The sequence below is a fragment of the Streptomyces sp. NPDC093018 genome, assembly GCF_040684035.1.
GTDB lineage: Bacteria > Actinomycetota > Actinomycetes > Streptomycetales > Streptomycetaceae > Streptomyces > Streptomyces murinus.
Genome location: NZ_JBFBFF010000025.1, coordinates 1 through 56,198 on the forward strand (window position 1 = coordinate 1; position 56,198 = coordinate 56,198).

At 71.7% G+C, this 56,198-nt stretch carries 48 protein-coding genes and 2 pseudogenes (1 of these 50 running past the window's edge); 27 read left to right on the forward strand and 23 right to left on the reverse strand.

Going from position 1 to position 56,198, the window contains the following annotated elements:
* Positions 1-247: 247 nt before the first annotated feature.
* Positions 248-670 carry a RidA family protein gene (locus AB0N90_RS35030; RefSeq protein WP_365203264.1) on the reverse strand — a complete coding sequence of 141 codons (423 nt, stop codon included), beginning with the start codon at positions 668-670 and terminating at the stop codon, positions 248-250.
* Positions 671-739: 69 nt separating this feature from the next.
* Positions 740-1,414 (reverse strand): HD domain-containing protein, encoded by a 675-nt coding sequence (locus AB0N90_RS35035; RefSeq protein WP_365203266.1) that lies wholly within the window; start codon positions 1,412-1,414, stop codon positions 740-742.
* 71 nt (positions 1,415-1,485) lie between these two features.
* On the opposite strand from AB0N90_RS35035, the gene AB0N90_RS35040 reads away from it, so the two are divergent.
* Both AB0N90_RS35040 and AB0N90_RS35045 read left to right on the forward strand, forming a co-directional pair.
* A complete protein-coding gene (locus AB0N90_RS35040) occupies positions 1,486-2,496 on the forward strand; it encodes a helix-turn-helix domain-containing protein (RefSeq protein ID WP_365203268.1) in 1,011 nt (336 codons plus the stop codon).
* 105 nt (positions 2,497-2,601) lie between these two features.
* Complete coding sequence (locus AB0N90_RS35045; RefSeq protein ID WP_361680548.1) at positions 2,602-3,108, forward strand: SRPBCC family protein; 507 nt, start codon at positions 2,602-2,604, stop codon at positions 3,106-3,108.
* An 81-nt stretch (positions 3,109-3,189) separates the two neighbouring features.
* Here the strand turns inward: AB0N90_RS35045 and AB0N90_RS35050 are convergent, their stop codons facing one another.
* The gene (locus tag AB0N90_RS35050; RefSeq protein WP_365203270.1) at positions 3,190-4,629 is read right to left on the reverse strand and encodes a CoA transferase; all 1,440 of its coding nucleotides are present in this window, start codon (positions 4,627-4,629) and stop codon (positions 3,190-3,192) included.
* 236 nt (positions 4,630-4,865) lie between these two features.
* On the opposite strand from AB0N90_RS35050, the gene AB0N90_RS35055 reads away from it, so the two are divergent.
* The 4 genes from AB0N90_RS35055 to AB0N90_RS35070 all read left to right on the forward strand — a co-directional run bounded on the left by AB0N90_RS35055 (position 4,866) and on the right by AB0N90_RS35070 (position 9,021).
* Complete coding sequence (locus AB0N90_RS35055; RefSeq protein ID WP_365203271.1) at positions 4,866-6,014, forward strand: CoA transferase; 1,149 nt, start codon at positions 4,866-4,868, stop codon at positions 6,012-6,014.
* A gap of 4 nt (positions 6,015-6,018) precedes the next feature.
* A complete protein-coding gene (locus AB0N90_RS35060; protein WP_365203273.1) occupies positions 6,019-7,152 on the forward strand; it encodes an acyl-CoA dehydrogenase family protein in 1,134 nt (377 codons plus the stop codon).
* The gene (locus AB0N90_RS35065; protein WP_365203275.1) at positions 7,149-8,036 is read left to right on the forward strand and encodes an acyl-CoA dehydrogenase family protein; all 888 of its coding nucleotides are present in this window, start codon (positions 7,149-7,151) and stop codon (positions 8,034-8,036) included. Before AB0N90_RS35060 ends, AB0N90_RS35065 begins: the two co-directional genes overlap by 4 nt.
* Before the next feature lie 88 nt (positions 8,037-8,124).
* Positions 8,125-9,021, forward strand: coding sequence for a LysR substrate-binding domain-containing protein (locus tag AB0N90_RS35070; RefSeq protein WP_365203276.1), 897 nt, complete (start codon positions 8,125-8,127; stop codon positions 9,019-9,021).
* A 19-nt stretch (positions 9,022-9,040) separates the two neighbouring features.
* Here AB0N90_RS35070 and AB0N90_RS35075 read toward each other — a convergent pair whose 3' ends face one another.
* A complete protein-coding gene (locus AB0N90_RS35075; RefSeq protein ID WP_365203277.1) occupies positions 9,041-10,285 on the reverse strand; it encodes a ThuA domain-containing protein in 1,245 nt (414 codons plus the stop codon).
* A gap of 57 nt (positions 10,286-10,342) precedes the next feature.
* Positions 10,343-11,731 (reverse strand): ricin-type beta-trefoil lectin domain protein, encoded by a 1,389-nt coding sequence (locus AB0N90_RS35080; protein ID WP_365203279.1) that lies wholly within the window; start codon positions 11,729-11,731, stop codon positions 10,343-10,345.
* Between the two features lie 688 nt (positions 11,732-12,419).
* On the opposite strand from AB0N90_RS35080, the gene AB0N90_RS35085 reads away from it, so the two are divergent.
* Entirely contained in the window at positions 12,420-14,081 is a 1,662-nt protein-coding gene (locus AB0N90_RS35085; RefSeq protein ID WP_365203280.1) for a ricin-type beta-trefoil lectin domain protein, read from the forward strand.
* 126 nt (positions 14,082-14,207) lie between these two features.
* On the opposite strand, the gene AB0N90_RS35090 is transcribed toward AB0N90_RS35085, so the two are convergent.
* Both AB0N90_RS35090 and AB0N90_RS35095 read right to left on the reverse strand, forming a co-directional pair.
* Positions 14,208-15,581: an RICIN domain-containing protein gene (locus AB0N90_RS35090; protein ID WP_365203282.1), complete on the reverse strand. Its 1,374-nt coding sequence runs from the start codon at positions 15,579-15,581 to the stop codon at positions 14,208-14,210.
* 75 nt (positions 15,582-15,656) lie between these two features.
* Positions 15,657-16,586 (reverse strand): spherulation-specific family 4 protein, encoded by a 930-nt coding sequence (locus AB0N90_RS35095; protein ID WP_365203284.1) that lies wholly within the window; start codon positions 16,584-16,586, stop codon positions 15,657-15,659.
* A 553-nt stretch (positions 16,587-17,139) separates the two neighbouring features.
* Here AB0N90_RS35095 and AB0N90_RS35100 point away from each other — a divergent pair.
* Positions 17,140-20,025: an AAA family ATPase gene (locus AB0N90_RS35100; protein WP_365203285.1), complete on the forward strand. Its 2,886-nt coding sequence runs from the start codon at positions 17,140-17,142 to the stop codon at positions 20,023-20,025.
* Between the two features lie 40 nt (positions 20,026-20,065).
* On the opposite strand, the gene AB0N90_RS35105 is transcribed toward AB0N90_RS35100, so the two are convergent.
* On the reverse strand, positions 20,066-20,878 hold the full coding sequence (locus AB0N90_RS35105; RefSeq protein ID WP_365203287.1) for a DeoR/GlpR family DNA-binding transcription regulator: 813 nt from the start codon (positions 20,876-20,878) through the stop codon (positions 20,066-20,068).
* 367 nt (positions 20,879-21,245) lie between these two features.
* On the opposite strand from AB0N90_RS35105, the gene AB0N90_RS35110 reads away from it, so the two are divergent.
* Positions 21,246-23,453 (forward strand): hypothetical protein, encoded by a 2,208-nt coding sequence (locus tag AB0N90_RS35110; protein WP_365203289.1) that lies wholly within the window; start codon positions 21,246-21,248, stop codon positions 23,451-23,453.
* Positions 23,454-23,572: 119 nt separating this feature from the next.
* On the opposite strand, the gene AB0N90_RS35115 is transcribed toward AB0N90_RS35110, so the two are convergent.
* The 4 genes and pseudogenes from AB0N90_RS35115 to AB0N90_RS35130 all read right to left on the reverse strand — a co-directional run bounded on the left by AB0N90_RS35115 (position 23,573) and on the right by AB0N90_RS35130 (position 25,872).
* The gene (locus tag AB0N90_RS35115) at positions 23,573-24,136 is read right to left on the reverse strand and encodes a TetR/AcrR family transcriptional regulator (protein WP_365203290.1); all 564 of its coding nucleotides are present in this window, start codon (positions 24,134-24,136) and stop codon (positions 23,573-23,575) included.
* Positions 24,136-24,318 (reverse strand): annotated as a pseudogene (locus AB0N90_RS35120) (nuclear transport factor 2 family protein); the annotation flags it as partial. The gene AB0N90_RS35115 and the pseudogene AB0N90_RS35120, both read right to left, overlap by 1 nt.
* Before the next feature lie 46 nt (positions 24,319-24,364).
* Positions 24,365-25,126 (reverse strand): methyltransferase domain-containing protein, encoded by a 762-nt coding sequence (locus AB0N90_RS35125; protein WP_365203291.1) that lies wholly within the window; start codon positions 25,124-25,126, stop codon positions 24,365-24,367.
* A 95-nt stretch (positions 25,127-25,221) separates the two neighbouring features.
* Positions 25,222-25,872 carry a TetR family transcriptional regulator gene (locus AB0N90_RS35130; protein WP_365203293.1) on the reverse strand — a complete coding sequence of 217 codons (651 nt, stop codon included), beginning with the start codon at positions 25,870-25,872 and terminating at the stop codon, positions 25,222-25,224.
* A gap of 160 nt (positions 25,873-26,032) precedes the next feature.
* Between AB0N90_RS35130 and AB0N90_RS35135 the strand changes: the two genes are divergently transcribed.
* The 3 genes from AB0N90_RS35135 (at position 26,033) to AB0N90_RS35145 (ending at position 28,474) form a co-directional block, all read left to right on the forward strand.
* Positions 26,033-26,818: an SDR family NAD(P)-dependent oxidoreductase gene (locus AB0N90_RS35135; RefSeq protein WP_365203294.1), complete on the forward strand. Its 786-nt coding sequence runs from the start codon at positions 26,033-26,035 to the stop codon at positions 26,816-26,818.
* 217 nt (positions 26,819-27,035) lie between these two features.
* On the forward strand, positions 27,036-27,785 hold the full coding sequence (locus tag AB0N90_RS35140) for a hypothetical protein (RefSeq protein WP_365203296.1): 750 nt from the start codon (positions 27,036-27,038) through the stop codon (positions 27,783-27,785).
* A complete protein-coding gene (locus tag AB0N90_RS35145) occupies positions 27,785-28,474 on the forward strand; it encodes a DUF4166 domain-containing protein (protein ID WP_365203297.1) in 690 nt (229 codons plus the stop codon). The genes AB0N90_RS35140 and AB0N90_RS35145 overlap by 1 nt, the downstream gene beginning before the upstream one ends.
* A 125-nt stretch (positions 28,475-28,599) precedes the next feature.
* Here AB0N90_RS35145 and AB0N90_RS35150 read toward each other — a convergent pair whose 3' ends face one another.
* Entirely contained in the window at positions 28,600-29,958 is a 1,359-nt protein-coding gene (locus AB0N90_RS35150) for a carbohydrate-binding protein (RefSeq protein ID WP_365203298.1), read from the reverse strand.
* Between the two features lie 70 nt (positions 29,959-30,028).
* Positions 30,029-31,075, reverse strand: coding sequence for a LysR family transcriptional regulator (locus AB0N90_RS35155; protein WP_365203300.1), 1,047 nt, complete (start codon positions 31,073-31,075; stop codon positions 30,029-30,031).
* 176 nt (positions 31,076-31,251) lie between these two features.
* Between AB0N90_RS35155 and AB0N90_RS35160 the strand changes: the two genes are divergently transcribed.
* Positions 31,252-31,764 (forward strand): hypothetical protein, encoded by a 513-nt coding sequence (locus AB0N90_RS35160; protein ID WP_365203302.1) that lies wholly within the window; start codon positions 31,252-31,254, stop codon positions 31,762-31,764.
* Positions 31,765-31,867: 103 nt separating this feature from the next.
* Here AB0N90_RS35160 and AB0N90_RS35165 read toward each other — a convergent pair whose 3' ends face one another.
* Both AB0N90_RS35165 and AB0N90_RS35170 read right to left on the reverse strand, forming a co-directional pair.
* Positions 31,868-32,575 carry a maleylpyruvate isomerase family mycothiol-dependent enzyme gene (locus tag AB0N90_RS35165; RefSeq protein ID WP_365203303.1) on the reverse strand — a complete coding sequence of 236 codons (708 nt, stop codon included), beginning with the start codon at positions 32,573-32,575 and terminating at the stop codon, positions 31,868-31,870.
* A gap of 127 nt (positions 32,576-32,702) precedes the next feature.
* Positions 32,703-33,431, reverse strand: coding sequence for a GNAT family protein (locus AB0N90_RS35170; protein WP_365203304.1), 729 nt, complete (start codon positions 33,429-33,431; stop codon positions 32,703-32,705).
* Between the two features lie 287 nt (positions 33,432-33,718).
* Here AB0N90_RS35170 and AB0N90_RS35175 point away from each other — a divergent pair, with 287 nt between their 5' ends.
* Together AB0N90_RS35175 and AB0N90_RS35180 are read left to right on the forward strand one after the other, a co-directional pair.
* Positions 33,719-34,303 (forward strand): sigma-70 family RNA polymerase sigma factor, encoded by a 585-nt coding sequence (locus AB0N90_RS35175; protein WP_365203306.1) that lies wholly within the window; start codon positions 33,719-33,721, stop codon positions 34,301-34,303.
* Entirely contained in the window at positions 34,300-35,049 is a 750-nt protein-coding gene (locus AB0N90_RS35180; protein WP_365203308.1) for an anti-sigma factor, read from the forward strand. The genes AB0N90_RS35175 and AB0N90_RS35180 overlap by 4 nt, the downstream gene beginning before the upstream one ends.
* 337 nt (positions 35,050-35,386) lie before the next feature.
* Here the strand turns inward: AB0N90_RS35180 and AB0N90_RS35185 are convergent, their stop codons facing one another.
* Together AB0N90_RS35185 and AB0N90_RS35190 are read right to left on the reverse strand one after the other, a co-directional pair.
* Positions 35,387-36,025 carry a fasciclin domain-containing protein gene (locus AB0N90_RS35185; protein WP_365203310.1) on the reverse strand — a complete coding sequence of 213 codons (639 nt, stop codon included), beginning with the start codon at positions 36,023-36,025 and terminating at the stop codon, positions 35,387-35,389.
* A gap of 100 nt (positions 36,026-36,125) precedes the next feature.
* Positions 36,126-37,757, reverse strand: a complete 1,632-nt coding sequence (locus AB0N90_RS35190) for a molybdopterin-dependent oxidoreductase (RefSeq protein WP_365203311.1) — start codon at positions 37,755-37,757, stop codon at positions 36,126-36,128.
* A 156-nt stretch (positions 37,758-37,913) separates the two neighbouring features.
* Here AB0N90_RS35190 and AB0N90_RS35195 point away from each other — a divergent pair, with 156 nt between their 5' ends.
* Together AB0N90_RS35195 and AB0N90_RS35200 are read left to right on the forward strand one after the other, a co-directional pair.
* The gene (locus tag AB0N90_RS35195) at positions 37,914-38,675 is read left to right on the forward strand and encodes an alpha/beta fold hydrolase (protein WP_365203312.1); all 762 of its coding nucleotides are present in this window, start codon (positions 37,914-37,916) and stop codon (positions 38,673-38,675) included.
* Between the two features lie 23 nt (positions 38,676-38,698).
* The gene (locus AB0N90_RS35200; RefSeq protein ID WP_365203313.1) at positions 38,699-42,193 is read left to right on the forward strand and encodes a hypothetical protein; all 3,495 of its coding nucleotides are present in this window, start codon (positions 38,699-38,701) and stop codon (positions 42,191-42,193) included.
* A gap of 189 nt (positions 42,194-42,382) precedes the next feature.
* On the opposite strand, the gene AB0N90_RS35205 is transcribed toward AB0N90_RS35200, so the two are convergent.
* Positions 42,383-42,628 (reverse strand): hypothetical protein, encoded by a 246-nt coding sequence (locus AB0N90_RS35205; protein WP_365203314.1) that lies wholly within the window; start codon positions 42,626-42,628, stop codon positions 42,383-42,385.
* Between AB0N90_RS35205 and AB0N90_RS35210 the strand changes: the two genes are divergently transcribed.
* Positions 42,627-43,541 carry a CapA family protein gene (locus AB0N90_RS35210; RefSeq protein ID WP_365203316.1) on the forward strand — a complete coding sequence of 305 codons (915 nt, stop codon included), beginning with the start codon at positions 42,627-42,629 and terminating at the stop codon, positions 43,539-43,541. The two genes, AB0N90_RS35205 and AB0N90_RS35210, sit on opposite strands and share 2 nt — an antisense overlap.
* Positions 43,542-43,677: 136 nt before the next feature.
* Positions 43,678-43,797 (forward strand): annotated as a pseudogene (locus AB0N90_RS35215) (hemerythrin domain-containing protein); the annotation flags it as partial.
* Between the two features lie 92 nt (positions 43,798-43,889).
* On the opposite strand, the gene AB0N90_RS35220 reads toward AB0N90_RS35215, so the two are convergent.
* Positions 43,890-44,984: a YihY/virulence factor BrkB family protein gene (locus AB0N90_RS35220; protein ID WP_365203318.1), complete on the reverse strand. Its 1,095-nt coding sequence runs from the start codon at positions 44,982-44,984 to the stop codon at positions 43,890-43,892.
* Between the two features lie 197 nt (positions 44,985-45,181).
* Here AB0N90_RS35220 and AB0N90_RS35225 point away from each other — a divergent pair, with 197 nt between their 5' ends.
* The gene (locus AB0N90_RS35225; protein ID WP_037658963.1) at positions 45,182-45,445 is read left to right on the forward strand and encodes a GlsB/YeaQ/YmgE family stress response membrane protein; all 264 of its coding nucleotides are present in this window, start codon (positions 45,182-45,184) and stop codon (positions 45,443-45,445) included.
* 288 nt (positions 45,446-45,733) lie between these two features.
* On the forward strand, positions 45,734-46,159 hold the full coding sequence (locus AB0N90_RS35230) for a DUF6003 family protein (RefSeq protein WP_361680440.1): 426 nt from the start codon (positions 45,734-45,736) through the stop codon (positions 46,157-46,159).
* Between the two features lie 49 nt (positions 46,160-46,208).
* Here AB0N90_RS35230 and AB0N90_RS35235 read toward each other — a convergent pair whose 3' ends face one another.
* From AB0N90_RS35235 to AB0N90_RS35245, 3 genes are all read right to left on the reverse strand, one after another.
* Positions 46,209-46,601, reverse strand: a complete 393-nt coding sequence (locus AB0N90_RS35235; RefSeq protein ID WP_361680437.1) for a DUF2267 domain-containing protein — start codon at positions 46,599-46,601, stop codon at positions 46,209-46,211.
* A gap of 69 nt (positions 46,602-46,670) precedes the next feature.
* Positions 46,671-46,856, reverse strand: coding sequence for a hypothetical protein (locus AB0N90_RS35240; RefSeq protein WP_365203319.1), 186 nt, complete (start codon positions 46,854-46,856; stop codon positions 46,671-46,673).
* A 227-nt stretch (positions 46,857-47,083) separates the two neighbouring features.
* Positions 47,084-48,130, reverse strand: a complete 1,047-nt coding sequence (locus AB0N90_RS35245; protein ID WP_365203321.1) for a LacI family DNA-binding transcriptional regulator — start codon at positions 48,128-48,130, stop codon at positions 47,084-47,086.
* 218 nt (positions 48,131-48,348) lie between these two features.
* Here AB0N90_RS35245 and AB0N90_RS35250 point away from each other — a divergent pair, with 218 nt between their 5' ends.
* The 6 genes from AB0N90_RS35250 to AB0N90_RS35275 all read left to right on the forward strand — a co-directional run.
* Positions 48,349-49,638: a sugar ABC transporter substrate-binding protein gene (locus AB0N90_RS35250; RefSeq protein ID WP_361680428.1), complete on the forward strand. Its 1,290-nt coding sequence runs from the start codon at positions 48,349-48,351 to the stop codon at positions 49,636-49,638.
* A 6-nt stretch (positions 49,639-49,644) separates the two neighbouring features.
* On the forward strand, positions 49,645-50,589 hold the full coding sequence (locus tag AB0N90_RS35255; RefSeq protein ID WP_365203323.1) for a sugar ABC transporter permease: 945 nt from the start codon (positions 49,645-49,647) through the stop codon (positions 50,587-50,589).
* Entirely contained in the window at positions 50,586-51,494 is a 909-nt protein-coding gene (locus AB0N90_RS35260; protein ID WP_365203324.1) for a carbohydrate ABC transporter permease, read from the forward strand. The genes AB0N90_RS35255 and AB0N90_RS35260 overlap by 4 nt, the downstream gene beginning before the upstream one ends.
* 74 nt (positions 51,495-51,568) lie before the next feature.
* Positions 51,569-52,825, forward strand: coding sequence for a glycosyl hydrolase (locus AB0N90_RS35265; RefSeq protein WP_365203326.1), 1,257 nt, complete (start codon positions 51,569-51,571; stop codon positions 52,823-52,825).
* Positions 52,822-54,849: an endo-beta-N-acetylglucosaminidase gene (locus AB0N90_RS35270; RefSeq protein WP_365203328.1), complete on the forward strand. Its 2,028-nt coding sequence runs from the start codon at positions 52,822-52,824 to the stop codon at positions 54,847-54,849. Before AB0N90_RS35265 ends, AB0N90_RS35270 begins: the two co-directional genes overlap by 4 nt.
* Before the next feature lie 54 nt (positions 54,850-54,903).
* Positions 54,904-56,198, forward strand: the 5' end (the start) of a protein-coding gene (locus AB0N90_RS35275; protein ID WP_365203330.1) for a glycoside hydrolase family 38 C-terminal domain-containing protein. Its footprint extends 1,741 nt past the window's final position; the window shows 1,295 of its 3,036 coding nt (coding positions 1-1,295); it begins with the start codon at positions 54,904-54,906; its stop codon lies beyond the right edge, outside the window.

Genomic DNA, 56,198 nt, shown 5'->3' on the forward strand with positions numbered 1-56,198 from the left:
GACTTCCCACGGCTTCGGCCGAGCCACCCCACACCCCCAGATCACCAGTCCCGCAGTGATCCAACCACCCCGAAGATCATTTCGTTAGGAGTTCTAAGAAGCACCCCGAGGTACCGGCCCTCGGACGCGCTCCAGACGCCCTCCGGCCGGGACCGGTCGTCGGCCCGGCCGGAGGCCTTCTCGGAAGTCGGCCCGCCTATGGGCCTGCCGGGCTCCTGGGCTCGGAGGTGGGCCCAGGAGCGGTGGTCTACCGATCCCCGTCCGGGTAGGCGGCGGTCGCGCGGATCTCGACGAGCAGTCCCGGGCTGGCGAGGCCGCTCACCCCGATGATCGTCCAGGTCGGGTACGGCGCTTCGACGAGCCGCCGCTTGGCCTCGATGAAGCCGGGCAGATGGTCACGGATGTCGACGTGGTAGCTGGTGACGTCGACGAGGGCGGACATGTCGAGGTTCTCCAGCCGGAGGATCTCCTCGATCTTCCGCAGGGCGATCTCGGTCTGCTCCTCGATGGTGTCCGGGATGGTTCCGTCGGCGCGGCGGCCGATCGTTCCGGCGATGAACAGGAGGCCGTGCGCGCGGACCGCGGCGGAATAGCCGAAGCCCGCGAAGGCGCTGATGGTCTCTCCGAAGACCGGGTTGTCCTCGGGAACCTCGATGGTACGGACGGTCATTGCGGTGTGTCCTTCTCTCTGTCTCTGTCTCTGTCTTGTCTTTGTCGATGGTTCGTGGAGCGGGTGAGCTCAGCTGCCCCAGCGGGACGAGCGGTAGGCGTGCTCCAGCCGGGTCCGGCCGTAGGTCTCGCGTTCACGGAGCAATTCGCCGGGGACCGTGTGGCGGGGCGCGTTCTTCGGGTCCTTGGCCGCCTGCGCGACGATCGCGTCGGTGAGGGAACGGACCATGTCCAGCCGCGGATAGGCGGTATGCACGGCTTCGGCCTGCTCGTCGGTGACGACGCCGAGGTGGCCGGCGCCCACCGGGTCGTCGAAGTCGAGGGCCACGCCGTCGCGGACGAGCGCGCACAGCGTGCCGCGGCGTTCCGCGATGCCCGGGGAGGTGTGCAGGGCGATGGCCTGCCAGACCTGGTCGGCGTCGGCCTCGGACACCGCGTGGTCGATGAGGAACGAGGCGGCCCGGTCGGCGCCTTCCACCTCGAACCGCTGGCTGTGCGGCCCGTCCGACGCCACGCCGAGGTCGTGCATGGCGCACGCGGCGAACAACAGGTCGTCGTCGTAGTCGCGTTCGGCGGTCAGGCCGCGCCGCCCGGCGAGCAGCCGGGCGAACAGGTAGCTGCGGATGCTGTGGTGGAAGACGGACGGCGTCTCCACGGATCGGATGAGACCGATGACGGCGTCGGCAAGTGGCGTGCCGGGCAACGCGATCGGGTCGGCGGTCGCCTCGTAGGTAGGTCCGGTCATGCCCTCAGCCTGGCCGCGACGGCTGTGACCTGGCGAGCGGCAAAATTTCCATGGTTCGTTAGAATCTTGCCATGACAGTGCATCACATAGCGGTGCTGGCGCTGGACGGGGTCACCCCGCTCGACCTGGCGATCCCGACGCAGATCTTCACCGCCCGGCCGGAGACCACCTACGAGATGACCCTGTGCGCGCTGGACGAGAAGGTGCGGACCACCGCGGGTTTCGCCCTCGTCGCCGACGGGGGCCTTGAGCAGGTGCGCACCGCCGACACCGTGATCGTGCCGGGATTCGAACCGATCGCCTCGCTGCCGGACGCCGTGCTCGACACCCTGGCCGAGGCCCGCGACCGGGGCAGGCGCGTGGTGTCGATCTGCACGGGCGCCTTCGCGCTGGCCGCGGCGGGCGTACTGGACGGGCTGCACGCCACGACCCACTGGCGGCACATCGACGACTTCGAGCGGGACTTCCCGGCCGTCCTGGTCGACCGTGATGTGCTCTACGTCGACGAAGGCGATGTGCTCACCTCGGCCGGGGTGTGCTGCGGCATCGACCTGTGCCTGCACATCGTCCGCCGCGACCTCGGCGCGGAGGTGGCCAACCAGATCGCCCGCGGTCTGGTCGCCGCCCCGCACCGGGACGGCGGGCAGGCCCAGTACGTACCGGCCCCCGTCGCGGTGGCCGGTGAGGCGTCGCTCTCCGGTACCCGCGGCTGGGCCCTGCACCGGCTCGGCGAGCCGCTCACGCTGCGTGTGCTCGCCCGGCACGCGGGCCTCTCACAGCGCACCTTCATGCGCCGGTTCACCGAGGAGACGGGCACGACCCCGTTGCAGTGGCTGCTCGGCGCCCGGCTCGGCAGGGCCCGGGAACTGCTGGAGTCCACGGACCGGTCGGTGGACCAGGTGGCGCGGGACTGCGGACTGGGCACGGCGGCCAATCTGCGGCTGCACTTCCGGCGCACGCTGGACACCACCCCCACCGCCTACCGCCGTGCCTTCACACGCGTGGCCTCGCGAGACACGGCCGACTCGTCGGCGGTCCCCACGGCGCGCGACCGCGCTGGTGAGGCGGCCGCCGCCCGCTGAGAGCGCCGCTGCACGCACCGATCCGGGCAGCCGGCCAGGGCGGCGTGCCACAATCCCTACCGGCTGGTAACTCCCAGGTGTCGACGAGTCGAGGAAAGGTGCCCCATGGCCCGCGTGTTCACGGTGAGCGACAGTATTCACATCGACGTCCCGCCCGACGTGGCCTACCGGGCCATATCCCGCCCCGGTGACATGGGCCGCTGGAGCCCGGAGAATCTGGGCACCGCGCAGGGGACGGGGAGCGCACCGGCAGAGCTCGGCACCACGTTCGTCGGACGGAACAAGCGCGGCCGGTTCCGCTGGGTGACCCGGTGCACGGTCACGGCGGCCGAGCCCGGTCACCGCTTCGCCTTCCGTGTGCACGCCATCGGCATCGGCCGACCGCGCCTGCGCGGCCCGATCGCCACCTGGGAGTACCGTTTCGAGCCCGCCGACGGCGGCACGCGGGTCACCGAGACCTGGACGGACGACCGCCGCGCCTGGCCCGCCTTCGTGGCCGACACCTTCGACCGGATCGCCACGGCGGGGCACACCTTCGCCGCCTTCCAGGCCCGCAACATCCGCGCGACGCTGCGCAATCTCAAGCAGGACCTGGAGAGCGGCGCGAACTGAGCCGACCCGAAGCGGCACGACCACGGCCGAGCCGACGTTCCGGCGGCCCGAACGCCCCGCGCCGGGCGGGGAGTTCGCGGGTCACCAGGCCAGCGGGGAGGCGCCGAGCGGCTCGGCGGAACGGTCGAGGCGCGGGCGCAGGGTCGAGTACGCGACGCGGGTGGGCAGGTAGCTGACCTCGCCGAAGGGCCCGTGCACGGTGGCCAGTTCGCCCGCGGCGCGGGTGGGGTCGGGGGCGGGCAGCACGGCGACGTCGGCGCGCGGGAACAGCCCCAGGTCCTGCACCCACATGCACACCTTAGCCAGGTCGATGTGCACCCGCCAGCCGCCCCCCTCGCGGGCCCGGCGGCGCAGCGCCTCGATCGCTCCGGCCGTACCGAGGATCGCCGCGAGGTAGTCGTTGAGCAGGTAGGTCGGCGGCAGCCGCGGACCGTCGAAGGAGCCCTCCTCGACGGCGAACCCGGTGGCCGCACAGGCGAGTTGGTCGAAGCCGCCACGCCGCGACCAGGGGCCGGTCAGCCCCCAGCCGTGGTAGTCCAGGACCACCAGTCCGGGCCGCTGCTCGAACAGGGCCTCGGGTCCAAAGCCCTTGGTGTCCAGGTTGAGGTAGTTGCTGACATACACGTCCGCCCCGGCGAGCACCCGCCGGAAGGCCCCGGCCTGCGCGGGGTCGAGCAGGTCGCAGAAGGCGGCGCGTTTGCCGATCCCGGTCTCGATGATCATCCCGTTGGGGTCGGGATGCGCGGGCGAGGAGACGTGCAGTACGTCGGCGCCCAGTTCGGCGGCGATCCGCGCGGCGATCGGGCCCGCGATGACATGCGAGTTGTCCAGCACCCGCAGCCCGGTCAGCGGCAGGGTCGGCGGCAGCTCCGCGGCGACCGGGAAGGGCTCGGGCATGCTCTCCCCCACCTTCTCCAGGTGGATCAGCGGCCGGCCGTCCAGCAGTCGGCCCTGCGGATGGGCCCGCCACTCCTGCCGGGTGCGTACGGCGACCGCGGTGCCGCCGCGCGAGCAGATCGCCTCCTCCAGCTCGAAGGCGTCCCAGTGCGCGATCGCGTCCGCCATGCGCTGCCGTCCGGGCGGGCAGTCCAGCACCTCGCAGGCGATGTCGCGCAACTCGGGGTAGGAGAGCAGCACAAAGACGTAGCGGCCGTCGCCGGCGCGGTAGAAGTCGCTGTTGCCCAGCAGGTTGGGGTCCTCGATCAGCTCGCTCACCGGTACCCCGCTCGCCCGGGTGAGGAAGACCGCCATCAGCTGGTGGATCGCGGACTCGACGGAGACCGTCACGTCCTGCCGGTCCCCGCCCCGCTCCCGCCACAGCGTCGACGCCTCGGTGCCCAGCGCCGCGAGTGCGGCGGCGCAGGCTTCGCCGATGCGGTGGACGGAGGGGGTCAGCGGATCGGCGCCGGTGATGGTCACCCTCCCGCCGGACTCCGCGCCGGTGATGCCGAGTTGACGGTAGAGGTCCTGGAGTGCGTCGTACGAGGTCGTGGTCTCGGTCGCGCTTGCGCTCGCGGTCATGGTCCTCGTCCTTCCGTAGTGGCCGGGTTCGGATTTCCATGACAGCGGCGGGAATTGGAGTGCGTCCAATACCAATGGCAGCGGATGGCGATATGCGATCCCCTATACATCCGCCCTGACCTGCCACTATATCCGGATCGCTATCAGCCGTCCGGGCAGCTGGTATTGGACGCGGCCGGTGCCTCGGGATTCTCCTTGAAGGCGTCGAAACGCCAGAAAGGAATGCCGTGAAAGGAATGCTTTCCGGAGTCCGCGTCATCGAGCTGGGCAGCGTGATCATGGTCCCGTACGCCGCCCAGCAGCTCGGTGACCTGGGCGCGGACATCATCAAGGTCGAGCCCCCGGGCGGCGACATGACCCGGCACTACCCGCCCGCCCGGCACCCGGGGATGGGCGGCGCCGGGCTCAATCTCAACCGCAACAAGCGCAGTGCGCTCATCGACCTCAAGGCGTCGCACGGCCGCGACGCGCTGCTGGCCCTGGTCCGTACCGCGGACGTGTTCCTCACCAACGTCCGCCCGCAGGCCCTGGACCGGCTCCGGCTCGGGTACGAGGAGCTGCGGGCCGTCAACCCCGGCCTGGTGTACGTCAACGCGCAGGGCTTCCGCTCGGACTCGGCGCTCGGCACCCGCGCCGCGTACGACGACATCGTCCAGGCCGTCTCCGGGCTGGTGTGGCTCAACCAGCGGGCGAGCGGTGAACCGCGGTTCGTGCCCAGCCTGATCGCCGACAAGGTCTGCGGACTGCAGATCAGCCAGTCCGTACTCGCCGCCCTGCTGCACCGGGAGCACGGCGGCGGCGGTCAGCACATCGAGGTGCCGATGGCCGACACCATGCTCGCCTTCAACCTGGTCGAGCATCTGGCCGGGGCAGTCATGGAGGGCGAGTTCGGCGCGCCGCGCTCGCTCAGCCGCACCCGGCGGGCGCAGCGGACGGCGGACGGCTGGATGTGCGTCCTGCCCCACAGCGACCGCAACTGGCGGGACTTCTGCGCCTTCGCCGGGCGCCCGGAGCTCGCCGCCGACCCGCGGTTCGCCGACCGCGCGCTGCGGGCCCGTAACGCCGACGAGATGTACTCCGTGCTGGACGAGGTGACGGCGACGCGCACCAGCGCCGAATGGCAGGAGTTCTGCGACCGCGCGGGCATCCCGGCCTCGCCCGTGCACAGCCTGGAGTCGGCCGTCGCCACCGCCTACGCCCGCGAGGGCGGCCTGCTGGCCGAGGCCGAGCATCCCACCGAGGGCGGCTACCGCTCCATCGGCCGTCCGGTGCGCTACTCCGCCGACCCGGTACCGACCGTGCGCCCCTGCCCCGCCCTCGGCCAGCACACCGACGAGGTGCTGCGCGAGGCCGGTTTCGATCCCGCCCTGCTCAACGAGGAGTAGTTCCATGACCGAGACCACCGACACCCGGAAACTGCGCGGGGAAGTACGGGACTTCCTCGCCGAGGAGCGCGCCCGCGGCACCGTGCTCGGCCGCCCCGACTCCTGGCTGACCGGCTGGGACCCGGACTTCAGCCGCCGGCTCGCCGGGCGCGGCTGGGTCGGCATGGCGCTGCCGCCCCGATACGGGGGCGGCGGGCGCGGATTCGCCGCCCGCGTCGTCGTGATCGAGGAGTTGCTCGCCGCCGGGGCGCCCGTCTCCGCGCACTGGGTCGCCGACCGCCAGGCCGGACCCTCGATCCTGGCCCATGGCACCGAGGAGCAGAGACAGCGGTTCCTGCCCGCCATCGCGGCCGGGCGCTGCTTCTTCTCCATCGGCATGAGCGAGCAGGAGGCCGGCTCCGACCTGGCCAATGTGCGGACCCGCGCCGAGCGGGTGACCGGCGGCTGGCGGCTGACCGGTACGAAGAAGTGGACCGGCGGCGCGCATGTCAACGACTACGCGATCGTGCTGGCCCGTACCGGCGAGCACGAGGACCGGCACCAGGGGCTCAGCCAGTTCATCGTGGACCTGCGCGCCCCGGGCGTACGCACCGAGCCGATCCGGCTGCTCACCGGCGAGCACACCTTCAACTGGTTCCACCTCGACGGCGTCGAGGTCCCCGACGGCATGCTGCTCGGTCAGGAGGGTGACGGCTGGAAGCAGGTCACCGGCGAGCTGGCCTTCGAACGCAGCGGGCCCGAGCGCTACCTCTCCACCTTCCCGCTGCTGGTCTCGCTGACCCGCGAACTGCGCCGGGGCGCGGCCACCCCCGATCAGCAGGCCCGGCTCGGCGCCCTGCTCGCCCGGATCTTCGCGATACGGCAGCTCTCGCTCGGCGTCACCGACGCGCTGGACGCGGGTCGCCCCGCCGATGTGCGGGCCGCGCTGGTCAAGGACCTGGGGACGCGCCTGGAGGGCGAACTGGTCCACGAGGTGCGGCGCATCCTGCCCCGTGCCGCCGACACCGGGGCCACGCCCGGCTCCTACCCTCACCACCTCGCCTACGCGCTGCTGCACAGTCCCGGCTACACCCTGCGCGGCGGCACCAACGAGATCCTTCGCGGCATCATCACCCGCGGTCTGGAGCGGCAGTCATGACCACCACCCTCGCCACCCGCGTCGCCGCCCTGTGCGAGGCGGGCCGCCTCGCCGGGCCCGGTCCGTTCGCCGAGACCGTGCTCGGGCACCTGGGAATCGTCCTCCCCGAGGGCCCGTCGGCCGTCGCGCTCGCCGACGGCCTCACCCTCGCCTACGCCCACCCCGCCATCACCCGGGTCGGCCCGGTCGGCACCTCGGGGCAGGACGCCGCGCTCCGGGTCTCGGGCACCCTGCCCCGGGTGCCGTACGGCGCCACGTCCACCGTCCTCGTACTGACCGAGGGTCCGGGCGGGCCCGTACTGTTCCCGGTCGACCCTGCCCGTACCACCGTCGTCCCCGGCATCAACCTCGCCGGCGAGCCCCGCGACACCCTCCAGCTGCATGACTACGCGGTGGCCGCCGACGACGTCCACCCGCTCACCCCGGCCGAGCTCGCCGAGGCCGGGCTCCGTGCCGCCCTCGCCCGGGCCGCGCTGATCGCGGGCGCCGCCGAGCGCTGCGTCGAGCTGACGGTGCAACACACCACCACCCGCACCCAGTTCGGGCGCCCGCTCAGCCGCTTCCAGGCCGTCAAACAGGAGGAGGCCCGACTGATCGAGGAGTCCGCGCTGGTGCGCGCCGCGGTGGACGCCGCCGCTCGCGAGCTGTCGCCGGTCGGCGTGACGGCCGCCAAGGCACAGGCCTCCGCCTCGGTCGCCGAGATCGCCCGCATCGCCCACCAGTTGCACGGCGCCATCGGCTTCACCGAGCTCAGCGAACTGCGGTTCGCCACCACCCGGTTGTGGTCCTGGCGCGACGAGGACGGCGACGAGTCGTACTGGACCGCCCTGCTGGGCCGCGAGGCACTCGCCGCGGACGACGTCTGGGCGCTGCTCGCCGTCTGACCCGCGCGTCGTACGGACCCCGGCCGGGCCGGGGTCCGTACGACCGGCCGCCACCTCCCCCGCCCACCACCCGATCTACGCTCACCTCATGGACCTCACGCCCCGCCTGCTGGAACAGTTCACCGTGCTCGCCGAGGAGAAGCATTTCGGCCGCGCGGCCAGCCGTCTGATGATGAGTCAGCCCCCGCTCAGCCAGGCGGTCCAGCGCCTGGAGAGGATCATCGGCACCCGTCTGTGCACCCGGAGCAGTCAAGGCGTCAGCCTCACCCCCGCCGGTGAGGCCTTCGCGGCCGACGCCCGGCGGATACTGGAGGCACAGGAGTCCGCCGTCGCCCGTGCCCGCCGGATCGCCTCCGGGCAGGAGGGTGAGCTGCGCATCGGCTTCGTCAACAGCCTCGGCCACTGGCACCTGCCGCGCCTGCTCGCCGACGCCGCCGAGCAACTGCCGGGCCTGCGCCTGCACTTGCGGCAGGGATCCACCGCCGGACTGATCGAACTCGTCCGCAGCGGCACCGTGGAACTCGCGCTGGTACGCCAGCCCCCGCTCGACATCGACGATCTGACCGTCCACCGGCTCACCGGGGAACGCCTGGCCGCGGCCCTGCCCGTGGCCCACCGCCTCGCCGGGGCCGGCCGCCTCTCCCTGGCCGACCTGCGCGAGGACTCCTTCGCCCTCGCCGGTGACGGGCCGCTCCAGCAACTCGCCCAGCGCGCTCTTCTGGCCTGCGACCGCGCGGGTTTCGTGCCCACCGTCCGCGCCCACGCCGACGACCTGCCCGGCCTGCTCAGCTATGTCGCCTCCGGCCTGTGCGTCACCCTCGCCCCCGAGCACACCGCCGCGCTCTCCTTCCCGGGCGTCCGCTTCCTCCCGCTCGCCGACGAGGCTCCCGAACTCACCACCACCATCGCGGCCCTGCACCGGCCGCACGCCGACCCGGCCGTACGCTCGCTGCTGGCCCTCGCGGGCGCCTCGCTCGCGGGTTGACCGCCGGGCCCATGCGGGCTCAGGACGGCAGTGTCCAGGTCTGGTTGGCGGATCCGGTGCAGGACCAGATCTGCAACCGGGTGCCGTCGGCCGAGCTCTGGCCGGTGGCGTCGAGGCACTTGCCCGACCGGGGGTTCACCAGCGAGCCGTCACCGCCCTCGCGCCAGACCTGGGAGCCGGTGCCGTTGCAGTCGTACAGCTGCACCTTGGTGCCGTTGGCCGTGCCGGCCGCCGTGACGTCCATGCACTTGCCCAGCGCCCGCAGTGTCCCGTCGGAGCCGGCGGTCCAGGTCTGGGCGCCGGTGCCGTTGCAGTCGTAGAGCTGGACGGCCGTGCCGTTCGCCGGGCTCGCGCCCGCGACGTCCACGCACTTGCCGCCGATGCCCTTGATCGCGCCCGAGCCGCCGCCGGGCGGCGGGGTGACCGGGCCGGACGCACCACCGAGCCAGCGCAGCCCCTGGAGCAGCAGCTTGTTCTGCTCGGCGCTGCCGAACGTCGACGACAGCGTCGTGTTCGTGGCGTAGTCCATGGCGTTGTGGCCGAAGTTGTTGTAGATCATCCTGTAGTTGCGGTTCGACCATACGATCGGGTAGTAGCCGCTGTACCAGGACTGGTCGGGGTCCGTGCCGACCGGGAAGGTCGACTGGTCCATCGACGCCAGGATGTCGATGTCCGGGTTCTGCCGCAGGTCGTACTGCCAGCTGTACCACTCGCTGACCGACGAGGTGATCGTCGGGGGCAGGCCGGCGGTCGCCGGGTGGTTCGGGTCCTCGATCTTCAGCGTCTCGGAGGTCGGACCCCATGTGTTGGACCGGAACGTGCCGGTGCCGAGGAACGTCTCGTGGTACCAGGACCAGTCGCTGGGCGTCTGGTCGTTGTACGCCGACACATGGAAGCCCATCCAGGCGCCGCCGTTGTTCATGTACGTCTGGAACGCGCTGCGCTGGGCCGCGGTCTGCGGGTAGTTGTCCAGGAACATGACGACCTGGTAGTTCGCCAGGTTCGCCGCATTCAGCTGGTTCCAGTCGTTGGTCGCGGTGTACGCGTAGCCGTTCGCCGCCGCCTGCTGCGGGAACCATGTGTTGGCCTCGTGGACGAAGCTGATGTGCGCGGCGTCGTAGGTGCCGTCGTAGAACGCCAGGATCCTGAACGGCGTGGCGCCCTGGGCCCGGTGGGCGGGGGCCGCCAGGACGCCGAGCACGACGGCCAGCAGGGCGAGCAGACGGACCGTGGTGCGGGGAAGCCGGATGCCGGGTCTGACCATGGGGGGTCTTCCTTGTGTGGGGGGTCGGGACAAGGGGTGCCGGTGGACCGGCGGGTGTCAGCCCAGCGTCCAGCTCTGGTTCGCGGTGCCGGTGCAGGTCCAGATCTGGAGTTGGTTGCCGTCGGCGGTGCTCCAGTCGGTGTCGTCCAGGCACTTGCCCGAACCGGCGTTGACCAGGCTGCCGTTCGAACCCGTCGTCCATGCCTGGGCGTTGGTCCCGTTGCAGTCGTAGAGCTGGACCTTGGTGCCGTTGGCCGTGCCGGCCGCGGTGACGTCGAGGCACTTGCCCAGTGCGCCGAGGGTATTGCCGCTGCGCGTCCACCGCTGTGCGTTCGTGCCGTTGCAGGTGTAGAGCGTGACCGGGGTGCCGTTGGCCGGGTCGGCCCCGGCGACGTCGACGCACTTGCCGCCGTAGCCATGGATGGGCGTGCTGCCGCCGGTCGGGGGCGGCGTGCTGCCGCCCCCGGTGATGGCCTTGAAGATGCCGGTGAACTGGTGGTCGCTCTGCGCGGTGCCGCTGGAGCCCTGGTTGTCCCGGCTGAGCGCCCAGAAGGTCAGTTCCTGTATGCCGTTGGCGGCCGCGAAGGACTCCAGCTCCTGGGCGTCCTGGACGGTGAACACCTCGGCGCTGGTGTCGTTCACGCCGATCATCGGGCAGTTGCCCTCCATGGCCCACAGCTGGGCGGAGGTCTTGGTGTTCCAGATCTGCCCCAGCTGGCTGTGCAGGCCGCTCGCGGCGCTGATCGCGGCCTGCCCCATGTCCATCGCCGGCCCGTAGTCCATGGTCATGATGTTGACCAGGTTGACGTTCAGATTGTGGCTCTTGGCGTTCTGCAGCAGGGCGACGCCGTCCGACTCCAGGCCGTTCGGGCTGACGGGCAGCGTGTAGTCCACGTCCAGCTTCTTGCCCTGGGCGGCGTACTCCTGCTGGAGGTTGGCGAGCGCCTGGTTGCGCCGGTCGTTGGCGGCGGTGTTGTCCAGGGTGCCGCCCTCGATGTCCAGGTCGACGCGGGTCAGGTTGAACTGGTCGATGACCTTCTTGTACTGGGCCTGCATGGCCGCGACCGTGCCGCACGAGGCGAGTTCGGAGCCGCTCGCACCGCCGAAGGAGGCGATGACGTCGCCGCCGGCCGCGCGCAGGCTGTTGATGGCGTTGTTCCAGCCCGCGTCGGTGACGGGCGTGTCACCGTTGATGGTGGCGTTGCAGGTGCCCTGGCTGATGATGAAGGCGAGTGTGTAGTACTTGTTCCCGGTCGCGTTGTACGCGTTCATGAGCGTGGACGGGTCGTTCCACATCTCCGCGTACGGAGCGGCGTAGTGGGCCGGGAAGCCGGGGCCGGGATCGGCGGCGGCCGATGCCGTCCCGGCGGTGGTGAGGAGGCCGCCGGCGGCCAGCGGAAGTGCGCAGATCGAGGCGGCCAACCATCTTCTGAGGGTTCGTGTCATGGAGGGTCCTCCTGGCATGGCTGTGTGGGGGTGTCCCGCGCTCGGGGCGGCTACGGGTGGTTCGTCAGGTACGCCACCTCGTTGCTCCGGTGCGCACGACCGCAGCTGGGCCGGGAGGCCGTCGGCGGTCGATCCGTCGGTGGCATCGAGGCACTTGCCGTTGCCGAGATCGGTGACGGCACCCGCGGTCGGCTGCGCGCGCCATGGCAAGGGGTGTGCGCGAGCGGCGGTGGCGGCGGGACGAAAGAGGCACGACGGCGAGTCCCTTCCGGAGTGAGCGGCTTTCAGACATGACGGAAAGTCGCCCTGAGGGGTGGGGGTGCAGCGCGTACCGGATCCAGATGCCGTGCTCTGCGGTGCTGGTCTCACCTCTTTTTACAAGCCGTGAAATTAGAGCCGGTCGACAATCTCCGTCAACCCCCACGACACGGAGACAGCGGTCTTGACGGTATTGGTATGGGCCAATACCGTCTGCTCGCACAGAACTCCACATGGTCCAACATCACGGATCCACACCAGAGTTGACGAGGCATCCGCCGGTTGGGGACGAGAGTCCGGCCGTCACCCGAGGCGGCACAGCGAACGCACGCGATCATGTCCTTCTTCGGAGGCCAGACCTATGCAACTACCCCCAAGGGCACGCCGCGGCGGCTGGAAGAGAGCGCTCTCTCTGCTTCCCGTCGTCCTGATGACGATGGCGGCCGCCCTCACCACGACACCGAACGCCCAAGCGGCAGTGCCTCCCGCACCGTCGGGCTTCACGCTCACATGGAGCGACGACTTCAACGGCGCCTCGGGCACCGGCATCGATCAGAGCCTGTGGAAGTACGACACCGGGCCGGGCAGCAACTTCGGCACCGGTGAGATCGAGACGATGACCAACAGCACCTCGAACGTCTACTACGACGGTCAGGGCCATCTGGTGCTCCAGGCCCTGCACTCGGGCTCCGACGCGCGCAGCGGATGGACCTCCGGGCGCGTGGAGACCCAGTCGGCGGGCTTCGGCGCCCCGGCGGGCGGTGTCGTACGCATCGAGTCCGTCCTCCAGCAGCCCAACGTCAACACCGCGAACGGCGCGGGCTACTGGCCGGCGTTCTGGATGCTCGGCGCGCCGCTGCGCGATGGTGTGACCTGGCCGAAGTCCGGCGAGGTCGACATCATGGAGGACATCAACGGCCGCAGTTCCGTCTTCAGCACCCTGCACTGCGGTGTGAACCCGGGTGGGCCGTGCAACGAGTCGACCGGCATCGGCTCGGGTGAACGCGCCTGTTCGGGCTGCCAGACCGGCTTCCACGACTACGCGGCGGAGATCGACCGCTCCGTGTCGCCGGAGCAGATCAGGTTCTACCTCGACGGGAACAACTTCTACACGATCAACGCCAACCAGGTGGACGCCCAGACCTGGTCCGACGCGGTCGACCACCCCTTCTTCATCATCTACGACCTGGCGATCGGCGGCGGCTTCCCGGACGCCTTCGGCGGGGGCCCGAACGCGTCCACCGTCTCCGGCGGCAAGCTGGTCATCGACTCGGTGTCCGTCTACAACAAGGCGCCCGGCTCCGGAGGCGGCGGTGGCGGCGGTTCGGTGAGCGGCCAGGCGATCACCGGGCCCGGCGGTAAGTGCGTGGACGTGGCGGGCGACGACACCGGCGGCGACGGCACCGCGGTCCAGCTCTGGGACTGCCAGTCGGCGGCCAAGGACCAGCACTGGACCTGGAACGGCCAGACCCTCCAGACCCTCGGCAAGTGCCTGGACATCGCCGGCGGCAACAGTGCCGCCGGTACGAAGCTGCAGCTCGCCACGTGCAACAGCGGCGGCTACCAGTCATGGGTGCGGCAATCCGACGGCACACTGCGGAACCCGACCAGCGGCCGGTGCATCGACTCCCCGTCGGGCGCCACCGCCAACGGCACCCGCCTGCAGATCTGGGACTGCAACGGCTCTGGCGCCCAGCAGTTCGCCATCGGTACCCCGGTCTACGGACCGGGCGGCAAGTGCATGGACGTGGCGGGTGACGACACCGGCGGCGACGGCACCGCGGTCCAGCTCTGGGACTGCCAGCAGGCCACGTCGCTCGACCAGAAGTGGACCTGGAACGGCCAGACCCTGCGCACGCTCGGCAAGTGTCTGGACATCGCGGGCGGTGTGAACGCGGCCGGCACCAAGCTCCAGCTGGCCAACTGCAACGGCGGCGGCTACCAGAACTGGGTCGCCAATGCCGACGGTTCGCTGTCCAATCCGACCACCGGCCGGTGCATCGACTCCCCGTCGGGCGCCACCGCCAACGGCACCCGCCTGCAGATCTGGGACTGCAACGGCTCCGCCGCCCAGAAGTTCTCACTGGCGTGAGGGGGCAGCAGGAGGCATGAGCAGGGACATCCCTGTCTGACATGGGGCAGGGCAGGCCGGAGGGCCGCACCCGAGCGGTGCGGCCCTTCGGCGTGTCGCCGCCGCGCGGCCGTCGTCGGACGGCTCTCAGCGGTAGTCGCCGGCCGGAGTCCACCATTTCTGCTGGGTGCCGCCCCAGCAGTCGAAGAGTTCGAGGTTCTTGTCGCCCCTGGCGCTGGACCCGTTCGCGACCTCCAGGCAGCGGCCGGACACGGGGTTGTAGATCTGGCCGTAGCGGCCCAGGACCCACTTCTGGTGCTGTCCCCCGTCGCACCGGTCGAGCGCGACGGGCGCGTGGTCGGCCGTGCCGTCTCCGGACGCGCTCAAGCACATGCCGTGCACCTGGAGGGTGTCGTCCTGGCCCATGGTCCAGTCCTGCGCGTCGCCGCCGTTGCAGTCCCAGATGTCGGCGACCGCCGGCGGCTGCGTGGCGTTGTCGTAGTCGTCCAGGCACAGGGACTGCCCGCCGCTGCCCTTGAGGCCGTACGTCAGAGGTGCGTGGACGGGTGCGTTCGGCGTCATCCGTGCGTCGACGTCGCTGACCGAGGCCGTCGTGGAGCTGCCCGTGTTGCTGCTGACGATCTGCACGCCGCGCAGGACGAAGTCGGACTTCGGGAGGTGCTCGGGGTTGACGTAGTCGACGTACTTGTCGAACAACTGGCTGAAGTCGTCGTCGATCGACGCCCAGGTGGCGTCCTTCATCAGGTCTGGACTGCGCACCATGACCCGGCAGCCGTCGGGGCAGGTCATCGTCGTGTCGTCCCTGGTGTACCAGACGACGCCGTTGCTGTCGGGGGCCTTGAACGTGCCGGGATCGTAGTGGATGACGGAGATCACGTCAGGGTGTGCCGAGCCGTGCTCGGAGTCCTCGAAGATGAGGTCCGTGGTGAGGAGCGCTCGCTTCTCGCCGCAGGTGAAGGGCTTGGTCTGCTGGATCTTCGCACGGTAGGAGACATCGATCCGGCCGTCCGCCGCGGTGCGGTACGCGCGGTCGGGCCCGGGTTCGAGCTGGGAGTCGGGGTAGGTGTAGCTGACATTGGTCTCGTGCAGCCCGCACACCCCGGAGGCGTCGTTCTGCATGGTCACCGTCTTGGCGGCGGTCCGGGTGGTGAACGAGTAGCCGGGTGAGGTGCCCCAGTCGGAGGTGTTCCAGCCGTAGGTGCCGATGTCCCAGGTGGGGCGCTCGGGGCTCTTCCGGGTGAACTCCTCGGTGCCGGCGAAGGCACCGCAACCGGTGGTACTGGTACGTGCGGGATCGGGGGTCGTGTTCTTGTCCGGCGGGTCCTCCACGACCTGCGCGTAGCAGTCGTGGGAGGGGCCGGGGTCGTACAGCAGTGAGAAGGAGCCGGTGTCGGCCGCCGCGGGCTGCGTCAGCCGCGGCCACAGGGCCGGTACGAGAAGCAGCAGTGCGGACAGTGCCAGCAGGGCGATTCTGCGGGGTGGGGCTGGTAAGGCCCTCATACAAGCGCTCCGATGGGTGAGAGGGGCCGCGCAGGACCACGGGTCGTGACGGGCGGTGACCGGGACCGGCCGCGGTCAGCCGACGGTGTTCACCTCGGCGGACCAGTACGACGGCAGGGTGTCCCACGGGTTGCCCCAGTCCTGGCCCGTGGGACGGGAGTTGTCGTCGTCGGTGGCGTAGACGTAGCCCGCGTTGCGCTGCTTGGAGAGGGCGATCGCGTTCCGCATCTCCGCCTCACTGCCCGTGGTGTGGATCAGGTGCCAGATCTTGGCGGGGTCGGCCGATGCCTCCCAGGACTCGCGGTCGTCACCGTAGTGGTTCACGTAGTCGTCGTAGGTGCCCTCGAAGGTGACCAGGGTGTCGGCGGCACCTGTGTAGCACTGCTGCGGCGAGGCACCCGGGTTGATGACGACCTTGGCGTCGGCGTCCTTCCCCTTCACATAGGACTGGAGCCTCTTGTAGGCGTCGACGAAGGCGTTGGCGTCGGACCGGGTGCCGCAAGCGGTGAGACCGTCGTCGAAGAAGATCCCGTCCAGGCCGGAACCGCCGTAGTAGCTGTACCACTTGTCGACGTTTCGCTCCGCGCCCTCGACCCAGTCGTCGACGGACGTGCCGCCGTTGGGCGCGGCCCAGCCCTTGGTGCCGAGATACCCGGAGTCGACGTATCCGATCACCCTCGTCCCGGCGTCGTGCGCCGCCCGGATGGCGCTCGCGTAGGTGCCGTCCGCGCTGTCGCCGGGTCCGGTCCCCGGGTTGGCGACGGCCAGGCCCGCGCCGGGGGCCGGATCGGACAGCTGCGCCCACAGATTGCCGGCACCCGAGTCACCGGGGTAGAAGTACGCCGGTACGGCCACCCGCTGCTTGATCCCGGCGGCAGCGGACGCGTCGCCGACGGGGAGGGAGATCAGGGCGCCGGTGGCCAGGCCCGCGCTCACGACCGCCGCGCACAGGCGGCGCCTCCTTCCGGCGCCCGGACGACGGTCCACGTGACTGCTGTTTCTCATGGGGGCGTGCCTCCACTTTGTTTTTCTCCGGCGGGCTGACGAAATCGCTCGGCCTTCGCGTTGACTGCTTCGGCCGGCTCCGCGATGCGTTTTAGTCTCCGGCCCCGATTCACGTCAAGGCGCCGAATTGGCGCGGGCATGGGGGGATTCGGAGCCCCGGAGCCGAACCGTCGGGCGCGAGCGCAGCACGGCTCCGGGTCCGTTCCGAAGCCATTCCGTGGCGGAGTGACCAGCGGTGATCCCTCGGTGATGCTCCCGAAGGACTCCGCGATGGCGTGGTCCGGGACGTCGTCCTCCTACGACGGACCGGGACGACCGGAGGCGATGACGACGGGCCGGAAACGCTCACCGTTCGTGCACGGTCCGCTCGAACGCTTTCCCGGGGCATTACCCGAGTTTCTTTCGTTCCGACAGCTCGGCACAGGTATTCCGATTCCGCGTGGTGGCGCGGGGGATGCGCCGCCGCAGTGGTCGGAGCCTCTCCGCCGTCGGGGATCGGGTGTCCGTGGCATAGGCTGCCGGTCCGGAGTACGGAGCCAAGGGCGGTGACTACGTGGAGAGGTGCACGGGCCGCCTGAGCGAGTCGCGGGTGCTGCGCGCCGCCGCCGACTCGGCCCGCGAGGGCACGGCCACCGTCGTACTCGTGCAGGGGCCGCCCGGCGTCGGAAAGACGGCCCTGGTGCGTCAGTTCCTGGCCGGGCTGAGTGACTTCACCGTGCTGGACAGCGCGGCGACACCGTCCGCGGCGCCTTCCGACTTCGGCTGTCTGTCCCGCCTGCTGCATCGGGCGGCGGTGCGGGTGCCGCGCCGCTCCCCGGCCGCAGAGCCGGGTGCACCGGCGGCGAAGAGACCCGCCGCCGTTCCTTCGGGGCCGCGTGCGCTGCGGGAGTTGCTGGACATGTCGGCGGCGGCCCCCTGGGTCCTGTTCGTGGACGACGCCCAGTGGGCGGACAGCTCTTCGCTGAAGGCGTTGCTGGAGGCCGCGCGCGAGGGCGGGCCCCTGTGTCTGGTGCTGGCCGCGCGGCACTCGCGGGGCTGGGACGAGGAGGTCCTGCGCGCGCTGCACACGGTGGCCCCCCTGACCCACATCGGTCTGGCCGAGCTGGCGGAGGCGGAGGCGGCGGCCCTGGTGGCCACCGCCCTCGGGGATCTCGCCGACGACACGCTCACGCGTCGCCTGGTGCTGCGGTCCGGCGGCCATCCGCTGTACCTCAGCAGCCTGCTCGACGGCCACGGCAGCGCGCGGCCCGGCGACCGGCCCCGGCCCGCCCTGCCCGCGTCCGTGGTGCAACGTCAGCTGAAGGGCGTTCCGCCCGAGGGCGTGGCGGCCCTTGAGGCGCTGGCCGTGCTCGGCGGTTCCGCGACCGTGCCGACCCTGAGTACCGTTCTGGGCGCCCCCGACTGCACCTCGGCTCTGGATCCGCTGGCCCACGAGGAGTTCATCACACGGACGGATGCCCACGTGCCCACCGTCGCGATCAGACACGGCGTGTTCCGCGACGCGCTCTACGCCGCGCTGCCGGCCGCGCGGCGGCGCGCGTTGCACGTGGCCGCGGTCGATGCGGTCGGCGAACGGCAGGGGCTGGCGCACCGGGTGGCGGCCGCCGAGACCGTCGACGTCCGCCTGGCCGCCGAACTCCTGGAGACCGCGAGCCATGAACTCGCCGAGGGCGGGCTCCTGCACGCGGCACGGACGCTGCTGTCGGCGGCGTCCCTCTCGCCCGCCGACGACCACCGGAGCGACCATCTGTTCTACGGCGCCGTGCGGCTCCTCTTCTGGGCCGGTGCCGACGCGGAACTGGCCCGGCACGGGCCCGCGGTGGTCACCCATCGCCCCTGCCCCTGGCGGGACGAGGCGCTGGGCCTGACCGAGTTCGCCGCCGGCCGCCTCACCTCGGCACGACGGCTGCTGGACCGGGCCCAGGAATCACTGCGGGAGGCTCATCCCGGTCAACGGGCGGTCGTCCACACCGAACTGGCGCTGGTGCACGCGATCCTGGGACAGGGGGACGCCACCCGGCACCACGCCGACCAGGCCCTTCGCCCGGCTCCCCCGGCGGATGAGGCGCACCTGTACGGACCCGTCGGACGCCGCCCGGGAACCGACCCGGCGGTGGCCCGTCCGGCGCCGGGCGGGCCCGCCGACGTCCGCCCGCCGTCCGGTGAAGTCCCGGACGTCTGCGCGCAGGCACCGTACGTCGTCGTACCCCCGGGGCTGCGGCAGGCGGCGCGGGCGCTGGCCGCCTACGGTACGGCGCTGCGGCACGGCCCCGGAGCCGGGATGAACCTCTTGGCCGGGCTGCCCGAGGACGCGGACCGGATCGGCGAGGAGGACCTGCCGGCCCTGACCGTCCGGGGCATACTCCGGCTCGCGGACGCGCAACTGTCGTCCGCGACGACCGACTTGACCATGGTGACGGCCCGCCGCCGCCCCGCCGCCGCCCGGCTCCTCGGTACGAGCGCCTCGGTGCACCTCGCCATGTGCCAGTTGCTGGGCGGCGACTGGAACCGGGCCGCACGCGAGGTGGAGGCGGCGCTCGACGACGAGCAGGGACGCTGTTTCGACGCAGCCGCCCTGTGGTCCCTGCGCTCGGTCCTCGACGCGTTCCGGGGCGAGGACCGAGCAGCCGAGGCGGCGCTGCGCCGGGCCCAACACCTGGCCCAGCCACTGGACTTCGGGGGACCGCAGTACCACACGGCCATGGCCCGTGCCATGCGGGCACGGGCGCGGGGTGACCATCGCGGTGTGGTGGACGCCCTCCAGATGCTGGCCGAGCGTTCCGCGCACTCGGAGCGGGTGCGCATCGTCTCCATGAGCTGGCTGCCCTTCCTCGCCGAGTCGCTCGTCTCGTGCGGTCTCGCCGACCTCGCGCGCGCGGCCATGGAGGAGCTGAAGTCCGCGGACGCCGCCCCGAACCCGCACCTGCGTGTCGCCGAGGCCTGGCTGCACGGCCGTACGGCGGAGGCGGCGGGCGCGCACGAGGCCGCGCTCGGCCGGTACACCGAGGCGGTCGCACTGCTCGGACCCGGCCGGGACATCCCGCTGGTGCGCGGGCTGCTGGAGATCTCGCGCGGGCGGGCGTCGGCGGCACTCGGCAGGGCGGCCGCCGCGACCGCGTACTTCGACAGCGCCGAAGACGTGTTCACCCGTCTGGGCGCGCGGCCGTTCCTGGCGGAGTGCCGGGCCGAGCGCCGGGCCTGCGTGTCCGAGCGCGGGGAGGTACCGGCCCTGGACCATCTGCTGACCGGACGGGAGCGCGAGGTGGCGCGCCTGGTGGGGCTCGGCTGCACCAACCGGGAGATCGCCGACGAGCTGACGCTCAGCGTGAAGACGATCGAGTACCACCTGCGGAGCGTGTTCGTGAAGCTGGGTCTGCGCAGCCGCAGAGAACTGCGTCGGCGGGTCCAGGAGGCGGGCAACGGAGACGGTCGCCGCTGAGCCGTACGCGGAACGTTCCGGGCCGCGGCGACCGCGTGGGTCAGGAGGGCCGACGGCGGTGGGGCCGTACGGGCGAGGGGACGACCACGAGGACCATGTCCAGGCCGGTGCCGCGCAGTCGGGCGACCATGTCCGTGTTCGCGTGCGAGTCGGTGACCACGGTGTGGACCGAGTCGATGTCGGCGACCTTGGCCCGGTGCACCTGCCCCAGTTTCGAGCTGTCGGCCACGACGATCCGCCGCGTCGCCTGCTCCAGCATGACCCGGTCGATCTCCGCTCCGTCGGAGCTGTACTGGGTGAAGCCGCCCGTCGGGCTGATGCCGTCGGCACCCACGATCGCGTAGTCGAAGCGGTAGGAACGCAGTGTCCGCTCGGCGGCTCTGCCGACCAGGTCGTTGGACAACGGCCGTGCGGTGCCGCCGGTGACCACCACCTTCGCGGCCTGACGCTCCGTCAGGGCGGTCGCGGTGTCGAGTCCGTTGGTGACCACCGTCAGGTCCGGTCTGCCGGCCAGACTCCTCGCCACGAAGCCCGCCGTGCTGCCTCCGCTGAGCGCCAGGGTGAGCGGGCGACCCGGGACGAGGGAGGAGGCGAGCGCACCGATCCGCCGCTTCGCCTCGGTGTTCTGCGACCGCCGCAGGCTCACCGGCAGTTCGGCGCTGCGCCGGGCGGCGGCGATCCTCCCGTACGACCGCCGGATCAGTCCCCTCTCCTCCATGACGGCGAGGTCCCGGCGCACGGTGGGTCCGGAGACGCCCAGGACGGAGGGCAGCAGACGGACCTGGAGCTCCGCGCGCTGCACCAACAGGGTCAGGATGGTCGAGATGCGGGTGTCACGCGTTGCCTCGTTCATCCGCGTCTCCGTCCCGCGGTGCGGGCCGGGGTGCGAGCCGGGTGGTTGTCCGCGCAGTGGTGCCGCTCCCCCGCTCCCCGTGTCTCACCGGTCCGTGCGTGCGGCGGTCTTCCCGGCCCGGCCGTCGTATGTGTCGAGGAATGCAAACGTCGAAGCTCCGCTCATGATCCGTCCCGTCGCTGACCGCCAGCTTCTCCGAAGCGCGTGCCGAGCGGATCAGGGAAAGTTCCTAGGGTGTTACGCGTCCGGTCGGGGTCGAGTGGAGCGAACTGCTCATTCCTGCTGAGCAGTTCGGGCGAAGGGCGGCCGGTGGGCGCGAGATCCCCGTAGAACTGTGCCGCATATCCGAGACCGAAGGGACATGGGCATGGGCACGCGCGGCAGGACAGTGAAGCGAAGACTGGCCGTCACCACGTTGGTGATGGCGGTGGGCGCGGTGACGGTGGTCCCGGCGGCGGCGAGCACGGCGACGGCGGTGGACGGTACGGCGAAGACCGGGCCCGCGCCGGCCGTCGGAGCGGGTTCCGGCACGGCTGCTCCAGCGCCCGCGGACATCGCGCTGGGTTCGTGGATGGACCAACTGCGCGGCACGATCGGCGATCGTCCGGTGAACCAGGTCGTGATCCCCGGCAGTCATGACGCGGGCACCGCGGGGATCACCAAGGACAGCGGTATGTGCGACGCCGGTGACACGGTCGGCACCGCCCGCAAGTGGCCGGCGCTGGCGGCGAGCATGTCCCGCACCCAGAGCGGTTCCCTGGTCCAGCAATTGGACGGCGGCTCGCGCTATCTCGACCTGCGCCTGTGCAAGCAGGACGGGAAGTGGTTCAGCTATCACGGCGGACCGCTGGGGCGGCTGTTCTTCGACGCGCCGGACGGCAAGGGCGGTGTGATCCCGGGGCAGGCGCGGGAGGTCGCGGACTGGATCCGGGCGCATCCCAAGGAGATCGTGATCCTGCGGGTCACGGCCACCGGTCCCGCGGCGACGCTCCAGCAGGACCGGCACGAGGCCATCACCGAACTGGGTGATCTGGTGGGCGGCGGCGCGGGCCATCCGGCCATCGCCGACGCCTCGTTGCGCCCGACGTCGACGTACGACCAGTTCATGGCCGCGGGCAGGCACGTCGTCATCGTCGACGACACGGACAGCACGACGTACCCCTGGGCCTGGCACCAGCCGGACGTACAGGACTACCGCGGCAGTTATGTCGGGGTGAGCAGCGACTGGCAGGACATCCTGAAGGCGGCTCTCGACCCGAAGCTGTCGCAGAAGACCTTCGACGCGGTGCTCAGGCGGGGTGACGAGGTACTGGGACGGGCGCCGGGTACGGCGGCGGACAAGTTCTTCGTGCAGCAGGGCATCATCGATCCCACCGACTCCATACCGGACGCGGCGATTACGCAGATCCTGGCGGCGCTCAAGCTCACCTCCGCCTGGAAGGCGGACAACTTCCTGCTCAGTCTCGAGGACGAGCTGAACCGGCAGTTGCTCGCGAAGCTCCGGACCTCCTGGAACAACACCAATGTCACGGACAACATGAACATCGTCATGCACGACGATGTGAACCAGAACCGCAATGGGGTCGGATCCGGAGACCTGGAGCGAGAGATCATCTCCAAGAACCTCCCGCAGCCGGTCACTTCGCACACGTTCTACGACACCGCCCGTGCGGCGGACGGCACATGGAGCGCGCCGAGTCCCCTGGCGGGTGCGGGCGACGCGTTCCGGTTCGCGGGGAGCCGGGAGGCCGTCGCCGCTCTGCCCGACGGCAGCGTCCAGGTGCTGGGCATCGGGCTCGACGGCAATGTCTGGCACAACGTCCGCCGCGCGGACGGTGGTTGGCAGGGCTGGCTGGCTCTGCCGGCGGCGGACAACAAGAAGACCGGGTTCGCGGCGAAGGACATCGCGATCACGGGCATGCCGAACGGCGACTCCCAGATCACGGCGATCGGCAAGGACGGATACGCGTACCACAACATCCGTCACGCCGACGGTTCCTGGCAGGGCTGGGCCGCCATGGCGGGCGACGACTCGGGGCTGGTGAAGGCCACCAAGGTCGCGATCGCCGGGATGCCGAACGGCTCCTCCCAGGTCCTGGTCTACGGCGCGGACGGCCGGATGCGGCTGGACACCCGTGCCGCCGACGGCGGTTGGAGCGGCTGGTCGGCCGTCTCCGGGGTCGGCGCGCCGGACTTCGCCGGACCTGCCCTGTCCATCGCCGCCCTGCCCGACGGGGACAGCCAGATCGCCGCCATCGGCCTCGACGGAAACATATGGCACAACGTGCGTGGGGCCGACGGCAGTTGGACCGGCTGGGGCAGCCCGTCCGGGCCTGCGGGCGGTCCGATGGGGGCCTCGGCGGTCGCCGTCGCGGGCCTGCCCGACGGGGACAGCCAGCTGGTCGCCGTCGGTCTGGACGGAAACGTGTACCACGCCGTCCGTGACCGGGACGGGGACTGGACGCCCTTCCGGGCGGTCGGCGGGCTCCGGGGCGCCGGGACCTTCGCCGGGGATCAGGTCGGTATCGCCGGCCTGCCCGACGGATCGAGCCTGCTCCTGCTCACCAGCCGCTGAGCGGTACCGGCCCGCCTCATCGATGTGTGCGCCGGAGACCGGGGCGATGAACGGGCGACGGAGGCGTTCGCCGGGACAGGTCTACAGGAGTGCCCTGTTCCGGCGAACGTCGGCGGGTCTCAGCGGAGTTCGACCGCCTGCTGCCAGGTCCCGCTGAACAGGTCGGCCACCAAGGCGCGTGCGTAGGCCTCGTCGGTGTCCGGCACGGAGAAGGCGACCCGGAAGTAGAGCGGGGCGACGATCCGGTCGAGCAGCCGCTCCGGCGGAGGCGGTGTTTCGCCCCGGCCGCGGGAGGCTTCGAGGGCCGTGTCGAGGCCGGCCGTGGCGCGTTGCAGACATTCCCGCAGACCGCTGCGGCGCTCGTCGATGCCGGAAGAGACCTCCGCCCTGAAGAACGCGATTCCGCCGGGCCGGGTCAGATCGGCCAGGGTCCGGACCGCGTACGCCTCCAGGTCCGTACGCGGGTCGCCGCTGGAGGACGGCGGGACGTCGCTCCCGTGCAGGACCGCCACCTCGGCGAGCAGGGCCTGCAGCGTGCCCCAGCGCCGGTAGATGGTGGTGGGGTTGACCCCGGCGCGCTCGGCCACCGCGGGAATCGTCAGCTCGGTCACGTCACGCTCACCGGCCGGCTCGGTGAGCGCCTGATGGACGGCCGCCTGGACCCTGCCGGGCGACAACACCATCAGTCGGCGGTCCTGCCGTCGCACAGGCGGCAGACGGTGGTGAGGTACTCGTCGAGGACCGCGTCCGGGCGCTGGGCGGTGTTGTGAAGCGAAAGCGCCATGTTCTCGCGGCTGACCAGGACGTGCAGCAGCTCGAAGGACAGGCCGTGGGAGGCGATCTTCTGGGCGCGCTCGACCACGGCGGCCGGGAAACGGGGGCGCGCCTCCCCGCCCCGCGGCCGCACGACGTCAGGGGCGGAGCGCCACCAGGAGATCGACCACATAGGTCTCCGTCACCTCGTCGCGCGGAAAAGCCTTGGCGAGCCGCTCACGCTCCTCGGCGAAGAACGCCCGGCGGTCGGCCTCTTCGAGGACGAGGAATGCCGATCGGCTGCCGATGTTGGCGAGATGGGTGTCCAGGGACACCGTGCGGCTCCAGCGCAGTTGACGGCGCGCGACCCGCAGCCCGGTCAGCCCCGCCAGCCGGACGGCGTCGTCGTCCGAAGGGCGCACCGCGGGCCTCGGCGCCACCCCGCAGTGGTGCGCGATGCGCCGGTGCTGCTCGCGAATCCATGGCACGTCGAAGGCCGTGGTGTTCCACCAGATCGCCAGCGCACCGCCCGCTCGCAGCACACGCAGGGCCTCCGGGACGGACCGGCCGGGGTCGGTCCACTGCCAGGACTGCGCATAGGTGATGAGGTCGTGGGAGGCCGTGGCCAGGGGCAGCGCATTGCCGTCACCCCGCACGATCGGCACTCCCGGCAGCGCCTGCCGGAACTCGCCGGCCATGGCCTCCCCCGGCTCGACAGCGATCACCTCGGCATCTCGGTCCCGCAGCAGCACGCTGGCGATTCCGGTACCCGCGCCGACATCGGCGACCCGGGCGCCCGCCAGGCGACGGCAGGCGAACTCCTCGATGCGATCGAAGAGCGCGGCAGGATACGAAGGCCGACTCGCCGCGTACTGAGCCGCGGCGACATCGAAGGACTGGGCGCGGGAACGGTCGGTCACACCCTCATCATCGCCTCCCGCCCTGGGCGATCGGCAATCGGCCCCGGGTGATCGGCAATCGGCCAGCACCGGGGCGGCGAACCTGTGCGGTCACCTCACTGGACGCGGTCGTCCCGCTCCCCCGACGAGGGCATTCCGCCGACGAGTTGACGCAGACAGCGCGTCGCCAGCTCGGCGGGGGAACCCGGGCCCTCGGCGCCGGCCTCGGTGTCGGCCCAGGTCTCCAGCGCGATCCGGATGGCGTCGGTGGCGGCCGCCGCCACGAGCCGCACCTCCAGCTGTCCGGCGGCCCGGCCGGCGAGCCGGGCGACGACGGGGACCAGCCGCTCCTCCGACTCCTGGTTCACCCGGTACCAGACGGCCCGCAGCGCGGGGTCGTCGGCCGCGGCCCGCAGCAGTCCCCGAGTGCGCAGCAGCGCCTGGACGGACTCCTCGTCCGGCACGGACAGCGCCTGCTCGACGGCGGACTCCAGCGCCTGGGGCAGTGCGGTACCGGGCTCCGTCGCCTCCAGCAGCGCCCGCCAGCGGTCGGCACCCGCGGCGAGCAGCGGAGTCACCGCGTCCTGCTTGGAGCGGAAGTACCGGTAGAAGGTCCGCAGTGCGACGCCCGCCCGCCGGGCGATGTCCTCCGCGGTCGTCCCGTGCGGGCCATGGGTGGCGAAGAGCTCTGCCGCCGCGTGCGCGATGTCGAGCTGGGTGGCGGCCTTGCGGCGCTCGGTCAGGGAGGTGGACGGGTTGCTGCTCACCTCGGAAGCCTACGCCCTGCGGTCACCCTTTGGCATGCCGTGACGAGATGGCAAACCGTGCCACCTAGGCGTAACGTGAATGCATCGAGAACGCCGGTACGGCAAGAGGGCCGGCGCCACAGGGCCGCGTCGGCGATCGACGGGCCGGGCTGGAGAAGACATGAACCGCTATGAAGGCCGTCGCGCACTGATCACGGGCGGCGGCTCGGGCATCGGCCAGGCCACCGTGCTGCGCATCCTCGCCGAGGGCGGCACGGTCGTGGCCGCGGACATCAGCGAGCAGGGCCTGCGGGACACCGCCGAGAAGGCCGGCGCCGATGCGGAGCGGTTGTCCATACGCGTCATCGACATCGCCGACGAGTCGTCGGTCCGCGACGGTGTCGCCGCCGCGGTCGCCACCCTCGGCGGCCTGGACGTACTGGTCAACGCGGCCGGGATCCTGCGCTCCTCACACACCCACGAGACGAGCCTCGACGCCTTCACCCGCGTCGTCCAGGTCAACCTCGTCGGCACCTTCCTGGTGATCCGCGAGTCCGTTCCGGCGCTGCTCAATGGCCGGGACGCGGCGGTCGTCAACTTCAGCTCGACCTCCGCGGCGTTCGCCCACCCCTACATGGCGGCGTACGCGGCGAGCAAGGGCGGCGTCCAGTCCATGACGCACGCGCTCGCGAGCGAGTACGCCGGGCAGGGCATCCGCTTCACCGCCGTACAGCCCGGCTCGATCTCCTCCGGCATGACCGACGGCAGCGGTGCGAGCAAGCAGAGCATGGGCCCGGGGCTGCCCGCGGACGCCGACATGGGCCTGTTCACGAAGCTGTCCCCCGCGCTCGGCCAGGGCTTCGCGGGCCCGGAGACGGTGGCGTCGGTGGTCGCGATGCTCGGTTCCGAGGACGGCCGGTTCATCACCGGCACCGAGGTCCGCGTCGACGGCGGCACCCACTTCTGACGGACGGCGGCCGGTGACGTGCCGCACGTACACGCCGCATCCATCCCCGCATGGCCACCCTCGGGGTGGACCGGCTGAACCCCGGCCCCGGGCCAGGCAGTTCCTGGGGGCGGGGCTTTCCCGTTCCAGACTTTGAGCGATCGCTCAAAGGGGTGTACTTTCCCTCTCGAACGGTTTGAGCGATCGCTCAAACACTGTCGGCACACGGGGGAACACCATGGGTCTCTACGTAGAAGCACATATCCGCGCCGACCTGGACGAGCTCTGGTCGCGCACCCAGGACCCCGCCCAACACCGGCGCTGGGACCTGCGGTTCTCGGAGATCGACTACCTTCCGCGCGTGGCGGGCGAGCCCCAGCGCTTCCGTTACGCCGTGCGCGTCCTGGCCCTGCTCACGATCTCCGGCACCGGGATCGCCGCCGGTGAGCGGGAGCGTCCCGACGGGACCCGTACCTCCGCGCTGCGCTTCGCCTCCCCGCACCCGCTCTCCTTGCTCGCCCGCGGCAGCGGCTACTGGCGCTATGTGCCCGACGCACACGGCGTGCGCTTCCTCACCGGCTACGACTACCGGCCCCGCTGGGGCGTCCTCGGCGCGCTCGCCGACCGGCTCGTGTTCCGCCCTCTGATGGGCTGGGCGACCGCGTGGTCCTTCGACCGGCTGCGGCTGTGGCTGGAGCGGGACATCAGCCCCGAGCGGGCCCGGGCCAACTGGCTGGCCGAACTGGCGGTCCGGGCGCTGCTGCTCGCCGGCTGCCTGACCGGCCTGGGCCCGGAGTGCGCCATGGGCGTCTTCGGGCGGTTCGGGGCCGACGCGGCCTGCCTCTACGCGCTCCTACTGGTGGCCGTGATGTCACTCGCCCTCTTCAAGGCCCCCCTCGCCTGCACCCCCGCCGCCCGCCGATGCCTGCGCGCCCCGGCGGAACAGACCCGGCCCCCTCGCGTCCTGCGCACCCTGGAGAAGCACTGATGACCATGCCCGTCTCGATGTTCCGCACCGTGCTCGGCGACGACTTCGACCGCCTCCACCCCGAGCTGCGGCGCCGCTTCTCGGTGGGCCTGGCGGGCGGTGAGGCCTGCACCGGGCGGGGCGTCATGGACCGGATCTGGCACGGCCCGTCGTATGTGAAGCCGTTCCTCGCCTTCGGTGCCACCCGCAACATCCTTGTCCCGCGGGCCGGCCGCGACATCCCGTTCGTGATCGAGAACGTCCCGTACACCGACACCTTCGGCCGTGAGACGGTGAGCTTCGTGCGCACCTTCGATCTGCCCGGCCGCCCCCGCCGCTTCGACGCCCAGATGGTGCTCAGCCCCAAGGGCGACCGGATACTCGACTATCTCGGCACCCACCAACACCTGGCCAGCGAACTGCACTTCACGGCCGAACGGGACGGCTCGCTGCTCATCCGCTCCGGCGAGCACCGCTTCCGGGAGGGCCCGGTGGATGTGCGGGTACCGGAACTCATCGGCGCCACGGCCGAGGTGCGCGAGTCCTTCGACGACACCACCGGACGCTTCCGGGTCCGGGTGAGCGTGGTGAACCGCCGCTTCGGGCCGCTCTTCGGCTACGAGGGTTCCTTCACGGTGTCGTACACGGACGCCGTCTCCCGCGGGACGCGGCCGGGACTGCGCCCGGTGCGGGAGGAGGTGCGCGCGTGATCCCGGACCCGGCGGCCGTCGGGTCCGGCCGTGATCCATCCGGGCGCCGAGGCAGCGGTGGGGCCCATTCGTCGGAGGCGTCCGTCGGAGCGTCCGGGCGGACGGTGGGGGGCCGGGTCAGTCGCTCACACCCGCTGCCACAGCGCCGGTGTGTTCGGCGGCTCCCAGCCCGGCTGGGCCTGGTGGGTCTGGAGGCAGCGGTAGGTGGCACCGCCGTACGTCACCGTGTCGCCCGCCTGGTAGACGGTGCCCGCCGACCACGTGCCGCCGGGGTCACCGGGGCCGCCGGGGTCTCCCGGGCCGGACGTGACGGTGGTCAGGGTGAGGCCGTAGTTCTGGAGGATGGGGTTGATCGGATAGAAGAAGGTCGTGCCGCCACTCGTGCAGTCGCCCGAGCCGCCCGAGGTGACTCCCTGGGCCTGACTGCCGGAGATGAACGAACCGCCCGAGTCGCCCGGTTCGGCGCACACCGAGGTGCGGGTGACACCGGTGACGGTGCCCTCCTGGTACGTCACGCTGGTGTTGAGCTGCTGCACCGTGCCGCAGTGCCAGCCGGTCGTGGAGCCGGAACGGCACACGGAGGAGCCCACCGTGGCCTGCGTCGACCCCGCGACCTGCGCACTGGAACCGTTGACGTACGGCGTCGCCGTCCAGTTGGCGTTCGTGGCCACCCAGGCCATGTCGTTGCCGGGGAAGATAGACGCCTGGAAGGTGCCCTGCGCGGTCTGGTCGAAGCCGGCGGTGGTGCTGCCGGCGTGCCCGCAGTGCCCGGCCGTGGCGAAGCCCTGCTGGGTGCCCCGGGTCACCGGGAAGCCGATCGAGCAGCGGGCGCTGTTGTCGATGTAGTAGGCGTCCCCGCCCCGCAGATCGGCGAGCGGGCGCGGTCGTTCGGCGGACTTCACGATGCGGGCGAGGGAGGCGTCGACGCCGGCCGCGGCGAGCAGGGAGCGCGCGGCGGACGGCCGTATCGCCTGCACCACCAGCGCGTTGGTGCGCACGTCGACGTACCAGACCGGGGCGTCGGTGGTGCCGTGGTGGGCCGCGGCCCGGTCCACGCGCGCCTTGGCCGCGTCCAGCGCGGCCAAGGAGTGGTGTACGACGACCGCGTCGGCGCCCCGCGCCCGGATGGCTCGCGCGTCGGCCGGGTCCGTCGTGGCGACGGTCAGGGTGTCCGACAGGGTGCCGCTCACCCAGGCGCCCGCGTAGTGCGTGCCCACGGCGGCGCGCAGCCGGCCCGCGGTGGCGCCCGCCTCGGCCTCGTTGGCCAGGCGGCGGTCCGCCTGCTGCCGGTTCAGGCCGAGATCCCGCTGGAGTGCGGTGAGAAGGCCGGGCGGCGCGGCGGCGGTGCGGAGACTGTCGGCCGCCGTCGGCGGGGTGGCGGGAAGGGACGGCTGGGCGCTCGCGGAGCCGCTGAGCCCAGTCACGAGCAGGGCGCCCGCCGCCGCCACGGCGGCACAGGCGGCTCTGAGGTGTCGTTGGCGCATGGGGAGGTCTCTCCTCGGATTCGGTGGGGTGCCGAAACCGTAGAGAGGACGGGCCGCGGCCCGTAAGACGTCAACCGACCCCCTGCCCCCGCGATATGGAACCCGTACCCGAGGCCGTCACAGGGGCCGTCCCGGGGGCCGTCACGGGGGCGGTGCCGCCTGCCGGCGTCGGACGGCGTTCCGCGAGCCAGTGCGCGTAGCTGTCGCTGCGCGCCGCCGCGCCCGCGTGCGCCTCCCGGGCCTGGGCCAGCACCGTGGCCGCGGTGCCCGGCCGCTGTCCGGCGGGGTGCCAGCCCAGCAGGTGCCGCCACAGCAGGGGCGTGCCGTTGAGCGGACGGATGGCGAGTCCCGGCGTCGGAGGGAACGTGGCCCGGCACAGGCCCACCGCCCGGCCCACTTGCACCAGGTGCACACAGGAAGCGGTGTCCGTCTCGTACATGCGCCGGGGGGTGAAGCCGGCCCGGGCGCAGGCGGCGGTGAAGCAGTCCGCGAAACAGCCGTCGCCGGGGACACACGCCCACCCCTCGTCCGCGAGCGCGGCCAGCTCGATCTCCCGTCCGTGGGCCAGCCGGTGGCCGTCGGCGAGCATCACGAACACCGGGTCGACGGCGATCTCCTCCCAGACGAGGTGGGGAGATTCGGGCGGCGGGGTCGAGCCGCAGGTGCCGGACAGCGCGAAGTCCAGGCGCCCCTCGGTCAGCATCTCCGCGAGTTCCCGCTCCGACCAGGAAGCGCAGGTGGTCACGGCGGTGCCGGGCGCGGCGTCGGCCAGCCGGTCCACCAGCGCGCCCAGCAGCGGCCCGTGCGTCCCGCCGAGCCGCAGCCGCTCCCCCGCCCCCTCCCCCTGGCTCCGGGCGAACCGGGTGGCCTCCCGCTGGAGTTCGCTCACCGCGGGCAGCACGATGCGAGTGCGCTCCAGGACCAGCTCGCCGAGGGCCGTGGTCCGTACGCCGTGTCGACCGCGCTCGAACAGGACGCCGCCCAGGGCCCGTTCGATGCGTCTCAGCTGTGCGCTGAGGGCGGGCTGCGCGAGCCCGAGGACGGTCGCCGCCCTGGTCAGGCTGCCCGCCTCCGCGATGGCCCGGATGGTCTTCAGATGCCGCAACTCCAGCTCCATGAAGGGAGCTTGCGGCGCCGGAGGGCGAGGAGCAAGGGGTTGGTCCAGACCAGAGCGGGAACGGGTGTTCCGACCCGGGCATGCTCGGCGGCTTACTCCCCCGGCCGCTGGGTGCTGGGTGCTGGGTGCTTCAGTTATGTTCGCGGTCGTAGATCCGTGGGATGGGGAGAGAAGTCGTGGCACAGTTCTTGGGACCGCTTGAGCTGACGGGAGACAGGTGGGTCATCGGGGACGCGACGCGGGAGGGCGGCCTGTACGTCGTGCTCACCCCCGAGGGGCTGGAGCACCACCGGCACGGGCAGGAGGCGCCCCGGCTCACCGTCCAGTGGTCCAGGTTCCTGGAGCTGAACGTGCAAGCCGCCTATCGGAAGTGGCAGACGACCCCCGGCCTTCCCTCCCGGCCCGGCGTCGACATGGGCCGTGACGGCTGCTCCCTCCATGACATCGTGCGCCACCCGTACGACCTGTGGCGCGTGCGATACACACATCACCAGCGCCGCTACACGGGCGGGCACGTCAGCGTGCTGAAGTACCTGTTCGACCGGCTCGACAAGGCGAACGCGCTGGACCGGCTGGGCGATCCCGAGTGGTTGGGGGCAGCGGTCGCCCAACTGTCGGGCCACACCTCGTGGTACAGCCCCGCAGCCAGGCAGTTGGTGGAAACGACCCTCGAAAACCTCGGCATCTGACCAGCTCCCGACCGGTCCGCCGGCCCGCCATCCACTATCGAAGCGGAGGGCCACCGGGTTTTCACGGCCTGACCCTCCAGCCGACGCGGCACGGCGGCGCCCTTCAGATCCAGAAGGGCGCCGCGGGAAACTCGTCGGTGCCGGACGCGGTGAGCCCGGTGCCTGGGGAACGGCCGCTGAGCCAGGCCAGGATGTCCGCCTGTCGTCCCCTGACCGTGGGGCCGCCGGTCCCCAGGGCGTGGACGACGCCGGTGTCGGTTGTCTCCATGTGCAGCGGAGGAGTCTCCGGCCGCCGGGCGAGTGCCGCGACGATGTCGTCGATGATCCATCGCGCGGCGTCGACCGGTATGTCCGAGAAGCCGTACCCGGCGTCCAGATCGGCGTGGTGGATCTCCAGTTCGCGCAGCCGGGCCAGGATCAGGGTCGCCGGCGTGCGCAACTCTCCGGTGCGCATGCGCACTTCGGTGTGCCAGGCCGCCGCGGGCAGGGTTCGCACCGCCTTCTCGAAACGGGCGGCGGTGTCGCGGACATCGGCGACCAGGTCGGCGACCGGCCGCCGGGCCCCGGCCTCGATCTCGGCGGCGCGGGCCTCCATGCTCGCGTACTGCGGCGTTTCCACACCGGTACGCGCCCAGGCGAGCAGTCGGCAGATGCTGTCCGTGGCGCGTGCGACATGGGTGATGACGTGGCCGCGGGTCCATGGGGGTACGAGCGTTGTGCCCGTGACCTGAGCGTCGGTGAGGGAGACGACGGTGGCGACGAACCGGTTCGTGGACGCGGTGATCGGGTCCAGAGCTCCGAGATCCTGCATGGAACCTCCTTGCCTACATCCAATCTACGGAAGCATCTCACCGTATCGCGGAAGGCAGTTGGGCTCTGGTGGCCTGAATGAGGCGACCTCTGCTGTCGCCGGCCGTGCGGCGGGCGCCGTCGGTCCGTCAGCGCCCCGGATTCCCGTCGGCGGCACGGACGTCGGACAGGGACCGCTTCTGTCGGCCTTCCGTGTCGAAGTTGTCGGGCGAGAGCCACTCCCGCAACGCCTTGCCGACGCGCGGCCATTCGGAGTCGACGATGGAGTACCACGCGGTGTCGCGGCTGCGCCCCTTGTAGACGACGGCCTGGCGGAAGATCCCTTCGAAGGTGAAACCCAGCCGTAGAGCCGCCTTCCGCGAGGGCGTGTTGAGGCTGTCGCACTTCCACTCGTAGCGGCGGTAGCCGAGTTCGTCGAAGACGTACGACATGAGCAGGAACTGGGCCTCCGTGGACACCGGAGTCCGCTTCAGCAGAGGCGAGAAGGCCACGCTGCCGACCTCGACGGCGCCGTTGGACGGGTCCTGGCGCATCAGGGAGAGGGTCCCCACCGCCTTGCCGGTGCGAAAGTCGACGACCGCGTACGGAAGGGGATCGTCCGCCTGTGTCGCCCTCGCCACGTAGGTGCGGTAGTCGGCAGGGGTGCCGAAGGGGCCGACGGACATGTACGTCCAGTCCGCGCCGTCCTCCGCGAGGGCGTAGGCGGAGTACAGGTCGTCGGCGTGGCGGTCCGCGTCCAGGGGCTCCACCCGGCAGAAGCGACCCTCGACGGCGACCCGGGCGGGCGCGGGACGCGCCGTCCAGTCGGGCACAGGGTCGCCGACGGGCTGGCCGTATTCGTTGAGACGTGCGGACATGCTGTTCTCCTGATGCGTGCCGGTGCCTTGCCGGTGCCAGACTAGGCACAGCCGCTTGCGCCGGGGCGGGCGCGTTGCCACTCTCGACGGCGGGGAGCCCGGTTCGGCCTGGCCGCATGATCAGAGGAGCCGTGGCCCGGCAGTTGACCATCGCCCCGCAGCCTACGGCCGTGTCCTCTGCAAAGGTGGACCCACGCTTTCGCCTGCGCGCGGGAGCAATCCGCAGCTCGCGTGGCCCCGGATTACACATGATGTCCGCTCTGTGACGGCCATGGGAGAGAGCCACTGTGAAGGAACTTGCGCATATCAGTACGAACCCCTCGGCGAAACCGGACCTGCAGCGCCTGCTGCACGAGGTGGCGCTGGGGGACCAAGAGGCTTTCGCAGCGGTCTATGACACCGTCGCCGGCTCCGTCCTCGGGGTCGTCCGGGCGGTTCTGCGCGACCGGGCGCAGTCGGAGGAGGTGGCTCAGGACGTGCTGGTGGAGGTGTGGCGCACGGCCCCGCGCTACCAGCCCGAGCGCGGCAGTGCCATCAACTGGATCCTCACCCTCGCCCACCGGCGGGCCGTGGACCGGGTCCGGTCGGTGGAGGCGGCGGCGGCCCGTGACACCAAGGCCGCTCTGCTCGACCATCAGCCCGCGTACGACGAGGTGACCGAGCAGGTCGAGAGCCGGCTGGAGCAGGAGCAGGTGCGGCGCTGTCTGCGCGCCCTGACCGAACTGCAGCGTCAGTCGGTCACCTTGGCCTATTACCGCGGCCTCACCTACCGTGAGGTCGCCGAAGCACTCGCGTTGCCGCTCGGCACGGTGAAGACCCGTCTGCGCGACGGACTCATCCGGCTCCGGGACTGCCTGGGGGTGACGGCATGACCACGACCGATCCGCACGCTCTGACAGGCGCCTACGCGGTGCACGCGCTGGAGGGTCAGGAGCGTGCCGCCTTCGAGCGTCATCTGGCCGACTGCGCCGCCTGCGCGCAGGAGGTCGCGGAGTTCACTGCCACCGCCGGACGCCTGGCCCTGGCGGCCACGGTGCGCCCGCGCCCCGTCATGCGGGAGCAGGTGCTCACCCGCATCACCACCGTGCGGCAGGTGCCGCCCGGCGCCGCGCCCTCGGAGCGGGTACGCCGAGGCGTACGGCGTGGACGGCGCCTGACCCGATGGGCGCTGGCCGCCAGCGTGGCCGCCGCGGCCGCGTTCGGTGGAACCGCCGTATGGCAGTACGAGCGTGCCCGGGACGCCCGTCATCAGGCGGCCGAGGCCGAGCGGCATGCCGAGGAGATCGCGGGGGTGCTGGCCGCGCCGGACGCGAAGACACGTTCGGCGCGCATGGCGGGCGGTACGGGCACCGTGGTGGTCTCGGCCCGGCGTGACCGGGCCGTGTTCGTGACCTCGGGCATGGCCGAGCCTCCCCGGGGCAAGGTCTACCAGCTGTGGTTCGCCGTCGGCGGGAGGATGCGTTCGGCCGGGCTCATGAGCCCCGACCGTGCCGGTCAGACCGTGCTGATGCGGGGCGGGGTGGACGGGGCCTCGGGCGTCGGGATCACCGTGGAGCCGGCCGGTGGCTCGCCCCGGCCCACCGGTACGCCCATCGGCCTGCTGGCGATCCCGTCCTGAACCGGGGGCCGAGAGGACGGACACGGCGGCGGAGGCGGCTCCGCCGTCGGCGCGTCAGCGTGTCCTCGACGGCGCCCCGCTCCGACGCGCCGCGAGCTGACCGGTGGAGGTGCGGAAGCGCGGCATCTCGGCCGGTATCCGCGGGTGCGGCACGCGCGGGGCGCGGGCGCGGGTGCCGTGCGGCTGGGCGAGAAGTCCGGCCGCTCCCGGGGAAGGGGCACCCGCGCGCCCTGCCGGTCGGGCTGCCGCGGATGCCCCGTCAGGGGGACGCACGCTGCCGGGACCGCCTCCCGTCAAGGCGCCCTGGCGGGGCGTGCGTCCCCGGTCCGGTGAGGTGTCAGCTCTTGGGCATGAGGACGGTGTCGATGATGTAGACATCGGCGTTGGCGGTCTTGACGTTGCCGCAGACGACCTTGGCGGAGCCGTCGACCGTGTAGGACTCGCCCGAGCCGGTGGTCGTCACCTTCGACTTCTCCAGCGTGTCGAAGGCGCCGTTCTCCAGGTCCTTCGGCGTGAGCTTCCGGCCGACGACGTGGTAGGCGAGGATCTTCGTCAGCTGGGCCTTGTCGTTGAGGACCTTGTCCAGGGTGGCCTTCGGGATCTTGGCGAAGGCGTCGTTGGTGGGCGCGAACACGGTGATGTTCTGGGCGTTGTTGAGGGTGTCGACCAGACCGGCCTTCTTCACCGCCGCCACCAGGGTGGACAGGGCAGGGTTGTTGGAGGCGGCGGTGGCCACCGGGTCCTTGGCCATGCCGTCGAAGGAGCCGGCGCCGTTCTTCGGCACGGTCGAACAGGCCGGGCCGAACGGCTGGTCCATGCTGCCCATCCCGCCCCCGCCCGTGGTGGCCGAGGCCGACGCCTTGTCGGCGGAGTCGGACTTGCCCGAGTCGTCGTCGCCGGAGCAGGCGGTCAGGGCCAGGGGCAGCACGGCGGCAGCGGCGAGGAGACCGGTGGTACGGCGGATACGGGTGTTCATCATCTTCTCCTGTTGAAAGGCGCAGCAATCCGCTGCGTTCGGGGTGTTGCGGAAAGGTGGTCCGGGGCGGGCCAGAGGCCCGATGTCATGGCGGGGGTGGTCAGTCGACGGTCACGACGACGGAGTGCCATCCGCCGGCGCCGTCCGGGATCGTGCGGGTCCGTCTGTCGGTCTGCACGGTGCCCGTGCGGTCGGTGGCGCGGACGGTGAGGGTGTGGCCGCCCGTGGTCGCCTGCCAGGGAATCGACCACTGGCGCCAGGTGTCGCGGGTGTACTCGGCGGCCAAGTGGGCTTCCCGCCAGGGGCCGTCGTCGATACGGACCTCGACCTTGTCGATGCCCCGGTGCTGGGCCCAGGCGACCCCGGCGACCATCACCGTGCCGGTGCGGGGACGGGCGAACGGTTTGGGGGTGTCGATACGGGACTCGGTCCTGATCGGGGCCCGGCGGGCCCAGCCGCGCTTGACCCAGTAGGGGTCGTAGGAGTCGAAGGTGGTGAGTTCGATGTCCTCGATCCACTTGCAGGCGGACACGAAGCCGTACAGGCCGGGGACCACCATCCGTACGGGGAAGCCGTGTTCGAAGGGCAGCGGTTCACCGTTCATGCCGAGCGCGAGCATCGCGTCCCGGCCGTCCATCAGGTCCTCGACCGGGCTGCCGATCGTCATGCCGTCCACCGAGCGGGCCACCAGTTGGTCCGCACGGCCGCCCCGGGACGGGGGCTTCACCCCGCACTCGGCGAGCAGGTCGGCCAGCCGGACGCCGATCCAGCGGGCGTTGCCCACGTACGGGCCGCCCACCTCGTTCGACACGCACGTCAAGGTGATGTCCCGCTCGATCAGCTCCCGGCGCAGCAGGTCGACGAAGGAGTAGGTGGCAGGGCGGCGTACCCCCTTGCCGTGGATGCGCATCCGCCAGCCGCTCGCGTCCACCTTGGGCACCACCAGCGCGGTGTCCACCCGGTAGAAGTCCTGGTTCGGGGTGACGAACGGGCTGATCCCCTCGACCCGCAGCCCGGCCCTCTTCGGTACCGGCCGCGCCGGTGAGCCGGGGAGGGGGAGAACGACCTTCTCGCGCGAGGTGGCCGCGTCCCGGCCGCTGGAGCCGTTCAGCGAGCGGCCGGCCGCGCCCGCCACGGCGGAAGCGGTCGCGGCGGAAGCGGCCGCGAGGACGAACCCGCGCCGGTCCCATGCCTCGGACGCGGGCGGGCCACCCGCCGCTTCCTCGCTCACGGAGCCGGTCTGCCGCGCCGTCGACCGGGCGGGCGCGGTGAGGCGTCCCGCCAGGGCGTACAGGAGCAGGGCCCCGGCGACGGCCCCCGCGACGGAGGGCAGCGAGTCGGTGGGGCCGGCGGAGTCGGGACGGTCGAGGGCGGCCATCGCTCCGACGGCCCCGAAGAGAAGGGTCCCGGCGGCTCCGAGCCGCCGGAACCGCACCGCCAGCACGCCCAACGCGAGCGCCGACACAGTCAGTACGGCAAGGATGCCGAGTTGGAGCACAAGCTTGTCGTCGGTGCCGAAGTGGCGGATCGCCCAGTCCTTGACCGCGGCGGGCGTCGCGTCGATGGACGCGCCGCCCACCACGACGACCGGAGCGGACTGCGGGCGCACCCCCGCCGCGACCAGTTCGGCGGCCGCCAGCGCGGCGAAGCCGGCCAGCGCCCCGCTCAGCGCACCCAGCGCCAGGCGTGGCAGACCCGGTCGGCCTCTTTGATCCTTCTCCTCGTCCGTCACGCGGGGAATCCGGTTCCGGCCGCCCCGCGGATTGGTCCGGGACCTGATCGAGTGAAAAGCGATCCTGGACCAATCCGCCACGCGTTCCGCGACGGATGAACCAAGTTGGGCCGTCCCGAAGGGAATTGGCGTCATGCGGGCAACGTTCACGTCGCCATGACGACCTTCGTTCTCGTTCCCGGCGGCTGGCGCGGCGGCTGGTATTTCTCCGCCCTGGCCGACCGGCTCCGCACCGCCGGGCACCGGGCGCTGACCGTGACAGCCACCGGCGTCGGCGACCGCGCCCACCTTGCCTCCGCCGACGTCAATCTCGACACCCACATCGACGACGTGCTCGCCGTACTCGCCACCGAGGAGGTCGGCGACGCCGTTCTCGTCGGGCACAGCTACGGCGGGATGGTCATCACCGGTGCCGCCGACCGCGCACCTTCCGGCGTGGTGCGCCGCCTGGTCTACTGCGACGCCTACGTACCCGAGGACGGCCAGTCCTGCTGGGACCTGACGACCGATACCTACCGCGATGTGTTCCTGGACGGCGCGGCGGCGGACGGACACGCCGTCCAGCCGCCGCCCGGCAGCGATCCGCGCGTGACCGCGCATCCGCTGGCCTCGTTCCTCCAGCGGATCCGGCTGGACGGGGCCGGGCTGCGTGATATCGGGACCCGGGACTACGTGTATCTGTCCGGGTGGGACGGCTCGCCCTTCACCGCCGTCCGCGACCGGCTGGCCGATGACCCGGCCTGGCGGGTCCATTCCCTGGACAGCGGCCACGACGTCTGGAGGGATGCGCCTGAGGAGTTCCTGGAGATCCTTCTGCTGGGCGAACAGCCACGACGTGGTGCAGCCGGTGATCGACCGCGTGTCCGCGCGCACCTGGCAGACTCGCAGGCTGAACGGGAGCCCCGGAGGGGGGCGTAAGTGCCGTGTCTACCATGGCGGCCATGACGAAAACGCAGGTGGGGGCGGCCGGGAGGCTGCTGCGGGAGATGGTCGCCGCGAGGCGGGACAACGAGAGCGCGGGCCCGGAGCATGGTGTCGTGCTGCGGGTGGTGCAGCGGGCGCGGCCCGCGCGTTCGGTGGCGGCCAAGGTCGCCGCCGCGGGTGGGGTCGATGACGAAACGGCCGCCCTGCTCAGGGAGTTGACGCAGCGTCATCTCGGGGCGGATGTGGGCCGTTGGTGCGGGGTGTACGAGGCGCTGGCCGGGCACCGCGGCGGTCTGCCCGAGTTGCTCGCCGCGCCGCCGGTGGCACCGGTGTCCAAGGGCACGCTCCGTCCTCCCGCGCCCCGCAGTGTCCACCACACGCTCGGCCTCCTCCTGGAGCACGCGGAGCCGGAGCACGCCGCCGCCGCGTTCGCCGCTCTGCCCGAGCGGGTGACGACGGAGCTGCTCGCCGGTGGGGCGCTGCCGGGGACCGCTCTCCTCACCGCTGTCGTCGGCTACGGCGACTCCCGTACCCGGGCGGCCCTGGCCCGTCATCCCCGGCTGGACACCAGGGTCCTCGCCCGGCTGGCCGCGATCGGTGACGCCCGGGTCGTCGCGGCCGTCTACCGCAACCCGCGCACCACCCAGTCCCTGCGCCGCACGATCGTGGAGCGGCTCGGCACCGTACCTCTGGACGACACGTTGCGCGCCGAGCTGACGGCGCCGCACAGGCAGGTCCCGCGCACCTGGCTCGCCCCGCTGCTCGGCTCGGGCGACCCGCGGCTCGTGGTACCGGCGTTGAGCTGTGACATACGCCAAGTCGCCCAGCAGTACGCCCTGTCGAGAGTCTGGGAACGGAACGGTCCGGGCGCCGTACGGGCCGTGCTCGACGACCCGGCCGCGGCCCCCTGGGTCAGCCGTCCCGTGGTGGACACGGTCGTCGCGGCCCTGGCCTCCCCGGACGACGACGGGCTGCGGCGACTGCGGGCGCAGGGTGAGCCGTACGAGGACCCCGCCCGGCTGCCCGCGCTGCTCGCCACCACGCGGGGCACCAGCACTCTGCGCCAGCTGCTGTCCGAACCGTACGTCCATGATCTCGACGCCCTCGCCGCGGCCCATGCCGTGACCCCGTTCATGCCCAAGGCCTGCGAGGAGTTGGCCCGTCACGAGGCGGCGAGCGACGCACAGCGCCGGGCGTTCCGGCTGAGCGTCCTCAACGAGCCGTGGCCGGCCGGCGGCCGGCGCGCCGGGAACGCCACCCCGCCCGCGCTGCGGCTCGCGCAGGAGGAACTCGGCGAGAGCGCGGCCGTCTGGGCGGAGGGCATGGTGGCGGCGGGGCTTCTCGACCCGGTCGACTTGATCGGCACCGCGCGCCCCGCTGCCCGCGCCCTGACCGCGCTCGCTCGCCTCGCCGAGCGGGATCTGCTGGGCGCGCAGGCGGTCGCCGAGCTGCGCGCGCTGGCGGAGACGCGGCTGGGCGAACAAGGTGCGGCCTGGGCGGCGTTCGACGTCCAGCTGCCCGAACACGGGGGCACCGTCGCGGAGCTGATAGCCGAGGCGGGCAGAGCCACGACTGAGCCCGACGCCGAGCCCGGACCACCGGCCGAGCCTGTGACACCGGCCCCGGAACCCGCTCCCCGAAGGACCCTGCGTCGGCTCGACCGAGTGCATGCGCTGGCCGCGCTCGACCTGCTGTACTCCCTCGCCCCGGACGACGCGCCCCGGCCGAAGGATCCCGAGGTGCTGCGTGCGCTGACCGGGTACGAGCCGGCGACCGCGCCCGGCCTCGCCGTCCCTCGCTGGTTCACCGCCGCCTGCGCTCTCCACGGCATCCCCGTGCCCGGAGACGGCCCGGCGCCCAGTCTCGCGCAGGTCCGCGCGCGACTCCCCGAGACCTACGGATCCGGCGCACAGCACACCGAACACGCCTATGTGCAGGGCGTGTTGCCCGCTGACGAACTGCTCACCCTGCTGCCCGCGCGACGCCTCCTCCTGCTGCCCCACGACTGGCGGCGACTCGCGTTCACCGAGGCCTGGCGGGGCGCGCTCGCCCGTCGGCTGCGCGCCGAACTCGGCACCGACCCGGACGCCTGGCTCCGCCTGGCCGCGACCGTGACGGCGTCCGAGGCGGCCTCGGAGGGGCTGACCTGGGCCGAGTTGGTGGAGCGCGCGCGGTCCGGAGCCGCCCCTGCGGCGAGCGCGGACACGTCCATCGGCAGCAGCACCAGGCCGGGCACCCCCGACGAGGCGATCAGGCTTCTGGAGCACGGTGACCATCTGTGGGCCTGGCCGGAGGGCACCCTGCTCTGCCTCGCCGACGCGGAGGTGGTCGACGCCGTCCTGCCCCGGCTCGGCCCCGACGGACCCTGGCTGCTCGCCGCCTACCTGCTGCGCCACGACCGTACGCCGCGCATCGCCCTCGACCGGCTGCTCGCGGGCCGCGACCGCGAGGCGCTGCGTGTGCTCGCCGCCCAGTCCCGCTGGATGAAGCGGAGCGGCGGGGTGGAGCGCCTTGTCGACCTCGACGATCCCGACGTCGACCTCACGCTACTGCGGCACTGGATGCCCCGGCCCGCCCGCCACCGGATCGTGGCCCGGTCGCGGCCCGGCGCCGGGCGGCCGTCCCTGGGCGCCCGGGTGCTGGCCGACTGGCGTGCCGGGGGCGCCGCCCGGCCGGTCGGCGGCTCGATGTGGCTGTGTTCCGGCGAACTCGACCTCGTGGAGGAATTGCTGGAAAGGGAGGGCTCACGACTCGGGCTCGGGCATCAGCTGCTGGGCTGTCTGCGTGTGTTCGAGTACGGCGGTGCCGACCGGCTGGCGCGGCTCGCGGGGCGGAATGTGCTGGGGCCCTCCGCCGCCACCGTATGTGTGAAGGCCCTGGCGTCCGCCGACCCCGCCGGTGTCATCCGCGCCCGGCTCGACCGCGAGATCGCGCCGGACAGGCTCCTCCGGAAGCTGCGGCGTGCCCAGAGCGCCCCGCGCGCACGTGATCTCGTCGCCTCGCTGCCGCCGGGCGAGCCCGTGGACTGGGCCGCTCTCGAAGCCGCCCACGCCCAGGAACCGCTCCCGTACTGGCAGGACATCGTCCGCTCGGACGGTGTCCCCGAGGAGGTACGGCTGCGGTATGCGGCGTCGCTGCCCGAGCCGGGCCCCGACGGACTGCCCGGCGGTGCGCGGCTCACCCGGGAGCGGGCCCGGTACGGTCTGGGCGGCGATTTCCACTGCGCGCCGTCCACCCAGCTGGACGGGCTGCTCTCGGCGGGCCTCCTCGACGGCGCGGACCTGGTGCGCCTCGCGGCCCCGGCCGCGCTGCTGCTCGCCTACCTGGGCAGCGCCGCCCGGCGCACGGACGCACCGCCGGAGGCCGCCGAGGCCCGTACCGTCCTCGCGGACCTCGTGCGCTCCGGACTCGGCACGGACCCGGCGGCCTGGCACCGGGTCGCCGCGCGGCTGACCGGCCTCGACGCCGACTGGGATCCGCTCTCGACGGTGGAAGCGCTGCTCGCCGGTTGACTGGGGTTTGCCGGGATCCGGTCCGGGTTCGGTTTCCGGCCGGGGGGCCGACCGCGGGTGGTGCGGATGCCGGCCACGGTGGCTTGGGGCGGGGACGGGAATGGTGCGGAACACGCCGGTGACCCTCCGTGAAGGGCGGAGGCCCGCTTCGTAGCATGATCCGGTGATCACATCCTGCGGGCAGTGCCCTCAGCAGCGGCGTTCGCGGCGCAGGTCGGTACGGCGCCGCCTGCTCGCCCTCTGCGCGCTCGGGGCCGGTGTGGTGGTCGTCGCGGGGTGCGTGTTCCGTGGCGGCTCCGGGAACTCGGGCTCCGCCGGTCCTGCCCGGTCCCCCGTGCCGAGTGCCGGGTCCACGGCGTCCGGTGCATCCGGCGCGTCGGCGGCGCCGCACCCGAGGGGCAATGTGCGGATCGCCGCCGTGGGGGACGTCGTCATGGGAACCCTGCCGGACAGTCTGCCGCCGGATGACGGCGCCTCGTTCTTCGACCCGGTCGAGGACCTGCTCACCGGGGATGTGGTGCTCGGGAACCTGGAGGGCACGCTAGCCACCGGCGGCTCCAGCAAGTGCGCGTACATCGAGGGCCCGAACTGCTTCGCGTTCCACGCCCCGCCGTCCTACGGCCGCTTGCTCAGTAAGGCCGGATTCACGGTCATGAACACGGCGAACAACCATATCGACGACTTCGGGGCGGAGGGGCGGCGCGAGACGTTCGGCGCGCTGCGCTCCGCGAACGTGCGGTACACCGGGCGGCTCGGCCAGATCACCATCCAGCGGGTGCACGGCATCCGGGTCGCGCTGATCGGGTTCGCCCCCGACCGAGGGGCGAACGACCTGACGGACATCCCGGCCGCGAAGCGGCTCACCGCGCGCGCCGCGAAGATGGCGGATCTCGTGATCGTCACGATGCACGCCGGCGCGGAGGGCTCGGACCGCACCCACGTGGAATCCGGCACCGAGTACTTCCTCGGCGAGAACCGGGGCGACAGCCACCGGTTCAGCCATGCGGTGATCGACGCCGGTGCCGACCTCGTCGTGGGCAGCGGCCCGCATGTGATGCGGGGCATGGAGTTCTACAAGGGACGGCTGATCGCCTACAGCCTGGGCAACTTCACCGGCTACAAGGTCCTCGGCCTCGGCGGCACCCTCTCGACCAGCGGCGTGCTCCAGGTCGCCCTCCGCGCCGACGGCACCTATGTCTCCGGGCGGCTGCGCCCGACCCGGATCGTGGAGCCCGGCACACCGGAGCCGGGCGGCGAGGCGATCGACCTCGTCTCCAGCGTGTCGGAGGAGGACTTCGGCGCGCGGGCCGCCCGGATCTCGGCGGAGGGGACGATCCGGCGGCCGTAGTCGCGCACGGCCCGGGTCACGCTTCTGCCCCTGTGAGTCATCAACCCTGCCTCTGTGAGTCATCAGCGCGGTCGGCGGGGGCAGGCGAGGGGCTCCCACTCGTTCGCAGCCGAGGTCTGTCCCGCGCTGAAGCGGCGGCGCGCGCGAGAACGTGGCGGCGGAGCGGCGCGAGGAGCCGGGAGCGGCCTTCCGGGAAGAGCGCGGGCGTCAGCTGAAGAACGGCTGCGGCTCGGTCGACAGCGTGCGCCGCGTCGTTCGCCCTGACCGCGTCCCGGCACGGAGTCCGGCGCCGGGTCGGGCCCTCCCCCATGGTGGTGGACCCGTCTCCAGGGCGTGCCGTCCGGTTCTTCAGCTCGTGCCGTCCGGTGGTTGCTCGTGCCGGGGCTCGGGGGGCCGTTCGAAGCGCACGCTGACCTTCTGGAACCCCTTGAATGCCTCGGTCGCGGCATACGACCGGTAGGCGCGGCGGTCCGCGGCGCTCAGCCGCACCCGGTCGGTGAACGGCGTCAGCAGGCTACGGGGCCACAGGCGCATGATCCGTACGGCACCGGTCTCGGCCGCCGCGACGAAGATCAGGGCCCCGACGTAGAGCCAGGCCAGCAGGCCCAGGACGATGCCGAACATGCCGTAGGTGGCGGTGGCCCCGCGCAGCACATGGCTGACGTAGTAGGAACCCACCCACTGCAGCGCCTGCCAGGCGAGGGCGCCGCCCAGTGCCACCCCGGCGAGTCGGCGCAGGGGCAGTGTGCGCTGTGTCAGCAACCGATAGCTCAGCAGCAGCAGGAAGGTGTTCAAGCACACGGACCCCGCGCTCGCGGCGATCCAGCTTCCGCCCCTCAGCCGCACGCCGAACAGGTAGGTCTGCGAGGCCGCCACCGACAGCAGGGTGGACGCGCACAGCCCGACCGCGAGGAGCAGCAGGAAAACCAGTCCCTTCAGCCGCGAGCGGAGCGGATCCGGGCGGGCGTGCCGGGGCACCGCCCAGATCTTGTTGAGGGCGTACTGCGCGGCCTGGGCGACGCCGAGCGAGCCGTAGATGCTGGCCACGATGCCCGCGGCGAGTGCGAGCCCGCTGCCGTGGAAGGAGTGGATGTTGTGCCCGAGCTGGTCGCCGATGACCGGGAACTGGCTCAGTGCCGAGTCCATGACACGCTGTTGAACAGCCGGATCGCCGCTGAGGAAGGTGCTCAGGACGGCGACGAGGATCAGGAGCAGCGGGAAGAGCGAGAGGAAGCCGTAGTAGGCGAGCAGGGCCGCGAGGTACACGGCCTGATCGTCGTAGAACTTGTATACGACGGCGAGTGGCAGGCCCAGCCAGTGGTGGCGCCGCTGGAAGCCGTCGACGCGTTCGAGGAATCTCCTGGCCTGTGCCCGGGTCGCGCCGGTGTGGAGGGCCGTGGTGGTTCCGGGCGGTCTCCGCCTGGATCCGGATTCCGGTCGCATGGGAACCACTCCTCGGTTGTCCGCACCGGGCTCAGGTGGGTGCGCACGCGGGTGCTGTGTCAGGAGTCTCCCTCCGTCCGGCCGTGAAACGGGAAGTAGGGACCATCGGCCCCGCATATGCCGCTCCATCCGGGATATCCGCAAGCACGTGAGAGCCCCGTCCCGGGGTCGCACAGTGGAACGGAAGGAACATCCTCGTGGGCATCATCGCCTGGATCCTGATCGGCCTCATCGCGGGCGCCATCGCGAAGGCACTGACCCCCGGCAAGGACCCGGGCGGCTGCCTGGTGACGATGCTGATCGGCATCGTGGGCGGGCTGCTGGGCGGCTGGCTGGGCAAGGTGATCTTCGGCGTGCACTCGATCAACGGCTTCTTCAGCCTCTCCACCTGGATCGCCGCGATCGTGGGGTCCGTGATCGTGCTGCTGCTCTATCGAGTGGTGACAGGGCGTTCGCGCTGACCGCGGCCGAAAGGGGCGGCTCCCTCGGGGAGCCGCCCCTTTCGTGTGCGTGGATCTCCGGGCCCCGGTCAGCCGGATCGCGTCGTTGGCCACCGCCGTCCGCACACGTCCACGGCGGCCACGAGCTCCTGCTCGGCCTTCGCCGGTGCAGCGGCCGCGAGTCCGGTGGAGTGGTGACCGGACGGGTGATTCGGGCGAGTGGGCGGGGGATGCGCGGGCAGAGCGCATTCTGAGGGGACAGTGACGACGTCCCTGCCCTGCTGCTTCTCCGAAAGGGGTGTCACGGCCATGGCCGACGATGCCTTGTTGTTCCTTCTGCCCGAGCGTCACCCGCGTCTGGGGGCCGCCCTGTCGGCGGTCGGCGACCTGGAGTGCGTCGAGACTCCCGCGGTCCGGGGCTGGCTCCACGCACACGGCACACCGGGTTCCTCCGAGCGCGTCAGGATCGTACCGGCGGGCTCCGAGGTGCTCATTCCCGAGGAGGCGGAGCGGCTGCCGGTCCCCCTCAGCGAGGAGGAGACGCTGCGGGTCGAGCACGCGTGTGCGCCCGCTTCTCTGACGGACATGGAGTCCGAGCTGCTCAGTTTCCGGGACACCACCCAGGACTGGCAGTCGCTGGTGCACCGCGCCCTCACCGCCGGCATCCCCGAACCGCGCATCGCCCAGCTCACCGGCCTGGATCCGCAGGACATCGTTCGGGCCGTCGGCGACTGACCCGGGCGCCCGCCGACGGCGCCCGGGCCTCCCCCGCATGTCCCGCCGGTCAGCCGGGATCCGTGCAACCGAACAAACCGGCGTGCCCCGGGGGCAGTTGGGTGAGCAGGCGACGCAGCAGCGCGTGGTCCGCGATGTCGGCGAGGGTGGGCAGTACGGCGTCGATCTCGCGCCTGGCCTCGGCCACGTCCTCGTTGCTGTGGTCGGCCACGGCGCGGACGAACGACGCGGGTGACAGCGGTTCGCCGGCCGGTTCGGCCGCGGTCAGCAGTGTTCCGCATCCTTCGGGGAGCAGGGCGGCCAGGTCCGTGCGGTCGGCGCCCACCAGGTGGGCGCCGAGGACCTCCAGCACGTTCCGTACGGCCCTGGCTCCCTGCTGCGGTCTGTCGTAGCGTGCGCGTTCGGTGACCTGGGTGATGAAGGTGTCCAGGCTCCATTCCATGGCGGCTCCTGTCGTAGATCTGCCCCCCGCGGCGGTGCCGGGCGTCCGGCCGGTCAGACCGGGTCGGTGTCACACGGGGGCGGCGGTCCGCACCGTGCGGTGCGCGTTGGCGGCGCTGCCGCAGCGCGCCGTCAGCAGGTCGGCTTCCGTCCGGGCGAGACCGGCGCCGAGTTCCTCCCGGCGGTGCCGGCCGAGGCTCTCCCGTACCTGGTTGACGAACGTGCGCTCCTCCACGACATACCGAGTCGGTGTCATGCGATGCGCCTCCCAACTGGAGTGGCTTTCACCTCCCGCTACCCGCACCGATGCCAGAGATTCTCAGATATGACCCGTTTGCCCAGTTCCCGCAGGTCAAGCGAGGTCCAGGATCGGAGCGCGCCCACTCGCGACCCAAGGGGGCACCTGAGAAGGAATCTGACAGCCTGTCAGCGCACCAAGCCCAGGGGCCGGGGCCCTCCAGCCCTCCCCCGGCGTCGCAGGAGTCACCTCCCGCGCGCCGCCCCCGTGCTCTCCCGTTCGATCAGCCGGGGCACCGGGACCCGGACCGTCCTGGCCGGGCCGCCGTCGAGGAGCGCGGTCAGTTCGCGGGCCGCGGTGCGGCCGAACTCCATGGTGTCCCGGGACAGGGCCGACAGCCATGGCCTGACCATGCGGCACAGGGCAGAGTCCTCCCAGGCCACCACCGACACGTCGGCCGGTACGGAGAAGCCGAGTTCGGTGGCGGTGGCGACGCCCGCGAGGGCCATGACGTCGTTGTCGTAGATCAGGGCGGTCGGCGGGACGGCCGAGTCCAGGACGCGGCGGGTGACGGCGGCGCCCTCCGCGTCCGAGTAGTCGGTGGTGATCGACTCCACGCCGGTCAGGCCGCGCCGCCCGGCCTCGGCCCGCAGGGTCCGGATCCGCCGCTCGGTGTGGGCGAGGCCGGACAGCCCGGCGATGTGCACGATCCGCCGGTGGCCGAGGGCGTACAGACCGTCCACCACCGATGCCATCGCGCCCGCGTCGTCGGCCCACACCGTGGACAGCCCAAGGTGCCGCTCGTCCGGCGCGCCGCCGATCACCACGGCGGGCAGGCCCAGTTCATCGAGCAGGTCCGGGCGCGGGTCGTCGGTGCGCGGGTCCACCACCAGCACGCCGTCCACCCGGTGCTCGGCCCACCATCTGCGGTAGACCGCGCATTCGTCCGGCACGTCCTCCACCACCTGGAACAGCAACCCCAGGTGCCGTTCCGCCAGCACCTCCTGGATGCCGGAGACGAGTTGCAGGAAGAAGGAGTCGACGCCGAGGGTGTCCGCGGGCCGGGCCAGCACCAGGCCGACCGTGGCCGCGCCCTCGCCCGACAGCGCACGGGCCGCCGTACTGGGCCGCCAGCCCAGTTGCTCGGCGACCCGGCGCACCCGCTCGCGGGTGACCTCGGAGACGCCCGGCCTGCCGTTGAGGGCGAAGGAGACGGCGCTCTCCGAGACACCGGCGCGGCGCGCGATGTCCTTCATCGTCGGCCGGCGCGCCGGGGACCGCTTGGCCGGCATGTTCGCCTCTTTTCTCGGCAGTGATCACTAAAGCGCTTGAGTGGAAGCAGCCTAAAGCGCTTTAGTGCGGCTGACAAGTCCCTTCTGATACCTCTCTGACCTGGACTAATGCCCCGTTCTCGACTTTAGCGCTTCCAAATCCATTGACTTTCCCCGAAGACGGCGTGCATGGTCCTTTCCGAAACCCGCCGCAGACGCCGCAAGGGAGCAGTGTCACCGTGCCCATATCCCGCAGAGCACTCGCCGCCGCCGTCACCGCCCTCGTCCTGCCGCTGAGCGCCTGCGGCTCCGGCAGTGGTGGTGGCGGCTCGACGGACGCCTCCGGCAAGGTCGAGGGCGACATCACCTTCCAGACCTGGAATCTGCGCGCCAACTTCAAGGACTACTTCGACGGTCTGATCGGCGACTTCGAGAAGAAGTACCCGGGCACCCACGTCAAGTGGGTCGACCAGCCCGCCGAGGGGTACGCCGACAAGATCAGCGCCGACGCGGCCGGCGGCACCCTGCCGGACGTCGTCAACGTCTCTCCCGACCTGGTCGCACCGCTCGCCAAGGCGGGCCTGGCCATGGATCTCGACAAGGCCGCCGGGAAGTACAAGGGCGAATACCTGCCCGGCGCCTGGGCCAGCCACCAGGTCCCCGGCATGAGCGGCACGTACGCCTTCCCCTGGTATCTGAACACCGGCCCGATGTTCTACAACAAGGCCCTGTTCAAGAAGGCCGGGCTGGACCCGGAGCAGCCGCCGAAGACGTACGACCAGCTCTTCACCGACGCGGTGCGGATGGCGCGGACGTCGGGCGGCAAGGTGGCCACCCTCGCCAACATCCCCACCATCGAGGACTTCGGCCGCTACGGCGCCTCCCTGATGGACAAGGACGGCACCGGCTTCACCTTCAACGACGCCAAGGGGATCGAACTCCTCACCAAATACAAGGAGTTGTACGACGCCAAGGGTCTGGACGCGCAGGCGCTGAACGCCACTCCGGAGTCGGCAGGGAAGGAGTTCCTGACCCAGGCCGTCGCCATGAACCCCGGCAGCGCCCTGGACCTGGACAACTTCAAGAAGCAGGCGCCGAGCCTGTACAAGAACATCGGCATCACCGACCAGATCACCAACACCGGCCACGTCAACATGTACGTGATGGGCGTGATGGTGAACTCCCGGACGAAGCACACGCCCGCGGCCGTCGCCTTCGCCCACTATGTGACCGACGCCGAGCACCAGATGTCCTTCGCCAAGAAGGTCGCCATCTTCCCGTCCACCGCCGGCTCCCTCGACGACCCGTACTTCACCGAGGAGGACGGCACCGACGAGACCCGGGTGCGCGTCGCCGCCGCCAAGTCGCTGAAGAACGCGGTCAATTACACGCCCGTGCTGTTCAGCGACCAGATGAAGACCGCGCTGCGCAACGAGGTCGGCAAGGCGCTCCAGGGCAAGCAGAGCCCCAAGGCGGCGCTCGACAACGCTGTCACGGCGTGTGACCGGCTTCTGAAGCAGCAGGGATAGCGCACCATGGCCACCTCGACCGTCTCCCGGACGCGCCCGTCGCGTCCGTCGCGGCGCCCCGAGCGGCGCCCGGCGATCCGGATCCGGCGCCAACTGCCCACCAGCCCCTGGCTGTTCGCCGCGCCGGGGCTGGTGATCACCGGCGTGTTCATCCTCTACCCGTTCGTCTCCACGGTGCTCAACGCCTTCACCGACCGCCGCACCCTGATCCCGGGACAGTTCGTCGGCCTCGCCAACTTCCGCGAGCTGCTGCACGACGACATGTTCTGGATCGGCCTGCGCAACAGCGCGTTGTACGTCGTCGGTGTCGTCCCGGCGCTGGTGCTGCTGCCGCTGCTGCTCGCCCTGCTGGTGCAGAAGAACATCCCCGGCATCACCTTCTTCCGGTCCGCCTTCTACACCCCGGTCGTCGCCTCGATCGTGGTGGTGGGCCTGATCTGGGTGTGGCTGCTGGACGAGCGCGGACTGGTGAACTCGCTCCTGGAGACGATCGGGGTGGGCAAGGTCGGCTTCCTCAGCGACCAGTGGCTGCTCCTGCTCAGCGCGATGGCCGTCACGGTCTGGAAGGGCCTCGGCTACTACATGATCATCTATCTGGCGGCGCTCGCCAATGTGCCGCGCGAGCTGCACGAGGCCGCCGCCGTGGACGGCGCGGGCCCGGTCCGCCGCTTCTTCACCGTGACCGTCCCGGCCATCCGCTCCACCATGGTCCTGGTCGCCGCGCTCTCCTCGGTCTCCGCCTTCAAGGTGTTCTCCGAGGTGTATCTGCTGGCCTCGCCGAGCGGCGGCCCGGCGGGCGAGGACACCACCCTGGTGATGCTCGTCCAGCGCACCGGCACCGGTCTGACCGGCCGGGTCGGCTACGCCTCCGCGATCTCCCTGGTCGTCTTCGCCGTCACCGTCGTCCTGATGCTGCTCGTCCTGCGCGCCGACCGGAGGGAGGACACGTGAGCGTCGCCGAGAAGGCCCCGGAGACCGGCACCCGGCCGGCCCGTGCCCGCGCACCCCGCTTCACCGACGAGCACGGCCGCCGCGTCCGGGTGTGGGAGCTGGTGCTGCGCTATGTGCTGCTGATCGCCGTACTCGCCCTGACCGTCGGCCCGTTCGTGTGGCAGCTGTCCACCTCGTTCAAGGGCCCCACCGAGGACATCTTCAGCTCCCCGCCGAAGTTCCTGCCCAGCCACCCCACCCTGCACAACTACGAGCGGGTGTCCGAGACCATCCCGGTCTGGGACTACGCCCTCAACTCCCTGAAGGTCGCCACCGCCAACGTGGTCACCAACTGCGTCGGCTCCGCCCTCGCCGGTTACGCCCTGGCCCGGCTGCGCTACCGGGGCCGCCGGGTGGCCGCCCTGGTCTTCGTCCTCGCGATGCTCGTGCCCGCGGAGGGCATCATCATCGCCCAGTTCACGACCATGCGGGAACTCGGCCTGAACAACACGCTCATCGGCGTCGTCCTGCCCGGCTCCATCGGCGCGATGAACGTCCTGCTGATGCGCAACGCCTTCCTCAACCTGCCCTACGAGATCGAGGAGGCCGCCTACGTCGACGGTGCCAACGCCTGGCAGCGGTTCCTGCGGATCGCGCTGCCCTCGGTCAAGGGCACCCTCGCCGTCGTCGCGATCTTCGCCTTCATGGGCGCCTGGGACGACTTCCTGTGGCCGCTCATCGTGCTCAGCGACCCGTCCAGGTTCACCCTGACCATCGGCCTCAATTACCTCCACGGCACCTTCGCCAACGACGAACGCCTCGTCGCCGCCGGCACGATCATCGCCGTGGCACCGCTGATCGCCCTCTTCGCCTGCCTCCAGCGCTACTTCTTCCGCGGGGTCGGCGAGGGCGCGGTCAAGGGCTGATCCCGGGCCCCTCCCGACCCCGCGAAGGGCCGGCCCCGGGCCCCCTCCCGACCCCACTTCCGCAAGGACCCCGTATGCCTGCTGCCGTGCGCTTCGGCGTCAACTACACCCCGAGCCAGGGGTGGTTCCACCACTGGCTCGACTTCGACCTCGACGCCGTACGCGCCGATCTGGACTCCGTCGCCGCGCTCGGCCTCGACCACCTCCGGGTCTTCCCGCTGTGGCCGTACTTCCAGCCGGACCGCGCGCTGATCCGCCCGCGCGCCGTTGAGGATCTGGTGCGGCTGGTCGACGCCGCCGCCGAACGCGGGCTCGACGTCAATGTGGACGGTCTGCAAGGACATTTGTCCAGCTTCGACTTCCTGCCCGCGTGGACCCGCACCTGGCACCGCCGCAACCTCTTCACCGACCCCGAGGTGCTGGACGGCCAGGCCGCCTATCTGCGCACCCTCGCCGCCGCCCTCGCCGACCGGCCGAACTTCCTCGGCATGACCCTCGGCAACGAGGTCAACCAGTTCTCCGCCGGCCCCCACCCCGACCCCGACCGGGCCACCGCCGACCAGGTCGACGCCTGGCTGGAGCGGATGCTCGCCGCCTGCGAGAAGGGTGCCCCCGGGAAGCTGCATCTGCACGCCGAGTACGACGCCACCTGGTACCAGGACGACATGCCCTTCACCCCGGCCCAGGCGGCCCGGCGCGGCGCCCTCACCGCCGTCCACTCCTGGGTCTTCAACGGGACCGCCCAGCGGTACGGCCGTACGTCCGTGGCCAGTGAGCACCACGCCGCGTATCTGATCGAGCTGAGCAAGGCCTGGGCCGAGGAACCGCACCGGCCCGTCTGGCTGCAGGAGGTGGGCGCCCCGGCCCCGCTGGTCCCCGCCGAGCACGCCGCCGCCTTCACCGAGGCCACCGTCGCGAACGCGCTGGACTGCCCCGACCTGTGGGGCATCACCTGGTGGTGCTCTCACGACGTCTCCCGCGATCTCGCCGACTTCCCCGAACTCGAATACAGCCTCGGCCTGTTGACCAACGACCGCCGCCCCAAGGACCTCGCCCGCGCGCTGTCCCGCGCGGCCCGCGACCACAGCCACGCGCCCGCTCCGCGCAGCACCGCCCTCATTGTCCCCGCCGACCCGGCCGCCCGCTCCCGCTGCGCCCCCGGCGGCGACGTCTTCGAGGCGTTCTTCCGGCTGACCGCCGACGGCGCCCGACCCACCACCGTCCTCGACACCCGGGCGGCCGACCGGGACCATCTGGCCGCCCGCGCCCTCACCGAAGTCGTCACACCCGACCAGGTACTCCGCACCCCCCGAGGAGGCACCCGCTCGTGAACCCCACCAGACGCACCGTCCTGCTCGCCGGCGCCGCCGCCGCGTTCCTGCCCGCGCTGTCCACCGGCACCGCCCAGGCCGCCCCGAAGGCGACGGCCACACTCCAGCCGTACGCCTCCTACTGGTACCCGGACTCCCTGCCCTCCGGGAGCCCAGGGCCCGGCATCACCTGGCGCAGCCTGAAGACCTGGCGCGCCGCCACCGACGCCGATCTCCCCTTCAACGCCGCCTCGGTCCCGCTCGCGCCCCGCTTCACCCCGACCCCGGTGAACACCACCGCGCGCGCCGGGCAGGCCCGCATCCAGTCCCTGGTCTCCTTCGGGCCCACCTCGTCCAACCCTTCCCAGGGCTCCGCCACCGCCGACTACTACGCCCTCACCCACTGGGCGTACATCGACGAGCTGGTGTTCTGGGGCGGGTCCTCCGGGGAGGGCCTGATCCTCGCCCCGAACGCCCCCGTCGTGGACGCCGCCCACCGGCACGGCGTACCCGTCCTCGGCAACATCTTCCTGCCGCCCGCCGCTTACGGCGGACAGCTCCAGTGGACCCGCGACCTGGTGCGGAAGGACGGCTCCGGTCACTATCCGCTCGCCGCCCAACTCGTGGCGGTCGCAGCGGCCCACGGCTTCGACGGCTGGTTCGTCAACGCCGAGACGGGCGGCGGCAACAGCGCCCTCGGCACCGACATGCTCGGCTTCGTCAAGGAGCTGAAGCGGCTCGCCACGGCCGCGGGACAGCGGATCACCTGGTACGACGCGATGACCGTGAACGGCTCGGTCAGCTGGCAGGGCGCGCTGAACGGGCAGAACCAGGCCTTCTTCCAGGCCGCCGACGACATGTTCGTCGACTTCCGCTGGAGCGCGTCCTCGCTCGCCGCCTCCGGGCAGAAGGCCGTACAACTGGGGCGCGACCGCTACGCGTTGTGGGCCGGTGTCGATGTGGAGTCGGGTGGCTGGAACACCTCGGTGGACTGGGACGCGATCGTGCCCGCCGACCGCTCGCACCTCACCTCCCTCGGCCTGTACCGGCCCGAGTGGACCCGCGGCCACCTGCCCGCCGACCACACTCCGGAGGACTTCCACGCCGCCGACGACCGGTTCTGGACCGGCCGCTCCCTCGATCCGTCCCGCCCCGACACCGCCGACAGCTGGCGGGCCCCGGCCCTCTCCGTCGCCGACCGCTCGACCGTCGCCGCGCTGCCGTTCGCGACCGCCTTCAACACCGGCCACGGACTTTGCTGGTACGACGACGGCGAGGTCGCCTCCGACCTCCCCTGGAACCACCTCGGGCTCCAGGACCGGCTGCCCTCCCGGCGCTGGGTGGTGCGCACCGACGGCCAACGGCCCGCCGTCGCCTTCGACTTCGCGGACGCCTGGCGCGGCGGCAGCAGTGTCCTCGTGGCCGGTGCGCTCGACCGTCCCACCGAGCTGGACCTGTACGCGGCCCGGCTGCCGATCGGCCCCGACACGGTCGTCGAGCTGACCCAGCGCACGGACACGGGGGCGGTCCGCGTCGAACTGGCCGTGGCGACCGCCGAGCCGGACGCGGCCGGGGGCGCGCCACCGTACACCTACCTGCCCGTGCCGGCCGGGTCGGGCGACGGCTGGCGCACCTCGGTCGTACGTCTCTCCGGTCTCTCCGGTCGGTCCGGGACCGTGCACGCCCTCGGCGTCCGGCTCACCGCCACCGGCGGCGGCCCGGTGAGCTGGCGGCTCGGCGGCCTCGCCGTCCACGACGGCACCGACACCCCGGCCGCCCCCTCCGGTCTGCGGATCACCGCCGCGTCCGGCGGCGACCTGCGCCTCGCCTGGGAGCACCCGGCGCCCGGCACGGTGCGCCACTACACCCTGCACCGTGTGCTGCCCGACGGCACCCGCCGCTTCCTGGGCGGTACCGGCCAGCGGGCGTACTTCACCGGCGGTCAGACACCCGCGCCGGGCGAGCCCGCCGTACGGATCGAGGTTAGGGCGGTAGGAGAGCTGTACACCTCCTCCGCGCCCGCGACCGTCGCCCACCCTTCGTGACCGACCGCCGATCCCTTCGCTGACCCACGTTCTACGACCTACGGAGCATCCCGTATGCATGACGACCGCAGTCTGGTCGAGGCCCGGCTCAAGCGCGTCCTCGACGAGCGCATCCGCCCCGCCGTGTACCCCGAGTCCGTCCCCCTCGATGTCGCGGTGTGGCACGCGCCGGGCGAGCCCGTGCCGGTCGCCGAGGGGCTGGCCGCCGAGCCGGAGCCGGTGCGGGTGGGCGCCCGGTGGGGTGCTCCGTGGGGCACCAGCTGGTTCCGGGTGACCGGCACCGTGCCCGAGGAGTGGGCCGGGCGGACCGTGGAGGCGCTCCTGGACCTCGGCTTCGACGAGAACATGCCCGGCTTCCAGTGCGAGGGCCTGGTCTACCGCCCCGACGGCACCCCGGTGAAGGGCCTCAACCCGCGCAATCAGTGGGTGCGCGTCGGCGCGCCCGTCGCGGGCGGCGAGGAGGTACGGCTGCACATCGAGGCCGCCTCGAACCCCGTCATCCTCGACTACCACCCCTTCCTGCCCACGGCGTTGGGCGACAAGGAGACCGCGGGCAGCGAGCCGCAGTACACCCTGACCCGCATGGATCTCGCGGTCTTCGACGAGGGCGTGTGGCAGCTGGTGATCGATCTGGAGGTGCTCGGCGAGCTGATGGCCGAGCTGCCGGTGGACTCCCCGCGCCGCTACGAGATCCTGCGCGCCGTGGACCGGGCCCTCGACGCCGTCGACCTCCAGGATGTGAACGGCACGGCGGCCCGCGCCCGCGAACAGCTGGCCGGTGTGCTGTCCGCGCCCGCCGTGCCCTCCGCGCACCGGATCAGCGCCGTCGGGCACGCGCACATCGATTCCGCCTGGCTGTGGCCGCTGCGCGAGACCGTGCGCAAGGTGGCCCGGACGACGTCCAACATGACCGCCCTGCTGGAGGACGAACCGGACTTCGTCTTCGCCATGTCCCAGGCGCAGCAATGGGCCTGGGTCAAGGAGCACCGGCCCGAGGTGTGGGCGCGGGTGAAGAAGGCGGTGGCGGACGGGCGGTTCGTGCCGGCCGGTGGCATGTGGGTGGAGTCGGACACCAACATGCCCGGCTCGGAGGCGATGGCCCGGCAGTTCGTGCACGGCAAGCGGTTCTTCCTGGACGAGTTCGGCATCGAGAACGACGAGGCCTGGCTGCCCGACACCTTCGGCTTCGCCGCCGGACTGCCGCAGATCATCAGGGCGGCGGGCGCCACCCGGCTGCTGACGCAGAAGATCTCCTGGTCGCAGACGAACAAGTTCCCGCACCACACCTTCCAGTGGGAGGGCATCGACGGAACGCGCATCTTCACGCACTTCCCGCCCGTCGACACCTA

What these genes read in the sequence shown, in the direction of transcription:
- AB0N90_RS35030 (WP_365203264.1), bottom strand. Translation starts at nt 670, where the DNA reads ATGACCGTCCGTACCATCGAGGTTCCCGAGGACAACCCGGTCTTCGGA.
- AB0N90_RS35035 (WP_365203266.1), bottom strand. Translation starts at nt 1,414, where the DNA reads ATGACCGGACCTACCTACGAGGCGACCGCCGACCCGATCGCGTTGCCC.
- AB0N90_RS35040 (WP_365203268.1), top strand. Translation starts at nt 1,486, where the DNA reads ATGACAGTGCATCACATAGCGGTGCTGGCGCTGGACGGGGTCACCCCG.
- AB0N90_RS35045 (WP_361680548.1), top strand. Translation starts at nt 2,602, where the DNA reads ATGGCCCGCGTGTTCACGGTGAGCGACAGTATTCACATCGACGTCCCG.
- AB0N90_RS35050 (WP_365203270.1), bottom strand. Translation starts at nt 4,629, where the DNA reads ATGACCGCGAGCGCAAGCGCGACCGAGACCACGACCTCGTACGACGCA.
- AB0N90_RS35055 (WP_365203271.1), top strand. Translation starts at nt 4,866, where the DNA reads ATGCTTTCCGGAGTCCGCGTCATCGAGCTGGGCAGCGTGATCATGGTC.
- AB0N90_RS35060 (WP_365203273.1), top strand. Translation starts at nt 6,019, where the DNA reads ATGACCGAGACCACCGACACCCGGAAACTGCGCGGGGAAGTACGGGAC.
- AB0N90_RS35065 (WP_365203275.1), top strand. Translation starts at nt 7,149, where the DNA reads ATGACCACCACCCTCGCCACCCGCGTCGCCGCCCTGTGCGAGGCGGGC.
- AB0N90_RS35070 (WP_365203276.1), top strand. Translation starts at nt 8,125, where the DNA reads ATGGACCTCACGCCCCGCCTGCTGGAACAGTTCACCGTGCTCGCCGAG.
- AB0N90_RS35075 (WP_365203277.1), bottom strand. Translation starts at nt 10,285, where the DNA reads ATGGTCAGACCCGGCATCCGGCTTCCCCGCACCACGGTCCGTCTGCTC.
- AB0N90_RS35080 (WP_365203279.1), bottom strand. Translation starts at nt 11,731, where the DNA reads ATGACACGAACCCTCAGAAGATGGTTGGCCGCCTCGATCTGCGCACTT.
- AB0N90_RS35085 (WP_365203280.1), top strand. Translation starts at nt 12,420, where the DNA reads ATGACGATGGCGGCCGCCCTCACCACGACACCGAACGCCCAAGCGGCA.
- AB0N90_RS35090 (WP_365203282.1), bottom strand. Translation starts at nt 15,581, where the DNA reads ATGAGGGCCTTACCAGCCCCACCCCGCAGAATCGCCCTGCTGGCACTG.
- AB0N90_RS35095 (WP_365203284.1), bottom strand. Translation starts at nt 16,586, where the DNA reads ATGAGAAACAGCAGTCACGTGGACCGTCGTCCGGGCGCCGGAAGGAGG.
- AB0N90_RS35105 (WP_365203287.1), bottom strand. Translation starts at nt 20,878, where the DNA reads ATGAACGAGGCAACGCGTGACACCCGCATCTCGACCATCCTGACCCTG.
- AB0N90_RS35110 (WP_365203289.1), top strand. Translation starts at nt 21,246, where the DNA reads ATGGGCACGCGCGGCAGGACAGTGAAGCGAAGACTGGCCGTCACCACG.
- AB0N90_RS35115 (WP_365203290.1), bottom strand. Translation starts at nt 24,136, where the DNA reads ATGGTGTTGTCGCCCGGCAGGGTCCAGGCGGCCGTCCATCAGGCGCTC.
- AB0N90_RS35135 (WP_365203294.1), top strand. Translation starts at nt 26,033, where the DNA reads ATGAACCGCTATGAAGGCCGTCGCGCACTGATCACGGGCGGCGGCTCG.
- AB0N90_RS35140 (WP_365203296.1), top strand. Translation starts at nt 27,036, where the DNA reads ATGGGTCTCTACGTAGAAGCACATATCCGCGCCGACCTGGACGAGCTC.
- AB0N90_RS35145 (WP_365203297.1), top strand. Translation starts at nt 27,785, where the DNA reads ATGACCATGCCCGTCTCGATGTTCCGCACCGTGCTCGGCGACGACTTC.
- AB0N90_RS35150 (WP_365203298.1), bottom strand. Translation starts at nt 29,958, where the DNA reads ATGCGCCAACGACACCTCAGAGCCGCCTGTGCCGCCGTGGCGGCGGCG.
- AB0N90_RS35155 (WP_365203300.1), bottom strand. Translation starts at nt 31,075, where the DNA reads ATGGAGCTGGAGTTGCGGCATCTGAAGACCATCCGGGCCATCGCGGAG.
- AB0N90_RS35165 (WP_365203303.1), bottom strand. Translation starts at nt 32,575, where the DNA reads ATGCAGGATCTCGGAGCTCTGGACCCGATCACCGCGTCCACGAACCGG.
- AB0N90_RS35170 (WP_365203304.1), bottom strand. Translation starts at nt 33,431, where the DNA reads ATGTCCGCACGTCTCAACGAATACGGCCAGCCCGTCGGCGACCCTGTG.
- AB0N90_RS35180 (WP_365203308.1), top strand. Translation starts at nt 34,300, where the DNA reads ATGACCACGACCGATCCGCACGCTCTGACAGGCGCCTACGCGGTGCAC.
- AB0N90_RS35185 (WP_365203310.1), bottom strand. Translation starts at nt 36,025, where the DNA reads ATGAACACCCGTATCCGCCGTACCACCGGTCTCCTCGCCGCTGCCGCC.
- AB0N90_RS35195 (WP_365203312.1), top strand. Translation starts at nt 37,914, where the DNA reads ATGACGACCTTCGTTCTCGTTCCCGGCGGCTGGCGCGGCGGCTGGTAT.
- AB0N90_RS35200 (WP_365203313.1), top strand. Translation starts at nt 38,699, where the DNA reads ATGACGAAAACGCAGGTGGGGGCGGCCGGGAGGCTGCTGCGGGAGATG.
- AB0N90_RS35210 (WP_365203316.1), top strand. Translation starts at nt 42,627, where the DNA reads ATGGGAACCCTGCCGGACAGTCTGCCGCCGGATGACGGCGCCTCGTTC.
- AB0N90_RS35205 (WP_365203314.1), bottom strand. Translation starts at nt 42,628, where the DNA reads ATGACGACGTCCCCCACGGCGGCGATCCGCACATTGCCCCTCGGGTGC.
- AB0N90_RS35220 (WP_365203318.1), bottom strand. Translation starts at nt 44,984, where the DNA reads ATGCGACCGGAATCCGGATCCAGGCGGAGACCGCCCGGAACCACCACG.
- AB0N90_RS35230 (WP_361680440.1), top strand. Translation starts at nt 45,734, where the DNA reads ATGGCCGACGATGCCTTGTTGTTCCTTCTGCCCGAGCGTCACCCGCGT.
- AB0N90_RS35235 (WP_361680437.1), bottom strand. Translation starts at nt 46,601, where the DNA reads ATGGAATGGAGCCTGGACACCTTCATCACCCAGGTCACCGAACGCGCA.
- AB0N90_RS35240 (WP_365203319.1), bottom strand. Translation starts at nt 46,856, where the DNA reads ATGACACCGACTCGGTATGTCGTGGAGGAGCGCACGTTCGTCAACCAG.
- AB0N90_RS35245 (WP_365203321.1), bottom strand. Translation starts at nt 48,130, where the DNA reads ATGCCGGCCAAGCGGTCCCCGGCGCGCCGGCCGACGATGAAGGACATC.
- AB0N90_RS35255 (WP_365203323.1), top strand. Translation starts at nt 49,645, where the DNA reads ATGGCCACCTCGACCGTCTCCCGGACGCGCCCGTCGCGTCCGTCGCGG.
- AB0N90_RS35265 (WP_365203326.1), top strand. Translation starts at nt 51,569, where the DNA reads ATGCCTGCTGCCGTGCGCTTCGGCGTCAACTACACCCCGAGCCAGGGG.